At 44.2% G+C, this 57,671-nt stretch carries 49 protein-coding genes (2 of these 49 cut by a window edge); 25 read left to right on the forward strand and 24 right to left on the reverse strand.

The window, feature by feature from the left end; translation table 11 throughout:
- Both AB4274_RS05925 and AB4274_RS05930 read right to left on the reverse strand, forming a co-directional pair.
- On the reverse strand, positions 1-768 hold the 5' portion of the coding sequence (locus AB4274_RS05925) for a glucosaminidase domain-containing protein (protein WP_372111318.1). It extends 84 nt beyond the left edge of the window; 768 of the gene's 852 nt are visible here — the first part of the coding sequence; it begins with the start codon at positions 766-768; its stop codon lies beyond the left edge, outside the window.
- Positions 761-1,576 carry a membrane protein gene (locus AB4274_RS05930; RefSeq protein WP_017063864.1) on the reverse strand — a complete coding sequence of 272 codons (816 nt, stop codon included), beginning with the start codon at positions 1,574-1,576 and terminating at the stop codon, positions 761-763. The genes AB4274_RS05925 and AB4274_RS05930 overlap by 8 nt, the downstream gene beginning before the upstream one ends.
- Positions 1,577-1,905: 329 nt before the next feature.
- Between AB4274_RS05930 and potA the strand changes: the two genes are divergently transcribed.
- The 5 genes from potA (at position 1,906) to AB4274_RS05955 (ending at position 7,064) form a co-directional block, all read left to right on the forward strand.
- Entirely contained in the window at positions 1,906-3,021 is a 1,116-nt protein-coding gene (gene potA / locus AB4274_RS05935; protein ID WP_017059631.1) for a spermidine/putrescine ABC transporter ATP-binding protein PotA, read from the forward strand.
- Positions 3,005-3,862, forward strand: a complete 858-nt coding sequence (gene potB, locus AB4274_RS05940; protein ID WP_017059630.1) for a spermidine/putrescine ABC transporter permease PotB — start codon at positions 3,005-3,007, stop codon at positions 3,860-3,862. The genes potA and potB overlap by 17 nt, the downstream gene beginning before the upstream one ends.
- On the forward strand, positions 3,862-4,632 hold the full coding sequence (potC, locus tag AB4274_RS05945; RefSeq protein WP_017059629.1) for a spermidine/putrescine ABC transporter permease PotC: 771 nt from the start codon (positions 3,862-3,864) through the stop codon (positions 4,630-4,632). The genes potB and potC overlap by 1 nt, the downstream gene beginning before the upstream one ends.
- Before the next feature lie 149 nt (positions 4,633-4,781).
- Positions 4,782-5,816 carry an extracellular solute-binding protein gene (locus AB4274_RS05950; protein WP_050653492.1) on the forward strand — a complete coding sequence of 345 codons (1,035 nt, stop codon included), beginning with the start codon at positions 4,782-4,784 and terminating at the stop codon, positions 5,814-5,816.
- 210 nt (positions 5,817-6,026) lie between these two features.
- Complete coding sequence (locus AB4274_RS05955; protein ID WP_017059627.1) at positions 6,027-7,064, forward strand: extracellular solute-binding protein; 1,038 nt, start codon at positions 6,027-6,029, stop codon at positions 7,062-7,064.
- Positions 7,065-7,158: 94 nt separating this feature from the next.
- Here AB4274_RS05955 and cobB read toward each other — a convergent pair whose 3' ends face one another.
- The 11 genes from cobB to AB4274_RS06010 all read right to left on the reverse strand — a co-directional run bounded on the left by cobB (position 7,159) and on the right by AB4274_RS06010 (position 18,748).
- Positions 7,159-7,893: a Sir2 family NAD+-dependent deacetylase gene (gene cobB / locus AB4274_RS05960; RefSeq protein ID WP_017063867.1), complete on the reverse strand. Its 735-nt coding sequence runs from the start codon at positions 7,891-7,893 to the stop codon at positions 7,159-7,161.
- 256 nt (positions 7,894-8,149) lie between these two features.
- Positions 8,150-9,370: an ammonium transporter gene (locus AB4274_RS05965; protein WP_102427718.1), complete on the reverse strand. Its 1,221-nt coding sequence runs from the start codon at positions 9,368-9,370 to the stop codon at positions 8,150-8,152.
- Between the two features lie 376 nt (positions 9,371-9,746).
- Positions 9,747-10,163, reverse strand: a complete 417-nt coding sequence (locus AB4274_RS05970) for a hypothetical protein (protein WP_017059624.1) — start codon at positions 10,161-10,163, stop codon at positions 9,747-9,749.
- On the reverse strand, positions 10,147-11,220 hold the full coding sequence (locus AB4274_RS05975) for a formate dehydrogenase subunit gamma (protein WP_017068194.1): 1,074 nt from the start codon (positions 11,218-11,220) through the stop codon (positions 10,147-10,149). The genes AB4274_RS05970 and AB4274_RS05975 overlap by 17 nt, the downstream gene beginning before the upstream one ends.
- A 13-nt stretch (positions 11,221-11,233) precedes the next feature.
- A complete protein-coding gene (gene fdh3B / locus AB4274_RS05980; protein WP_004742271.1) occupies positions 11,234-11,842 on the reverse strand; it encodes a formate dehydrogenase FDH3 subunit beta in 609 nt (202 codons plus the stop codon).
- Positions 11,843-11,853: 11 nt separating this feature from the next.
- Complete coding sequence (locus tag AB4274_RS05985) at positions 11,854-14,709, reverse strand: formate dehydrogenase subunit alpha (RefSeq protein ID WP_017063869.1); 2,856 nt, start codon at positions 14,707-14,709, stop codon at positions 11,854-11,856.
- 10 nt (positions 14,710-14,719) lie between these two features.
- Entirely contained in the window at positions 14,720-14,920 is a 201-nt protein-coding gene (locus tag AB4274_RS05990; RefSeq protein WP_008217926.1) for a twin-arginine translocation signal domain-containing protein, read from the reverse strand.
- 78 nt (positions 14,921-14,998) lie between these two features.
- Positions 14,999-15,637: a molecular chaperone gene (locus tag AB4274_RS05995; RefSeq protein WP_017059621.1), complete on the reverse strand. Its 639-nt coding sequence runs from the start codon at positions 15,635-15,637 to the stop codon at positions 14,999-15,001.
- Positions 15,638-15,646: 9 nt separating this feature from the next.
- Positions 15,647-17,314: a 4Fe-4S dicluster domain-containing protein gene (locus AB4274_RS06000; protein WP_372111321.1), complete on the reverse strand. Its 1,668-nt coding sequence runs from the start codon at positions 17,312-17,314 to the stop codon at positions 15,647-15,649.
- 299 nt (positions 17,315-17,613) lie between these two features.
- Entirely contained in the window at positions 17,614-18,297 is a 684-nt protein-coding gene (locus tag AB4274_RS06005; RefSeq protein WP_372111323.1) for a DUF3306 domain-containing protein, read from the reverse strand.
- A complete protein-coding gene (locus tag AB4274_RS06010) occupies positions 18,287-18,748 on the reverse strand; it encodes a DUF3305 domain-containing protein (protein ID WP_017059618.1) in 462 nt (153 codons plus the stop codon). Before AB4274_RS06010 ends, AB4274_RS06005 begins: the two co-directional genes overlap by 11 nt.
- Positions 18,749-19,145: 397 nt before the next feature.
- On the opposite strand from AB4274_RS06010, the gene AB4274_RS06015 reads away from it, so the two are divergent.
- The gene (locus AB4274_RS06015; RefSeq protein WP_017063873.1) at positions 19,146-19,970 is read left to right on the forward strand and encodes a formate dehydrogenase accessory sulfurtransferase FdhD; all 825 of its coding nucleotides are present in this window, start codon (positions 19,146-19,148) and stop codon (positions 19,968-19,970) included.
- 280 nt (positions 19,971-20,250) lie between these two features.
- Complete coding sequence (locus tag AB4274_RS06020) at positions 20,251-22,140, forward strand: methyl-accepting chemotaxis protein (protein ID WP_372111325.1); 1,890 nt, start codon at positions 20,251-20,253, stop codon at positions 22,138-22,140.
- 133 nt (positions 22,141-22,273) lie between these two features.
- Here AB4274_RS06020 and AB4274_RS06025 read toward each other — a convergent pair whose 3' ends face one another.
- Positions 22,274-23,857, reverse strand: a complete 1,584-nt coding sequence (locus AB4274_RS06025; RefSeq protein WP_050650342.1) for an ABC-F family ATPase — start codon at positions 23,855-23,857, stop codon at positions 22,274-22,276.
- Positions 23,858-24,319: 462 nt separating this feature from the next.
- Between AB4274_RS06025 and AB4274_RS06030 the strand changes: the two genes are divergently transcribed.
- Both AB4274_RS06030 and AB4274_RS06035 read left to right on the forward strand, forming a co-directional pair.
- Positions 24,320-26,665, forward strand: coding sequence for an ATP-binding protein (locus AB4274_RS06030; RefSeq protein ID WP_372055927.1), 2,346 nt, complete (start codon positions 24,320-24,322; stop codon positions 26,663-26,665).
- 1 nt (position 26,666) lies between these two features.
- Positions 26,667-27,554, forward strand: a complete 888-nt coding sequence (locus AB4274_RS06035) for a mechanosensitive ion channel family protein (protein WP_048612067.1) — start codon at positions 26,667-26,669, stop codon at positions 27,552-27,554.
- 130 nt (positions 27,555-27,684) lie between these two features.
- Here AB4274_RS06035 and AB4274_RS06040 read toward each other — a convergent pair whose 3' ends face one another.
- The 3 genes from AB4274_RS06040 to AB4274_RS06050 all read right to left on the reverse strand — a co-directional run bounded on the left by AB4274_RS06040 (position 27,685) and on the right by AB4274_RS06050 (position 33,058).
- Positions 27,685-29,304, reverse strand: a complete 1,620-nt coding sequence (locus AB4274_RS06040) for a methyl-accepting chemotaxis protein (RefSeq protein ID WP_372111328.1) — start codon at positions 29,302-29,304, stop codon at positions 27,685-27,687.
- Positions 29,305-29,577: 273 nt separating this feature from the next.
- Positions 29,578-31,605, reverse strand: coding sequence for a cache domain-containing protein (locus AB4274_RS06045; RefSeq protein WP_017059613.1), 2,028 nt, complete (start codon positions 31,603-31,605; stop codon positions 29,578-29,580).
- Positions 31,595-33,058: a sigma-54 dependent transcriptional regulator gene (locus AB4274_RS06050; RefSeq protein WP_029235435.1), complete on the reverse strand. Its 1,464-nt coding sequence runs from the start codon at positions 33,056-33,058 to the stop codon at positions 31,595-31,597. Before AB4274_RS06050 ends, AB4274_RS06045 begins: the two co-directional genes overlap by 11 nt.
- Positions 33,059-33,360: 302 nt before the next feature.
- Between AB4274_RS06050 and AB4274_RS06055 the strand changes: the two genes are divergently transcribed.
- From AB4274_RS06055 to AB4274_RS06075, 5 genes are all read left to right on the forward strand, one after another.
- A complete protein-coding gene (locus tag AB4274_RS06055; protein ID WP_017068185.1) occupies positions 33,361-34,167 on the forward strand; it encodes a substrate-binding domain-containing protein in 807 nt (268 codons plus the stop codon).
- Positions 34,168-34,377: 210 nt separating this feature from the next.
- Positions 34,378-35,076, forward strand: coding sequence for an ABC transporter permease (locus AB4274_RS06060; protein WP_017059610.1), 699 nt, complete (start codon positions 34,378-34,380; stop codon positions 35,074-35,076).
- 10 nt (positions 35,077-35,086) lie between these two features.
- A complete protein-coding gene (locus tag AB4274_RS06065) occupies positions 35,087-35,806 on the forward strand; it encodes an energy-coupling factor ABC transporter ATP-binding protein (protein WP_004733775.1) in 720 nt (239 codons plus the stop codon).
- Positions 35,784-36,368 carry a molybdenum cofactor guanylyltransferase MobA gene (mobA, locus tag AB4274_RS06070; protein ID WP_017067176.1) on the forward strand — a complete coding sequence of 195 codons (585 nt, stop codon included), beginning with the start codon at positions 35,784-35,786 and terminating at the stop codon, positions 36,366-36,368. The genes AB4274_RS06065 and mobA overlap by 23 nt, the downstream gene beginning before the upstream one ends.
- Entirely contained in the window at positions 36,368-38,185 is a 1,818-nt protein-coding gene (locus AB4274_RS06075; RefSeq protein ID WP_372111331.1) for a bifunctional molybdopterin-guanine dinucleotide biosynthesis adaptor protein MobB/molybdopterin molybdotransferase MoeA, read from the forward strand. Before mobA ends, AB4274_RS06075 begins: the two co-directional genes overlap by 1 nt.
- A gap of 120 nt (positions 38,186-38,305) precedes the next feature.
- Here the strand turns inward: AB4274_RS06075 and AB4274_RS06080 are convergent, their stop codons facing one another.
- Positions 38,306-40,501, reverse strand: a complete 2,196-nt coding sequence (locus AB4274_RS06080; protein ID WP_372111333.1) for a diguanylate cyclase — start codon at positions 40,499-40,501, stop codon at positions 38,306-38,308.
- Between the two features lie 180 nt (positions 40,502-40,681).
- On the opposite strand from AB4274_RS06080, the gene AB4274_RS06085 reads away from it, so the two are divergent.
- Entirely contained in the window at positions 40,682-40,948 is a 267-nt protein-coding gene (locus AB4274_RS06085) for a DUF2960 family protein (protein WP_017063882.1), read from the forward strand.
- A 185-nt stretch (positions 40,949-41,133) separates the two neighbouring features.
- On the opposite strand, the gene nagK is transcribed toward AB4274_RS06085, so the two are convergent.
- Together nagK and AB4274_RS06095 are read right to left on the reverse strand one after the other, a co-directional pair.
- On the reverse strand, positions 41,134-42,042 hold the full coding sequence (nagK, locus tag AB4274_RS06090) for an N-acetylglucosamine kinase (protein WP_017068179.1): 909 nt from the start codon (positions 42,040-42,042) through the stop codon (positions 41,134-41,136).
- 163 nt (positions 42,043-42,205) lie between these two features.
- Positions 42,206-42,952: a tRNA-uridine aminocarboxypropyltransferase gene (locus AB4274_RS06095; RefSeq protein WP_372111337.1), complete on the reverse strand. Its 747-nt coding sequence runs from the start codon at positions 42,950-42,952 to the stop codon at positions 42,206-42,208.
- A gap of 68 nt (positions 42,953-43,020) precedes the next feature.
- Here AB4274_RS06095 and AB4274_RS06100 point away from each other — a divergent pair, with 68 nt between their 5' ends.
- Entirely contained in the window at positions 43,021-43,830 is an 810-nt protein-coding gene (locus AB4274_RS06100) for a sterol desaturase family protein (RefSeq protein ID WP_017070845.1), read from the forward strand.
- Positions 43,831-43,945: 115 nt separating this feature from the next.
- Here the strand turns inward: AB4274_RS06100 and AB4274_RS06105 are convergent, their stop codons facing one another.
- Entirely contained in the window at positions 43,946-45,991 is a 2,046-nt protein-coding gene (locus AB4274_RS06105) for a methyl-accepting chemotaxis protein (protein ID WP_372111339.1), read from the reverse strand.
- A gap of 104 nt (positions 45,992-46,095) precedes the next feature.
- Between AB4274_RS06105 and AB4274_RS06110 the strand changes: the two genes are divergently transcribed.
- Positions 46,096-46,581 (forward strand): C40 family peptidase, encoded by a 486-nt coding sequence (locus AB4274_RS06110; protein ID WP_017059602.1) that lies wholly within the window; start codon positions 46,096-46,098, stop codon positions 46,579-46,581.
- A 107-nt stretch (positions 46,582-46,688) separates the two neighbouring features.
- Here AB4274_RS06110 and AB4274_RS06115 read toward each other — a convergent pair whose 3' ends face one another.
- Entirely contained in the window at positions 46,689-47,033 is a 345-nt protein-coding gene (locus AB4274_RS06115; RefSeq protein ID WP_010440912.1) for a DUF3802 family protein, read from the reverse strand.
- 585 nt (positions 47,034-47,618) lie between these two features.
- Here AB4274_RS06115 and AB4274_RS06120 point away from each other — a divergent pair.
- Both AB4274_RS06120 and AB4274_RS06125 read left to right on the forward strand, forming a co-directional pair.
- Positions 47,619-48,485 (forward strand): fructosamine kinase family protein, encoded by an 867-nt coding sequence (locus AB4274_RS06120; protein ID WP_017059601.1) that lies wholly within the window; start codon positions 47,619-47,621, stop codon positions 48,483-48,485.
- A gap of 63 nt (positions 48,486-48,548) precedes the next feature.
- Entirely contained in the window at positions 48,549-48,752 is a 204-nt protein-coding gene (locus AB4274_RS06125; protein WP_017059600.1) for a CPXCG motif-containing cysteine-rich protein, read from the forward strand.
- Positions 48,753-48,860: 108 nt separating this feature from the next.
- Here the strand turns inward: AB4274_RS06125 and AB4274_RS06130 are convergent, their stop codons facing one another.
- The gene (locus tag AB4274_RS06130; protein WP_017063887.1) at positions 48,861-49,469 is read right to left on the reverse strand and encodes a riboflavin synthase; all 609 of its coding nucleotides are present in this window, start codon (positions 49,467-49,469) and stop codon (positions 48,861-48,863) included.
- A 161-nt stretch (positions 49,470-49,630) separates the two neighbouring features.
- On the opposite strand from AB4274_RS06130, the gene AB4274_RS06135 reads away from it, so the two are divergent.
- On the forward strand, positions 49,631-51,001 hold the full coding sequence (locus AB4274_RS06135) for an MATE family efflux transporter (RefSeq protein ID WP_017059598.1): 1,371 nt from the start codon (positions 49,631-49,633) through the stop codon (positions 50,999-51,001).
- A gap of 101 nt (positions 51,002-51,102) precedes the next feature.
- Here the strand turns inward: AB4274_RS06135 and AB4274_RS06140 are convergent, their stop codons facing one another.
- A complete protein-coding gene (locus tag AB4274_RS06140) occupies positions 51,103-51,945 on the reverse strand; it encodes a DNA ligase (RefSeq protein WP_372055915.1) in 843 nt (280 codons plus the stop codon).
- Positions 51,946-52,256: 311 nt separating this feature from the next.
- Here AB4274_RS06140 and AB4274_RS06145 point away from each other — a divergent pair, with 311 nt between their 5' ends.
- From AB4274_RS06145 to AB4274_RS06165, 5 genes are all read left to right on the forward strand, one after another.
- Positions 52,257-52,586, forward strand: coding sequence for an STAS domain-containing protein (locus tag AB4274_RS06145; RefSeq protein WP_050621341.1), 330 nt, complete (start codon positions 52,257-52,259; stop codon positions 52,584-52,586).
- A gap of 62 nt (positions 52,587-52,648) precedes the next feature.
- The gene (locus tag AB4274_RS06150; RefSeq protein WP_372111341.1) at positions 52,649-53,485 is read left to right on the forward strand and encodes an OmpA family protein; all 837 of its coding nucleotides are present in this window, start codon (positions 52,649-52,651) and stop codon (positions 53,483-53,485) included.
- On the forward strand, positions 53,482-55,581 hold the full coding sequence (locus AB4274_RS06155) for an SLBB domain-containing protein (RefSeq protein WP_102320213.1): 2,100 nt from the start codon (positions 53,482-53,484) through the stop codon (positions 55,579-55,581). The genes AB4274_RS06150 and AB4274_RS06155 overlap by 4 nt, the downstream gene beginning before the upstream one ends.
- Entirely contained in the window at positions 55,581-56,270 is a 690-nt protein-coding gene (locus AB4274_RS06160) for a chromosome partitioning protein ParA (protein ID WP_372111343.1), read from the forward strand. Before AB4274_RS06155 ends, AB4274_RS06160 begins: the two co-directional genes overlap by 1 nt.
- A 554-nt stretch (positions 56,271-56,824) precedes the next feature.
- A protein-coding gene (locus AB4274_RS06165; protein WP_372111345.1) for an ABC transporter substrate-binding protein crosses the window boundary here: on the forward strand, positions 56,825-57,671 show its 5' portion. The gene runs 146 nt beyond the window's last position; the window shows 847 of its 993 coding nt (coding positions 1-847); its start codon is at positions 56,825-56,827; the stop codon falls past the right edge of the window.

Here is a 57,671-nt window from a genome sequence, read left to right on the forward strand (position 1 = left end):
CAAGCCATTGGTGAGCTCTGTCGCCGTTGCGGTTGTTAAAAGATCATCACCTTGCGCATCAAGTTTTGCACGAATCACTCTTAGATCGGCGTAAGCACGATTACGATTAAGGTTCATGAAATACCGATGTACGGATTCTTGGCTTGAAGAGAATGTTGCGACTTCATGCGAGCTACCTTCGTTACGTTGTAGCGGAACAAGGCCACAACCTTTGGTGTAACACCAGTGTCCAAAATAGTTATTTGCTTTAGTGGCGAAACGAGATGTACCCCAAGCTGATTCATTGGCCGCCTGAGTTAACACAAGCGCTTCAGGTAGCACGTTTACACGATTCAACATTTCTTTCAGCCAAGCGTCATCTAAGCCCGATGAAGGTACAGGCAGGCTATACAGCTTCCCTAGTCTCTTTGCGTATGACGCGTCTTCAGAGTCAACATTGTTCAACCCCGTCTCTGAAAGCTTGGTTAGAAACGCACGTTCTTTGGTGATTCGCTTGTTTTCGATGTTGATACTTGGGCGAAGATAAGAAAAGAAGGTGTCTTTCTTTTTATTTACATCTTCAATCGCTGCGAAATCTGGCTTATCAGAAGAGACGGTCAAGTCACCAAAGTTTTGCTCGGAGTCTGGAGCCTTTTGCCCCGCTCGCCTGCGCTCTTCTTCTTGTTGGTAAAGCATTGGGCCAACTAACGAGATCGAGCCAACTAAGGCTAATGCTGTCACTTTTAGCGCAAGTGATTTACTTGCGCTTAATTTAGAGTTGTTATGCATCGAATACCTGTGGGTCTTTATTGTTGCTACCGTTGTGGTCGTCGTCGCTCTTTGGTCTGTCTGACGCGATCAGTTTGAGTTTAATGCCAAACATCTCGCGGTAAAGAATCCCTTTCACGTGGAAGAAGAAAGGTAAAACGAAGATAAGGCCAATGCCGTACATCATTGCCGCGACGATGAACATCAGCATTACTAATAGGTAGATAGAAGCAACGGTGAAGATTTTTTTGTTGACAGCACGCAGAGAAAGCAGAAGCGATTGCATTGGTGGTACTTTCTTATCGCAAATCAACAGGATTGAGTGGCTGAATGCAAGTGAGAAGTAAATCGACAGAAACGGCAGAATCATACCTGCGATGCCTTGAAGCATTAGGCTAAACAAAGTCACTAGAATAACCGGAACCGTAAACTGCAAACCTTTACCGATGTGGCGTACTTTGGTTTGTAGGCCAGCGGCGTGGCTCATTGCCATTAAACAGATACCGGCATAGATAGGCGCGCTGATCACTTCATAGCTAAAGTTCGCAATAAAAATCGATTCAACGATTTGTGGCGTGAACGACTCTGGGTCGATAACCGCATCCAAGATAACCGCAGGATCACCAAGCTGTAGTTTTAGTGCGATATAAAAGATAGCGAGCTGCACAAACATCAAAGCAATAATCGCTGGGGAAAACGAAAGAAAGTGACTTATCGTATGTTTCCAAGCTTCTTGGAATACAGCCGTTGCTTTGAGCTCATAATCGCCAGAAAGTGCACGGTTGATACTACCGCCCAAATTAAAATCTTTTTCGATGTCGTTGTTCATATTGATACCTAGGTGTGCCGATTAAGCGAAGCCACCTAACTTATTGATAAAAAATTACCTTCATTATACTCATATGTCGGATACAAACTAAAATATGAATCTGTAACAAGGCTTGCTTTTGCGTCTTAATGGTTAATAATTAGACACTTGTTAGGGTGTAGACCCAGTAAATAACAGTATGGTAAAGGATGTTTACTTTTACCTGCGAAATTTTTTATCTTCGAAAGGTAAAAAATGCTTTGAATTCACGTTTTTGGTGATTATGATGCGCGCCTTAAAGGTGTATAGCAACAGGTCTCAAATAGAACCAAGGTGGAGAAAAACAGACGTTGAACGCTAAAAAATCAGTAGGAAAGCCAGTAGTACAGCTAACTGGCATCAGTAAAAGTTTCGATGGTAAGGAAGTCATCGGCAATCTGGATTTAAACGTAAATCATGGTGAGTTTCTCACGATTTTAGGCCCATCAGGTTGTGGTAAAACAACCGTGCTAAGAATGATTGCGGGTTTTGAAACGGCAGATAGTGGTCAAATACTATTAGCTGAACAAAACGTAACCCAAGTTCCTGCTGAACAAAGGCATGTAAACACTGTATTCCAAAGCTATGCCCTATTCCCGCATATGACCGTTTTCGACAATGTGGCATTTGGCTTACGCATGCAGAAAGTTCCAAACAGCGAGATTGAACCTCGTGTAATGGATGCTTTGAAAATGGTGCGCCTAGAACAAATGGCACAACGAAAGCCACACCAGCTATCTGGTGGTCAACAGCAACGTATCGCAATCGCTCGTGCTGTCGTTAATAAGCCTAAAGTTCTTTTGTTGGATGAATCTCTATCTGCTCTGGATTACAAACTACGTAAACAGATGCAAATCGAGCTGAAACAATTACAACGCCAACTTGGTATCACGTTCATTTTTGTAACGCATGACCAAGAAGAGGCGCTGTCTATGTCTGACCGTATTATTGTTATGCGTGATGGCGTGATTGAACAAGACGGAACACCAAGAGAGATCTACGAAGAGCCTAAGAACCTATTTGTAGCGCGTTTCATTGGTGAAATTAACGTATTCGAAGCGACAGCGAAATCTCGTCAAGATGAAAAACGCATTGTTGCGACAATCGAAGGTGAAGAGTCCATTATCTATCACGATAAAGACGTAACACCGGGTCAAAAACTGCAAGTATTGCTTCGCCCTGAAGATCTTCGAATCGAAGAAATTAAAGAGTCAGAGCAACGCGGTATTGTTGGCCACATTGTCGAGCGAACCTATAAAGGCATGACATTAGATTCAGTCGTAGAACTTGAATCTGGTATGCGTGTCATGGTTAGCGAATTCTTCAACGAAGATGACCCTGATGTTGATCACTCACTGGGCCAAAAAGTTGCAGTAACTTGGGTTGAGAGCTGGGAAGTGGTATTAGAAGATGAGCAAGAAGTTTAATTTACAAAACGCAATTGTTGCTTTAATCACAGGTTGGTTAGTGTTGTTCGTGATGATTCCAAACATCATGATCATTGGTACTAGCTTCTTAACTCGTGATGAAGCGAACTTGATCGAGATGACCTTCACTCTCGATAACTACGTGCGTTTGGCTGACCCGCTGTATTTTAAAGTGTTGATGCACTCTTTCTATATGGCAATTGTCGCAACCCTACTTTGTTTGATTATTGGTTACCCATTCGCTTACATCGTGGCAAAAATGCCGGCGAAGTGGCGTCCAATCATGTTGTTCCTAGTGATAGTACCATTCTGGACGAACTCTTTGATTCGTACATACGGATTAAAAATTGTACTGGGTACGCAAGGTGTCTTGAACAAAAGCTTGTTAGCGTTAGATATCATTGATAAACCGCTACGTATCATGTACTCAGAAACCGCAGTAATGATCGGTTTAGTGTACATCCTACTTCCGTTTATGATTCTGCCGCTGTATTCAGCGATTGAAAAACTGGACGATACGTATTTAGAAGCGGCTAAAGATTTAGGTGCGAACAAACTGCAAACGCTATTGAAAGTGGTACTACCACTAACAATGCCGGGCATTATTGGCGGCTGTTTGTTAGTGCTACTGCCAGCGTTAGGTATGTTCTACATCTCTGACCTATTAGGCGGAGCTAAGAACCTATTGATTGGTAACGTGATTAAGAGCCAAGTGCTCAACGCTCGAGACTGGCCGTTTGGCGCAGCGACGAGTATCGCACTGACCATGGCAATGGCTGTGATGCTGTATGCCTACTACCGAGCAGGTAAGCTATTGAACAAGAAAGTGGAGCTAGACTAATGGGGCGCACAGTTAAGTTCAGCTTTATGGCGCTGGTATACGCCTTTCTATACCTACCTATTATCGTATTGATCGCTAACTCGTTTAATGCCAATAAGTTTGGTATGAAATGGGGTGGCTTCACCACTAAATGGTATGACGCGCTTATTAACAACGACAGCCTAATGCAGGCTGCGTGGCACTCGATCAACGTAGCGGTGTTCTCAGCAACAGCCGCAACGATTGTCGGGAGCCTTACAGCAGTAGCCCTATTCCGTTACCAATTTAAAGGTAAAGGCATCGTAAATGGCATGCTGTTCATCGTAATGATGTCTCCAGATATCGTAATGGCGATTTCGCTTCTTGCGCTATTCTTGGTAATGGGTGTTCAACTTGGGTTCTTTACCCTACTTGCTGCTCACATTACCTTCTGTCTACCGTTTGTTGTAGTAACGGTATACAGTCGCTTGAATGGCTTCGATGTGAAGATGCTAGAAGCAGCAAAAGACTTAGGTGCAAGTGAATGGACGATTCTAAAACAGATCATTCTGCCTCTTGCTAAGCCAGCGGTTGCTGCGGGTTGGTTATTGAGCTTCACTCTGTCTTTGGACGATGTAATCATTAGCTCTTTCGTAACCGGCCCAACGTATGAAATCTTACCACTGAAGATTTACTCAATGGTTAAAGTGGGTATCTCTCCTGAGGTAAACGCCCTAGCAACAGTAATGTTAGTGGTGTCGTTAATACTGGTGATCATTTCTCAGTCATTAGCGAGAGAAAAAATCAAGTAAGTCTCCTACTCTATATAGAGACTGGCTTGATTAAGAAGTTAAGAGACTTCAAGTTCAAAAAAAATGTTAATCATAAACAGAATGGTAAATTGCCATTCTGTTTTTCTATCTACTGCCTTCGGGCAACGTTTAGTTTGGAGCTAACGTCAATGAAAAAATGGGCTACTCTATTAGCTGGTAGTGCATGTGCGCTTTCAATGTTATCTGCACCATCATTTGCAAAAGATAACAAAGAATTGGTATTCATGAATTGGGGACCTTACATCAACAGTGAGATTCTAGAACAGTTCACTGATGAAACTGGTATCAAGGTGATCTACTCGACTTACGAGTCGAACGAAACCCTGTACGCAAAGCTAAAAACACACAACAAAGGCTATGACCTAGTTGTGCCGTCGACTTACTTCGTATCTAAGATGCGTGACGAAGGTATGCTACAAAAGATCGACAAAACTAAGCTGAACAACTTCAAGAATCTAGATACTAACTATCTAGATAAGCCGTACGACCCAAGCAACGACTACTCTATTCCACACGTAGTTGCGATCACAGGTCTTGCTGTTAACACTGACATGTACGATCCAGAAGATTTCCAAAGCTGGGCTGATCTATGGAAGCCAGAGCTTGAAGGTCAACTGATGATGATGGACGACACTCGTGAAGTGTTCCACATCGCACTGCGTAAGTTAGGTTACTCTGGTAACACAACCAACGAAAAAGAGATCGACGAAGCGTACGCTGAGCTACAAAAGCTTATGCCAAACGTTCTAGTATTTAACTCAGACAACCCAGGCGCGCCTTACATGTCTGGTGAAGTGGGTCTTGGTATGCTGTGGAACGGTTCTGCTGCTGCAGCGCAAAACGAAGGTCTACCAATCAAACTGGTTTTCCCTAAAGAAGGCGGTATCGGTTGGGTTGATAACTTTGCGATTAGCTCTGGTGCGGTAAACGTAGAAGCAGCTCATAAGATGATTGATTTCCTACTTCGCCCTGAAATTGCTGAGCAAATTTCTCGTGACACAGGCTACCTAACGGCCGTTAAAGCGTCTAACGAGAAGTTCAAAGATAGCCCTGCGCTATTCCCATCGCAAGAAGACCTTGATCGTGTTGAATGGCAAGCTGCGGTTGGCGATAAGACAGTGAAGTACGAAGATTACTTCATGAAACTTAGAGCAGGTCAGTAATTTAGCTTATTATCTAACTGTGGCTAAGTAACCAGTTTACTTAACAGGTCAACGTAGATAATCAATAAGTTAAAAATAAGAATATCAATGAATAGGCAGCTTAGGCTGCCTATTTTATTATATCGCTGCTATAATATAGCGCGATTTTTCGAAATCCTTTACCTTGGGTTCACTACCCAGCTCCAAATCAAACAAATGAACGGAACAGTAATGAAAAAAACACTGTATACCGGCGCATTGTGTGCTGCTACTTTACTTTCTACACCCTCTTTCGCAGCTGACCAAGAACTGTATTTTTACAACTGGTCTGAATATATTCCAAATGAAGTACTAGAAGACTTCACAGAAGAGACGGGCATTAAAGTCTACTACTCAACTTATGAGTCTAACGAAAGCATGTACGCTAAGTTAAAAACTCAAGGTACGGGTTACGACTTAGTGGTTCCTTCTACTTACTTCGTTTCTAAGATGCGTAAAGAAGGCATGCTTCAAGAGCTTGATAAAACCAAGCTAAGCCACTTTGCAGATTTGGATCCAAATTACTTAGATAAGCCATTTGACCCAAATAACAACTACTCAATCCCATACATCTGGGGTGCGACGGGTATTGGTATCAACTCAGACATGCTAGACAAGTCTTCAGTTAAAAACTGGGGCGATCTGTGGGATACGCAGTGGGAAGGTCAACTGATGATGATGGATGACTCTCGTGAGGTTTTCCATATCGCTCTATCTAAACTGGGCTACTCTCCAAACACGACTAACCCTGAAGAAATCAAAGAAGCCTACGAAGAACTTCGTAAGCTAATGCCAAACGTATTGGTATTTAACTCAGATTTCCCAGCGAACCCTTACCTAGCAGGTGAAGTGTCTCTTGGTATGCTTTGGAATGGTTCTGCTTACATGGCACGCCAAGAAGGCGCAACGATTGACATTATCTGGCCAGAAAAAGGCGCTATCTTTTGGATGGACAGCCTAGCAATTCCAGCAGGCGCTAAGAACACTGAAGCGGCTCATAAGATGATCGACTTCCTTCTTCGCCCAGAGAACGCTGCGAAAATTGCTCTAGAGATCGGTTACCCGACACCAGTTAAAACCGCTTACCCTCTTCTTCCTAAAGAATTTGCTGAAGACAAGAACGTTTTCCCACCACAATCAGTGATGGATAACGGTGTGTGGCAAGATGAAGTTGGTGAAGCGAGCGTTATTTATGACGAGTACTTCCAAAAACTTAAAGTAAACAACTAAGTTATTGTTAGTTAAGAAGTTAAGTAAATAAAGCGGCGTAAGCCGCTTTATTTTTTCAGATTCAGAAACTGATGTGTGTTATTAAAGACAAGGCTTAGGCCGTTAAAGAACCTTTCTCTGTACATAATAACTCGCCAACCAGTTTAGGCACCTCGATACTCGCCTTGCCGTAGCGCTTCTCTTCAAATTCACTTTCAACCGCACTTGGTTCGAGGTTTATCTCGATAGTATGTGCACCATGCATTTTCGCATCGTGAACAAAGCCTGCCGCTGGATAAACAACACCTGAAGTTCCGATAGAGATAAACAGATCCGCTTCTTCCAGTGCGGAATAAATGTCGCCCATTCTTAGTGGCATTTCGCCAAACCAAACAATATGTGGACGCATTTGTGCAGGGATTTGGCAGCAATGACAAAGTTCACCCGTTTCAATATCGCCTTTGTGCTCTACAACTTGATTGGATTCACTGCAACGCGCTTTTAAAAGTTCACCATGCATGTGAATAATGTTGTTGCTACCGCCTCTCTCGTGCAAATTGTCGATGTTTTGAGTAATGATGGTAACTTTGCCATCAAGCTTGTCTTCTAGCTCTCCTAGCGCCTTGTGGGCTGAATTGGGCTGAATGCTCTCACTTTGCAGGCCGTGACGACGCTTGTTATAGAAGGCTTGTACCAAGTCAGGATCTTTTGCGAACCCTTCAGGCGTCGCTACATCTTCGATTTTGTGGTTTTCCCATAGCCCGTCTTGTGCTCGGAATGTTTGTATCCCCGACTCTGCAGAGATGCCAGCGCCAGTAAGAATTACGATATTTCGATATGGGAAATGCATATAACGTCCTTTTAGATATGTCACTTTGTAACAGCTTAGCACTGTTCAAATTCCAACAATAGTTTTGGGGATTAGACCATAGTCTTAGGCAACTGAATTCATTGGCTATTTGTGACATAACTCGCTTGATAGTTGTGGTTGTTGTTACTCAAATTCTCTGTTTTGCTATCCATAGAAACAAAAAAGCGACCGAAGCCGCTTAGTTCTGTTCAACAGTTGTCTACTTGATGTGCTTTACCCCACCAAGTGAACAACGTTAGTCTTCGTTGATAGAAGAGATCTTATGGATAGAAAGATCCGCACCGTTGAATTCATCTTCTTCACTTAAGCGTAGGCCTGTTAGTTTGCTCAACACACCGTATACGATTAACGCGCCGACGAAAGCAACAGCAACACCTGCGACTGTACCAATCAACTGAGAAGCAAAGCTCACGCCGCCTAGACCCCAGAAAGCTTGTTGGCCGAAGATACCAGCAGCAACGCCACCCCAGGCACCACATACGCCGTGTAGAGGCCATACACCCAGTACATCATCGATCTGTGTTTTGTTTTGCATATAAGTAAATAGGTAAACAAACAGCGCACCTGCCACACCGCCCGTCACCAAAGCGCCAAGTGGGTGCATCAAATCTGAGCCCGCACAGATAGCGACGAGACCAGCCAAAGGACCATTGTGGATGAAGCCCGGGTCATTTTTACCTGCAATTAGAGCCGCAAGAATACCGCCAACCATGGCCATGAGTGAGTTCATTGCCACTAGGCCGCTGATGCCGTTGATTGCTTGAGCTGACATCACGTTAAAGCCAAACCAACCGACACATAAGATCCAAGAGCCTAGTGCTAAGAATGGGATATTCGATGGCGCGAAGTTGGTGTGTTTGCCTGCACGGATTCGACCTTTACGCATCCCTAAGAAGTAAACCGCAACCAAAGCAATCCAACCACCTACGCCGTGAACCACTACAGAGCCTGCGAAGTCATGGAACCCATAACCAAACTGGCCTTCTAGCCAATCTTGGAATCCAAAGTTGCCGTTCCAAATGATGCCTTCAAAAAATGGATAGATGAAACCAACCGTAAACAGTGTCGCAATCAAAATTGGGTAGAAACGTGCACGCTCTGCGATACCACCTGAAACGATCGCTGGGATTGCCGCAGCGAATGTCATTAGGAAGAAGAACTTAACCAGTTCATATCCGTTGCCTTGCGAAAGTGTTTCTGCGTCTGCAAAAAAGTGTGCACCGTAAGCAACCCAGTAACCGATAAAGAAGTAAGCAATGGCGGAGACACCAAAATCCGACAGGATCTTAACGAGCGCGTTTACTTGGTTCTTCTTTCGAACGGTACCGACTTCTAGAAAAGCAAAGCCAGCGTGCATCAAGAAAACCATGATGGCACCGAGTAATAGGAATAAAGTATCTGAACTTTGGGTAAGGGTTTGTACTGCACTATGAACTTGAGTCACCGTTTCACTCATTAAAGCATTCTCCTTCGCTTTATCTGATTTGCACTGATATCGTGCGATTCAATGTTGTAATTAATTAAAGACTCAACAGTGAACGCAAGATGCGTTCCAAGTGTGAAGGGTAATTTTCGTGCAACAGGTTTTACTTTTAAATTATTGATTAATAGCGCATAAATTTATTAGTGCACTTTCTTGGTTCTTAATAAGCGTAAAAATTGAAACAAGAATTGCACCAATTAAGGGAGTTGCACCATATTGAAGCGGTCAATACCATGCTTCATTCAGTTTTGTTGCTGATTAGAAACAAAAAGCCCAATGACCGAAATCATTGGGCTTTCAAAAGGACTATTGTGCTAGATAATTCGCTATCTAGTAAGTCTATGCTCGACTACAAGTTTGGACCTGTTGTCGGGTTTTGCGGTAGGTTTTGACTTAAACGCTGCATACCTTGATACATACGAATAAACCAAACCACAATCGCAACACCACCAAACAACATGCCGACATACGGGATGTAGTAAGCGATGTCATCGATAATGTGGTTTTGATACCAGTAATCGTTAACACCGATCAACACGCCATTAGAGGTCGCTACTGTCACGATAAGTACAACAAAGAACGTCAAGTTCAAGAAGAACGAGCGAATCAAGCCGTAGTAATGGGTATCCACTACTTCGCCGTCTTCACCTTTATCTAAACGATAGCCCGCGTAGATGATGGCAACCACACCAGAGAGAAGACAAGTAAATGGCGTAAAGCAGCTTAGTATGTAAGCGACCCAAATACCTTTATGAGGTTTGTTCATTCTTATTCACCCCTTCCGTTTTCTCTGTTGCTGCGTTAGCGCTTTGTTCAACGCCGTTTTTCTCTTGTTCCATCACTTCTTTGTACCAAAGATCATGGTGCTCTTTAGCCCAAGTCTCATCAACTTCGCCTGTTACCATGCCTTCTAGTGCCCCTTCCATACCGAACAAGCCGATGTAGATGTGGAACACGAAACCACAGATAAGGATCAAAGCAGCCAACATGTGGACTAGGTTTGAGAGCTCCATATCTCGACGGGTTTGACCGAAGATTGGGAAGTCTAAAACCAAGCCACTGATCGCAGCCACACTACCCATAACAATCAATAGCCAGAACAGTGCTTTTTCACCCGCGTTCGAAAACTCTGCAGATGGATGAGAACCTTTATGTTTCCCGACCATACCACCCAGTTTCATGAACCACTGTACATCGACCATCTTGAAAATAGACTTGCGCCACCACTTGATGAGAACAGCCATCAACAGCACATAGAAAATCGGGCCGATGTAGTTGTGGTATTGCTTCGCCAATAGAACGATGAAGCCCCAAAGGTCTGTTGGAATGTACGGCTTCAAGAAGTGCTTACCGTAAACCAACATCAAACCACTGAACGCCAGTGTTAAGAAGGTAAACGCCATACTCCAGTGCAAGGCACGGTCTAGTCGAGACCAACGTTTGATCTTACGGCCTGTTCTTGGCGCGCTTAGCATTAGCGGGCCAATCACAACGTACATCAAAGTCACGAAAGCAATACTGCCAAAGATAGCGACGGCACCGGCTGGTGACATCCACTTCTCTTTCAATATGTACCACGTTTGACCTGGAGTACTGATCAACACACCATGCTCAGCTGATTGAGATGTGGTGTAACCTTCCTCACCGTTTCTCACTTGTCGCCAAAAATCGGCGCCAGCAAGTTGTGTGATTTCTCGTTGAGCAGAGCTCGATTGAGTTTGTGATGAGTTCGTCTCAGATGCATGACTCATAGGAGAAAGCATTGTTAGTGCTGCCAACATTGGCAGCACTACAAGGAAGAGACGCTTAAACATTGTAAGCATATGTCTCTCCTACTTAGCTCTTAGTCGCATCGTAAGAAAGGTCGTTGCCGTCTGTCCAACCTGCACCTTTCGCACCACGTTCAACAACACGCTGACGGAAAACATCAGAAACTTTCTCTGCGTCACCCGCTAGCAGTGCCTTAGTTGAACAAAGCGAAGCACACATTGGCAGTTTGCCTTCAGCAATACGGTTCGCACCGTATTTTTGACGCTCTTCAACAGAACCTGGCTCTGTTTCTGGGCCGCCAGCACAGAAGGTACACTTGTCCATCTTACCGCGCTCACCAAACGCTTCCTGTTTAGGGAATTGAGGTGCGCCAAACGGACAAGCAAACAAGCAGTAACCACAACCAATACATAGGTCTTTATTGTGAAGTACGATGCCGTCTTCTGTATGTTCAAAACAGTCTGCAGGACAAACTGCCATACATGGCGCATCAGTACAGTGCATACACGCTACTGAGATAGAGTTTTCACCTGGTTCGCCATCGTTCAGTGTCACAACGCGACGACGTTGAATACCCCATTCCAGAGCATCATCATTTTCATTCTTACATGCAGTGACACAACCGTTACATTCGATACAACGCTTGGTGTCACAAAGAAATTTCATTCTAGCCATTTTAAGACTCCTTACGCTTTACGAATATTACAAAGGGTTACTTTCGTTTCCTGCATCAAGGTGACAGGGTCGTAACCGTATGTGGTTGCTGTGTTAGCAGCTTCACCAATAACGTAAGGATCAGTGCCTTCTGGGTATTTAGAACGCAAATCTTCGCCTTGGAACTTACCACCGAAGTGGAATGGGATGAATGCCAGACCCGGTTTCACACGACGTGTAACCATCGCTTTCACCTTAATACGGCCCTTCTCTGCACCCTCAACCCAAACATCGTCACCGTCTTTAAAGCCGATGTCGTTTGCATCTTTCGGGTTCACTTCAACAAACATCTCTTGCTGTAGTTCTGCTAGCCAAGGGTTAGAACGGGTTTCTTCACCACCACCTTCGTACTCAACCAAACGACCAGAGGTCAGGATAATCGGGTATTCGCCAGATTTGTCTTGCTCTTGAATCGACTTGTAAAGCGTAGGAACACGGAAGATAGCTTCTTTGTCGTCCCACGTTGGGTAATCAGCAACTAGGTCGCGACGTGGCGTGTAAAGTGGCTCACGGTGCAGTGGTACACGGTCTGGGAATGTCCAAACAATCGCACGTGCTTTCGCATTACCAAATGGGATACAGCCGTGTTTAATTGCCACACGTTGGATACCACCTGAAACGTCAGTCTTCCAGTTTTTGCCTTCAGCAGCCGCTTTCTCTTCTGCAGTTAGATCATCCCACCAACCCAGTTGTTTCAGTAGTTTGTCACTGAACTCTGGGTAGCCGTCTTTGATCTCACAGCCTTTCGAGTAGCTGTCTTCTGCCAGTAGGCTTTGACCTTCAAACTCAACACCAAAACGAGTACGGAAGTTACCACCACCTTCAGCAACCGTCTTAGACGTATCGTAAAGGATGTGTGTACCCGGATGTTTCATCTCTGGTGTGCCCCAACATGGCCAAGGTAGACCGTAAGTCTCGCCATTTGCTGGACCGCCTTCTGCTTCTAGAGACGTTTTGTGGAATGTGTGCCAATTCTGTTGGTGCTCTTTCAAACGCTCAGGGCTTTGGCCTGTGTAGCCGATTGTCCACATACCTTTGTTGAATTCACGTGTAATATCTTCAATCAGTGGTTGGTTGTTCTCAACACGGATGTTTTTGAACAGCTGATCAGAGAAACCAAGCTTCTTAGAAAGCAGGTACATGATTTCGTGGTCAGGTTTAGATTCGAATAGAGGATCAACAACCTTGTCACGCCACTGTAGAGAACGGTTTGACGCCGTTACACTGCCGTAGGTTTCAAACTGAGTCGTTGCTGGTAGCAGGTAAACGCCGTCGGTACGATCATTCATTACCGCTGCAACCGTTGGGTATGGGTCAACAATAACCATCATATCCAGCTTCTGCATCGCTTTTTTCATCTCTGGACCACGAGTCTGAGAGTTCACCGCGTGACCCCAGTAGAACATGGCACGGATGTTTTCGCGTTGGCGAATCTTGTCTTTGTCTTCAAGTACGCCATCAACCCAACGAGATACAGGAATACCTGCACTGTTCATTGGTTTTTGACCGCCGTATGCGTTGTCGTCGAAACGGCCTTTCACCCAGTCAAAGTCGATATCCCAAACTTTTGACCAGTGACGCCAAGAACCTTCAGACAAGCCGTAGTAGCCTGGAAGTGTGTCTGACAGTACGCCAAGGTCAGTTGCGCCCTGTACGTTATCGTGACCACGGAAGATGTTTGCACCGCCGCCTGATTTACCGATGTTACCTAGCGCAAGCTCAAGTACACAGTAAGCGCGTGTGTTGTTGTTACCAGTCGTGTGCTGAGTACCACCCATACACCAAACGATACAACCCGGACGGTTTTCAGAAAGTAGTTTCGCGGTGTGGTATACGTCTTTTTCACTAACACCAGTTACGCGTTCAACTTCTGCTGGGTTCCACTTCGCGACTTCTTCACGGATCTCGTCCATGCCGAATACACGTTGTTTAATGAACTCTTTGTCTTCCCATTGGTTTGCAAAGACGTGCCATAACACACCCCAGATAAACGCAACGTCAGAACCTGGACGAAGAGAAACGTAGTGATCTGATTTCGCAGCAGTACGCGTACGACGAGGATCCGCAACAACGATCTTACAGTTGTTCTTCTCTTTCGCGATCAAGATGTGTTGCATCGCTACTGGGTGAGCTTCTGCTGGGTTTGAACCAATGAACAGCATCGATTTACAGTTGTGCATGTCATTGAACGAGTTTGTCATTGCACCGTAACCCCAAGTGTTCGCAACACCGGCTACTGTGGTTGAGTGACAAATACGTGCTTGGTGGTCAACGTTGTTGGTGCCCCAAAGCGAAGCCATCTTACGGAATGCATAAGCTTGCTCGTTACTGTGTTTCGCACTACCTAGGAAGTAAACTGAATCAGGGCCAGACTCTTTACGAAGTTCTAGCGCTTTGTTACCGATCTCTTCAATCGCTTGTTCCCAAGAAAGCTTCTTCCACTTACCGCCTTCCAATTTCATTGGGTACTTAAGACGACGTTCACCGTGGCCGTGCTCACGAAGTGCTGCACCTTTCGCACAGTGTCCACCAGCGTTGAATGGGTGATCGAATGCAGGCTCTTGACCTGTCCATACGCCATTTTGAACTTCAGCGTAGATACCACAACCCACAGAACAGTGAGAACAGATAGTACGTTTCACTTCTGTTTTCGCTTCTGGATCGACTGATTTAGCCTGTGCTTTCTTCATCATACCTGGTGCAAATAGACTTGCGCCTACCACTGCGCCACCAGCAGCTAATGAAGTGTTTTTCATGAAGGCACGTCGAGACACACCTAGCTGATTGGTTTCTTTGCTCACACTATCGGAGCGTTTGACAAGTTTCATCCGTTATCTCCTAAAGTGTGTCGTAGTAATCGCGAATGTGTTGCGTCTCACGATACCCTGTCTTCTTCACGTCTTCTTTCGAAATTTCAACAGTTTCTGAAGCGGTTGCCACTTTAGTTGTACCAGCGACAACGGCACCAGCAACGGCTGCAGTCGTCAAGCCTTTGAGTAGATCCCTACGGCTTGTATTTATATCTTTATTATCTTTCATCATTGCTTCCTTACCTTACGGTAGATCTTTTTTTGGAGGCTTAATGCCCCTCTATCGATATAATCGCGTACTGCTCGATTACTCGTAATCAGTGACGTTTTTCACATCAATCTTTAATTTGTGCTTACTGCTTTTTGTATTCACGCTAAAACGCACTTGTTCTAACGTTAAGAATGCTTCACACAGTTGAGCGGCCGATTTGTAGAAGTTCGCGCTTTCTGCCCCTTCAAGCTGACGCGTGAAAGAGTTAAACCAAGGGCCAAGGTGCTTATTGAATACCGCCTGTTGCAGTGCTTCTTCTTCAGCCGTTAGCATCGCCATCACTTCACACAGTGCTGCGATATGATCTTCCGGCTCTTTCACTTGATCGTCACGCTCAATGCCTAAAAGCTCTAAGTCATGACGAATCTCTGCCAATGGTTTTTCCATCATGGCGCCAGTGCGATGCCAAGAACCAAATGGAACGACTTCTCCACGCCCAATACCGATGAACAAATCTTGATATTCGTCTTCAAGAGCTTCACGGTTTGATTCTGTTGCCGCTTGTTGAATGGCAATCCAAGCCTTTTGCATTGCGCTTTCAGACGCTTCAATATCGAGTGTTTTTAGAAAGTCGATCACCTCTTCAGAAGGTGCGCTGCGAAACAGTGCGGATAGAACCAAATAGATCTCAGTTCTTAGTGTCTGTTCTTGTGCCTGATCCAAATTCGTTTCCAAGGCTAACTCCTAGTATTTCAATTGTTTCAATGGGTCTTGAGCCATTGAATCGAACATATCCACCACACGGCAGTCTTCACACATAGCAATACGATTAATCGCTGCTTCATCTGAAAAGTGAGAGTGACCGCGTAACTTGTTCTGTAACATGTCAATCATAGACTGAGGTGCGAATGGTTTATGGCAACGTACACATTCCGCAGCTTTCTCTTCATGAATCACAACTGCTTTTTGACGTTCTTCTTTTACCCAGTTCATACGAGGCGTAAGAGTCAGAACATTTTCAGGACATGCCTTTTCACACAAGCCACATTGAATACAGTCTTGTTCTACAAATTTAAGTGATGGAGAAGCCCCGTCGGTATGAAGCGCACGTGTCGGACACACAGCCACACAGCTCATACATAACGTACAATCTTTGCTATCACACGAAACGTTGCCGTAAGGTGCGTTTGACGGAAGCTCAACAATATTTTCAACAGGAATACGAGCTGAAGACATCGCATCAAGTGCTGTAAATAGACGTTGGCGCTTGTTGCCTTGAAGATCGCCAAGTGCAAGGTCGAATGAATCCACACAAAGTGTTGGAGGACATTCACGTAGAGATTCTAAGTACAGAATATCGATGGTTTCTTTTGGAATACCGATTTGATCTAGTAGTTCTTGAGCAATCCCTACTTCGTTATTCAGAACACGAATGATCGTTTCTGGCATAAAGCGAGATGCGGCAAACAGAACCTGAGTTGCGCCATTAACTAAAGCTGCAAACCAAGTATCGATACCAATAGATGGCAGTTCTTCTACGACAATTGGAATCACGTTATCTGGTAGCGCCTTAAGTGCCATCACGTTATAGGTTTCATGACGCGAGCTACAGATAAGCACTATGGGATCCAGACCGCCCGCTTGCTCATAGTTCGCTAGCGTACGTTCAATAAACTTTTGAGTGTCGTCAGGGTTTGGAAGCGCATAGGTAATCGCTTCTGTCGGACAGCTCGTTGCACAAGTACCCACGCCTTGACATAGGTAAGGGTTAATCTCGATCTTATGACCCGTCTTATCTGAGCCTTCACTTGAAAGTGCACCAGCAGGACAAGCATCAACACAACGCTCACAACCTTTAACACCACGAGAACTGTGTGCACATAGGTCTGTGTCCAAACGGAAGAACTTAGGCTTATCAAACGTGCCCATTAACGTAGGAATTTCTTCTAACGCTTCAGCCAGTTTTGGATAACCACGACCTACTGGGTAATAACCAGGAACAGGCACTTCTTCAGTCATGCAGCTATTCAGACATAAGTCCAAAACCACATCAAAACAGTCATGATTGATTGCTACTTTTGCAAGGTTATTGGTTCGGCCTTTGTTTTCGATTAGAACTTCGAACGTACCAAGGAACCCTGAAACCTGAACAGCATTTGCGTAGTAAAGCTCTGACTCAGTATTCGTCGCCTTCACACCATCTGTCGAAAGCAGTGTTAGGCTTGTTAACTGAGGTAATTGAGCCGCAGCACTTTCAATGATCGCAGTTGGACCAATAACAAGTGTATTACCGCCGCTTTCGTAGCTAACAGTAGGTGGAATCAGATTTGTTAACTCAACTGTATTTTCAAATGCATACAGTCTTGCTTTAGCGTTATTTGAATTTGCTTGTTCTAATAATTGTTTAAGCATTGCTCAGTTCCATCTTTGGACATGGATAATCTGTTCAACCTTTATTGTAGTAAGCGAGAGAGAACTTGCTGAGTAATCCGTTAACAACTAACCCTTTAGCCAGTGTGTCGTTCGTCAGACCGTGAACTCGTCTATCTACAAAAAAGTTGATAATGAACGTTATTTTGCAAATGCCATGCCAATTTAATATGCCTTATATTTCAGTGATTTAATCCTATATAACGTTTATTGTGCGTATAAAAAAACCGCTTGGGACATTTTGTCGCAAGCGGTTCATTGAGTGTTTAGTCAAAATGTACCTATTCTTTGTGTGGTATATTTTGTCCCACCTCTTTAAGGTCTGCTTCGTCTGACATTGTAGCGTTATTATCCGATACTGTGTTTTTACACAGTTCTTTTTCTTGTTCGGTTATTTCGGCACTTTCTGACGTTTCAAGTTTATTATCAGATACCTCAAGATCGCTTTCAGAATTTTCTAAAACTTCACCTTCGTCTTTATTATCAATGATTTGCTCTTCTTCTGGCGCAGTTTCTTCTTCCGTTTTGTCTTTAACCCAATCACGCAAGGTTTCCGCAACCCCTTCAGAAAGAGACTTCAAATTACTGTAATCGTCGTCGTAATCATCTAAACCATCACGAACGTTGAATTCTTCTGAGAGGAATAATTTACGCAATGCCGCTTTTTTTACGCTTTCTGAAGCTTCTGACACCAATAATTGAGCAACAGACAAGTCTTCAGTCGTTTCTGATGCTATCTCCTGAGAGTCAATAGTTTGAGAATCGACAGCGTGTTCTGGAGACTCTTTTTCCAAAGTTCCACGTTCTAGTGACTCCGATGTTTCTGCGTCTATAGATGAAGCAGCAGACGAAGCCTCAGTGGAAGTAAGCTCAGTTTCCTCAAGCGTTTGTTGCGCTTCTAAAGGTTGGTCGGTTGATTCATCAAGCTTTCGTTGAGACCAACGGCTAAAAAAGTTAGTTGCCATTTGATCGACCCGCGCCTTTACGTTTCTTACGTCTTGCTTCTAATAACTCGCCATGACGACCGATGAATGCTTCCATCCAAGCTTGTACAGGCAATGGCATGTCGTAAGACAATACTTGGTTATCTCCGTCCATGTATTGGCCTGCGACTGTTTGTGATGCTGTCAGTAATTGAATAATAGGTTTACCGGAGTCAACATTATCCATAACTAAGAATAGCTTAGGTTGCTGAGAGCTTAGATTGAAGCGGTAGTCGGTACGTTCGTCTTTGTGCAACTGAAGCAAACATACGTCTGGGGTTTCATGTTCAGGTGATAATTCAAAACCGATGAGTTCCCATTGAGTTGTTACCCAAATGCCAGTTTTGATCTCTTTCTCTATTCTTTGGACACCGATTGGCCAAGCTGCTTCTGTTTTTTCATATTGTTCTTTGAATTCTTTTATCTCAGACATACTTCACCCAATTGATTTTCTTTGGTCTGAATGCACTTAGGACATTTTGTACTGTGCGCAATCATATACACCCCATAAAGCAATAAACACGCCAATACATTTTAAGTCCTGCTCCGTCTTTAGTGCGTTTGTCGTAAAGTTACCCCTATAACGTTAGTCGATCGCGCTGGTTTGAGACAGTTAGTCTCGGTGAACTCTCATATTTTGCGCTATTTTAATCGAATGCTTCATGTTTTCTCGAATAGCCGCTATTTTGGAATGAGAATTGCTAAATGCTTGAGTTAAAGCTAAGACTGACTAAGTGACAGAGAACGCATGTATTCTAAAGAGTCGTATGATGACTCTTGCCTAACTTCTTATCCCTTATAATCGCTATCTCATTAAGTAGGACGTGACTGTGGTAAAACCAAACATAATAAAAACCAGTGAAAACCCACTTCAGACCATCGAAGTTGAAGTGTTTGATGAATATGGCGAAAAGCTAACGAAACAAATTGCGTGCGAGCGCCCTCTTACCGTTATGTTGAACTGGAAAGAGATCGTAACTCTAATGACATTGGGTTCACGCCCGGAAGCATTAGTCTTGGGTTATTTGAAAAACCAAAGCTTCCTTTCTGATCCAGAAGCCGTTGAATCAATCATCATCGACTGGGAAACCAGCTCAGCAGCGGTTATCACCAAAGAAGATACGAGCCAACTTGAGCAAGCGCTTAAGAAGAAGACAGTTACCTCTGGCTGTGGCCAAGGTACCATGTATGGCAACGTGATGAAGCAATTGGAAGATTACCAAGTGCCTCAAACCAAGATTAAGCAATCTGAAATCTATACGGCTCTAGAAGCGCTGACTCATTATAACGACACCTACAAGAAAGCGGGTGCGGTTCATGGCTGTGCTGTTTGCAAAGACGACAAGGTTCTATCGTTTGTTGAAGATGTTGGCCGACACAATGCCGTTGATACATTGGCTGGTGAGATGTGGCTTAACAAAGAGACAGGTGAAGATAAGATCTTCTACACCACAGGCCGTTTAACGTCTGAGATGGTGATTAAGGTTGCGCAGATGGGAATCCCTGTTCTACTGTCACGCTCTGGCGTTACACAAATGGGCTTAGATTTAGCGCAGAAGTTCGGCATAACAACGATTGCTCGTGCTAAAGGCTTGCGCTTCCAAGTCTTTACAGGTGCAGACAAGATAGATTTTGACGTCAAAGGCGAGCAGTAAACGTAAAGTTAACTCGTGCTTAGTTAATTTGTTAAATGGGTGCAGTATCAGCTGCACCTTTTTTATATCCTTAAGTTTCCATTCCAATTCGTCCCCGATACAGGTTTCACGCTTCAGACCATCTAAACCTACACGTATCATGTCTTAAATTAGCTTTTCCTAAAGCAAATCTTGATTTAACACTCCAATAAGCTATTAGTTACATATTCATCAATTTAATGAATCTATTAATAAAAGTTAAAGATGAATATCAACGTCACCGGCTTAAAGGGAATTAACCATGAGTAATCAATCGGAACCTCAGCGTAGACCGCTGTCTCTTTCTATTCGCAGTAAGTTTATTTTAATCAACCTCACCCTGTTTATTTCTGTTTTTATCTATGCCATCTACGAGCAGTTCAGCTTAGACAAATTGGAATCACTGGAGCTCGCTGCGACCGAAAACCTCAGAAGCTCAGTCGATTTATTAACGCTTAGGCGACATGAGAAAGACTTCTTGTCTCGACACGATCAAAAATACGCAGAGCGTTTCGATAAAACTGCCGACACATTGAATCAAAGATTGGTGACGTTGAACCAAACCCTAACCTCGCACGAGCTTCACCTTACCGATCAAATGACTAAAATCTCCGATACCCTTCATCAGTACCAGAAACAGTTCCATCAGATCGTCAATCAAGTGAACGACATTGAACGCACAACCCCACCTTTAGGCTTTGTCGCAACCCTCGATGGAAAAAGAACAGCGCTGAAATCAGCAATCGAATCAGAATCAAGTTTGGCACTGGAACTTGCGTTGTTAGAGCTGATCGAAAAAGACTTCCATTACCTCGCACATATTAATAGCCAAACGAATGCGGCGTTAACCAATGCTCTTGTTGAGTTTGAACCCTACTCCCAAACTTCGATTGCGACTGAACAAGCCTATTCCGAATATAAGGCCGCGGTTGAAACTCTGTTGGTTGCTAACAGCAATCTAGGTTTGTCTGCAGAGTTGGGGCTTAGAGGCGCCTTACGTAGTAATGTTCATCAAACAGAACAAGCCGTTGAAGAAGTGCAGAATGAGATAAGCCAAGCGATTACAGCGGCAGTTAGAAACACACAAAACATGTTACATCTGTTTGGTGCAGCTATCGTCGCTCTGCTTTCTCTGTTATTGGTGTTCATCGGTCGCAACATCCTGGGTCGTATCAAAGCGATAAACGTGATGATGGAGTCTATTGCAAATGGAGATGGAGACTTAACTGTCAGAATGAACGCCAAAGGTAACGACGAACTGGCTCAACTTGCTCACTCGTTCGATACCTTCATCAATAAACTGCACGGCAACATCAAAGAGCTATCCGGCGTGATGACGGTGCTGACAGACAGTTCATGCAGTTCTGAAGAAGCGGCAGTCAAAAGCATGAGCAATGCAGAGAAACAAAAGCAGCAATCTGAATCGGTAGCGACGGCAGTTAACGAGTTAGTGATGACGAGTAATGAGGTGACGGCGAATATCGAAAATGCCGCAACCAATGCCGAGAAGATCAAAGAAAATGCCCATCAAGCGCTACAAAAGACACAATCAACCAACGACAGTATTAATGTCTTAGTAGAAAACATTGCAGAGTCTCAGGATCTCATCGTTCAGCTTGAAGAACAAAGCCGTGAAATCAATCAGGTGGTGACGACTATTCAAGGTATTGCTGAGCAAACTAACCTATTGGCACTTAATGCTGCGATTGAAGCGGCGCGTGCTGGCGATCATGGACGAGGTTTCGCTGTGGTAGCATCCGAAGTACGAGAGCTTTCACTAATGACCAATGATTCAACCCATCAAATAGAATCTACGATTCATGGTTTAACCACTGGGATAGACAAGACCGTCGCTAAGATGACAGCGAGCTTAGAACAAACTGAGCTGGTGAAAAACCAAACCAAAGACGTGGTGAATGCGATAGAAGGAATACACTTTCAAGTTGGCGAGATGTTTGACTTAAACAGCCAGATCTCAACAGCGTCTGAAGAGCAATCGATGGTTTCGGTTGAGATTGACCGAAACATTACTGATATCGCTCACCTTGCTAGTGATACCTATACTGTGGTTTCTGGGTCGGTGCGTTGCAGTGAACAAGTCTCGAGTGTGAGTGTGAAGCTAGAGAAGATTGTCGCGCAATTTAAGTATTAGTGAATAGCGCAAGCTAGTTGATTCGTGTGGTATGGAAAAACAAAAGGCCTCTATCTTATTACCAAGATAGAGGCCTTTATAATTTTGAATACGTACTAACGTGTTATTACGTATCAGCTCTCGCTACACGGTATTAGCCGCGTGCTTTCAAGAACTCAGCGTAAGTACCGCGGAAATCGTTGATCTTGCCATCTTTGATTTCAAGGATACGAGTTGCAAGCGAGTCTACGAATACACGGTCGTGAGATACGAAGAACAATGTGCCTTTGTAGTTCTCAAGAGCCAAGTTAAGCGCTTCGATAGATTCCATATCCATGTGGTTTGTTGGCTCATCCATTAGAAGGATGTTTGGTTTATGCATCATGATCTTACCAAGAAGCATACGACCTTGCTCACCACCAGAGATAACCTTTACAGATTTCTTAATGTCGTCTTGACCAAATAGCATACGACCTAGGAAGCCACGAACAACTTGCTCGTCTTCGCCTTCTTGACGCCATTGGCTCATCCAATCAAACAGGTTCATGTCTTGTTCGAAGTCATGTGCGTGATCTTGAGCGTAGTAACCGATGTTTGAGTTTTCAGACCACTTGTACTCACCAGTGCGAGGCTCAAGAGCGCCAGCTAGTGTGTTAAGTAGTGTTGTTTTACCCACACCGTTCTCACCGATGATAGCAACACGCTCACCTACTTCGAAAATACCGTCGAACTTGTTGTATAGGTCTTCTTCAAAACCTTGAGATAGGTTTTCAACCACAAGTGCGTTACGGAATAGCTCTTTAGACTGTTCGAAACGGATGAATGGGTTTTGACGGCTAGACGCTTTAACTTCGTCTAGTTGGATCTTATCGATCTGCTTAGCACGAGACGTTGCTTGCTTCGCTTTCGATGCGTTAGCAGAGAAACGAGATACGAACGTTTGAAGTTCAGCAATTTGCGCTTTCTTCTTAGCGTTGTCAGACAGTAGACGCTCACGAGCTTGAGTCGCAGCCGTCATGTACTCATCGTAGTTACCTGGGAATAGACGAAGTTCGCCGTAATCAAGGTCAGCCATGTGTGTACAAACAGAGTTTAGGAAGTGACGGTCGTGCGAAATGATGATCATTGTGCAGTTACGTTGGTTTAGCGTGTCTTCCAACCACTTGATGGTGTCCATGTCCAGGTTGTTCGTTGGTTCGTCAAGAAGCATGATATGCGGGTCTGCAAACAGCACTTGAGACAATAGAACACGAAGTTTCCAACCCGGTGCTACTTCGCTCATCAGACCGAAGTGCATTGATTCTTCAATACCTACCGCTAGAAGAAGCTCACCAGCTTTAGCTTCTGCCATGTAACCGTCCATTTCAGCGAACTGAACTTCAAGGTCAGCCACTTTCATGCCGTCTTCTTCGCTCATTTCTGGCAAAGAGTAAATGCGGTCACGCTCTTGCTTAATAGCCCAAAGCTCTTTGTGACCCATGATAACCGTGTCGATTACCGTGAATTCTTCGTAAGCAAACTGGTCTTGGTTTAGCTTAGCAACGCGCTCGTTTGGATCGTAGCTTACGTTACCAGCACTTGGCTCAAGTTCACCAGATAGGATCTTCATGAACGTCGATTTACCACAGCCATTCGCGCCGATTAAACCGTAGCGGTTGCCTTCGCCGAACTTAACTGAAATATTTTCGAAAAGTGGCTTAGCGCCGAATTGTTGGGTGATATTTGCTGTGGAGATCAATGCCATTACCTTTTTAATGTGAAAAACGCCGCAACGTTACTTGTTCAGGGCTTTAACTGCAAGTATTGATTGCAATTACTGGCCATTAAGTGAGTGATAACCTAGCCAAATCATAGTTTGAACTGACTCACATTTTTGGTTTTCTATTTATCGCCGTAAAACCGTCGATTTTAAGGAAAAACAAAATATCGAACAGCGCACCATAATGGGCGGTATATAACGTCCCAAATCATGCCAACCATTGAATATATCGTATGCTGATTGGTCACAGTAAAAGCCAACCCGATCAACGCAACAGAAGACATAATAAAGATGCTCAAATACTAGCCTAATCCCTGACAATTTCATGACAAAATCGCTCGAAACAGGAATAAAGTACTCGCCCCCGACACGGGGTTGGATTTCACAAAGTCAGATTATCTAACTATAGTAATCCTAACCTCATAATTCTAAGAGACTTTTATGCGTTCACTATCGCGCTTCTTAATCCTCACTTTGGCCATTCTCTCTTGGCCTAGTCATGCCAACTTGGAATATGACTTACAATCTCAGCCGCAGGTATCCGATTCTGCTGTTGATCTCGATGATCGAATTGATTCGTTACCCGACCCCCTCTTTATGGAGCCGTCGGACAGACGCCAAGTCAATATATTGCTCGCTGAAGTGCTACAAGTTCAAAAGCAGGAAATCAAAACCTTCGAGCAACAGATAAAAGCCTACAGAGCAAACAACGACGCCGAACAATGGTTTGCCGTTCAAACCAGCTACGTCACGTTGAATAGCTTGAATGTGAGCAAGCAACACCTGTTAGAGCAGACGAACTCCGCTAATAAAGAGCGCCTAACGGGTTTTGGCCCTTACGGCGTAACTCAATTTAAACAAGAGTGGGAATTAACCAAGCTCAACATTGAGTATCTTGTTTACTTCCAGATTCGTAGCTTTAAAGCGCTCGTTAAAGACATCTTTATTTCGCCAGTGCCTGTGATTGGTGCATCGTTAAAAGTGTTGTTTATCTATTTTGGTTTAGCGTGGTGGCTTGCCAACAGCACTCGCTTGATCGAATTGTTCAGAATTAATTTTCTTGAAGCGAAAACGAACCCTCCATTTTTAGTACGTGTGATCTGGTACATCAGCCGCGCTGATCGTGCGATTGCTTGGTTAATTGCGATTACGCTTTCTCTAAGAGTGCTCTCCAGCATCCCTAGCCTGCAACACCTGATTTTCCTTGAGATCTTCACTTGGTGGATTCTAGGTGGTTCGATTGCTATCAGCTTTATTTTGGAATTTGCGTATCGTTTGGGCCGCACATCTAATCAAGAAGTGATTGCGCTGCGCCTATCGACCATTCGCCGTTATGTTTGGAGCTTCATTGTTGCGGGTGTGACTTTGCAAATATCGAGTATCACGCTAGGCAAAGGCACTATCTATAGCTGGATCTACAGCGCCCTATTTTTCTGGTTTGTACTGGTTACCATTTCAGTGCTTAGATTATGGCGTGCGAAAGTCTTCGATACGCTGCAACACATCTCTGATCGTCCGGTATGGGTGAACTGGGCAGTAAACCGCAAGGATACCTTCTTACTTAATATATTGGCGACGGCCATTGGCATCGTATGGTTGAGTGTTTACAACTTCCAACACCGCATCATGGCCTTACTGTCTAATTACACACTGTTTAGCCAAGCTTTGGCGTACCTGTTTAGAATTGAAGTGGCTAAGCAGTCTGACCTTGACAAGAATCAGCAAAACTTGGTTCGAATCAAAGGCGATCAAACCTATGAATACATCCTACCGGGTAATATCGACAGCACGCTGATTGATTACGCCGGTGATGAGGTTAAGCAACTGTCTCGCTACTTGATGTCAGACAGCCCTGCTATCTGTATTGTTTCAGGTGAACGTGGTGTGGGCGCAACAACGCTGCTTTATACCCTGCTGCACAAAGTCTCTAACGCTGAGCCTGTCTACGTAAGTTGCCCTTACGCGGGTTACCAAGAGCTGTTAGCACATCTAGCGGTGAGCATCGGTTTGGAAGAAAAAGCGACTGAGATTCAGATCTTGGCGCATCTTCGTAAAAGCAAGACCACGTACCTGATTGCGATCGACAATGCACAACGTCTAGTTAAGCCAATGGTTGGCGGCTTGTCTGATTTGATCCGTTTAACCAACCTATTGCGCCGTTCTAAAAAGAACCACCGTATCGTGATTTCGATTGCTAAATCGAGCTGGCGATTTGTCGATCGTGCGCGTGGTGAACGTCTGCTGTTTGATTTGGTGTGTTTTCTACCACGTTGGACTGAGAAACAAGTCGGTGAGCTTTTAAACAGCCGTATCAATACGGAGCTTGAGAAGCCGTTATCGTTTGATGGTTTAGTGGTGCCTAAACAGTGGGACCAAGATGACATGAGCGAGGAAGATCGCGCCCGCCAAGGTTTCTACCGAATCTTGTGGCATTACTCTGATGGTAACCCTACCGTTGCTCTTCGCTTCTTCCGACTCTCTTTGAATCGAAACAAAGATACCGATCAAGCAGTGGTGCGCTTGTTCCATGTTCCTGAAGCACAGGAGCTGGAAAACATGCCAAAACCTATGTTGGCTGTGCTTCGTTCTATCGTGCAATTGGAAATCGCTTCTCCGGAAGTATTGTCTGATTGTACGCAGCTAAGTACGGCTGAGATAACCGGTATTCTGCGTTACTTTGAAAGCCGTGGTTATATTGGTTGGCATGAAGAAAAGGCTCGAATTTCCGAGCACTGGTTCCGCCACATTACTAACGTTCTCGACCGTCAACATCTACTGGTGAAGTAAAATGAAGAAGTTATTTATCCTACTATTTGTTGGCTTGGCAAGTGCTGTCAGTTTCCCGACCTTTGCGACGGAAGAGTTAGCCAATGTAGAAAACATCTCAAAGATAGCTAGCCTAGTGCGATGGAGCGGCGTGTTCTTCTCCATGATCGTTATTGCTGCGATGTGGTTACTGCTCAAGTTCATCAACTCAATGGTGACCAGTTTTGGTAGCCAATTCGTGCAATACCGAATGCTGCTACAGAAACTGCAGTCGTTTACTCAGTTCTTTATCTATGTGAGCACAGGTCTTATAGTGTTCATGATGAGCTTTAGAATCAACGACCAAATACTGGCTTTGATTGGTGGTACCCTCGCCGTGTCAGTCGGCTTTGCGCTTAAAGATTTGGCAGCTTCATTCATCGCGGGCATCACGGTAATGATTGATAGGCCCTTTCAAGTTGGTGACCGCGTCACGTTCGAAGGCAACTACGGTGATATCATTACCATTGGTTTGCGTTCAGTGCGAATGAGAACCCTGAACGATGACATCATTACCATTCCGAACAACAAGTTCTTAAATGAAGTGACCACCAGTGGTAACTACGGTGCGTTGGACATGCAGGTGGTGATTCCGTTTTACGTTGGTATGGATGAAGACATCACCCTAGCCCGCGATCTGATTCAAGAAGCGGCGTCTTCAAGTCGTTATATCCACTTGCCGAAACCTGTAACGGTTTTGGTTAAACAGACGATTACCGATAACTACCTAGCAATACAGCTAACTTGTAAGGCTTACGTTGTGGATACTGCGTATGAGAAGCTGTTTGAAACCGACATTACTTTGCGTGTGATGAAAGAGTTTAAGAAGCACAACATCAACCCACCGAAAATTTCAGTAGCGGCGCATTAGGCTTGATGCTTTAGACGTTTGTTGCTTATAGCAAATGACTAGCCATAAATAAAAACACCTCCGAACTTATCGCAAGTGCGGAGGTGTTTTTTATGAGCTTTTTATCTTTAAGCTAATAGTCCTATTGATGCTAAACCTTAAAGTATTTCAATTGCTCAGTAAGGTGTTCTGTAGTGTTCGCCATTTTCTGACTGTCTTCTGCGAGCGATTGTGAGGCTTGGAGTACCTCATTTGCAGCGAGATTAATCCCAGTAACACTTTCACTCATTTCAGTGGCTACCGTGCTTTGCTGCTCCGAGGCTGCGGCAATTTGTGCCACCATGTCATTGGCGTTATGCAGTTCATTCACAATCACATCGAGTTGTTGACGAGTTTCGTTAGACGCGACAACACTGTGATCAACCTTCTCGTTACTGCTTTGCATTGCCTTAAAGGTCCGTTCTGCTTGTTGAGTCAGTTTCTCAATCGTGGATTGCACTTCGTTAGTTGAATTTTGAGTGCGGCTAGCAAGATTTCGAACTTCATCAGCAACCACTGCGAATCCTCTGCCTTGCTCTCCTGCACGTGCCGCTTCTATTGCTGCGTTGAGCGCTAACAAGTTCGTTTGTTCTGATACATCACGAATCACACCAACGACTTGGCTTATTTCGGTGACGCCTGATTGAAGATCTCTGACTAAGTTGTTCGCGGTCGAAATGTTCTCTGAAACCTGAGATATAGTCTCAGACGTTACCTGCATGTTTTGGTCGTTCTGGTTTGCGTGGTCAACAACCTTATTGGTGCTCGCTGCGGTATTCTCGGCATTCACAGCGACATCGGAAATGGTTGCACTCATCTCTGTCATTGCAGTCGATAGTAATTCAAGCTGTGCATGTTGTGAGTTAACACTGGTTGCTGCTTCTTCACTGGCTTGAGCAATGTGGCTCGCCATGTTGCTGGACAAATCCGCCGATTCATTGGCTGTGCGAAGCGTGCTTTGCAGTTTGTCGAGCATGGTATCAATTTGCTGACTCATATCGCCCAGTTCATCTTTGCGTGTCATGTTCATGCGTACACGAAGATCGCCATCAGCAATTTTGTGGGTGTTGTCGATAAGCTTGTTAAGTGGCACTAGGATATTATTTGAAATTGCGTAACCCATCGCAAACAACAAGCCTGACAATACGACCGCAACCAATCCCTCTTTGAGCGCCAATGCATAGAACGCCTCTTGGATGTCCGCAACTAGGATGCCCGAGCCAACAATCCAATTCCACTCTGGGAACAGTTGTACGTAGGAGATCTTGTCTTTGAGTTCACCTTGCGGGCTCATCCATTGGTAATCAAGAAAGCCTTTCTCTTCTGGAGTACGAGAAATGGTGACCATCTCACGCCAGTGGTGTTTCCCCGCACCATCTTTAAAGTTACCCGCGTTCTTGCCATTGAGTTCAGGCTTTAATGGATGGATAACAACGTTGAGTTGCTGGTTTAAGATCCAGAAGTAATTGGTGGTGTCATAACGAAGGGTTTCGATCGCTTGAAGTGCTTGTTTCTTTGCGACCTCTTCACCGAGCACATTACGTTGGTTGTAATAGTAGCTCGCTAAGCTGACTGCAGTTTCGACTTGAGCACTGAGCTTATCTTGGCGCTCTTGCATGGAACTCGCACGCTGCTGCAATAGATTAAAAGTGGACGCCATTACCAATAGAACAACCGATAAAATGACGATGGAGACGAGTTTTGATTTGATAGATAAGTTACTTAATTTCATAGCTGGCTGACTTTATTATTTGTTTTGATTATGGATTTTCGGCCAAGGTATCAAAATTTCGTACAGTTCAGATGATATGCATCAAGATCAAAAGATATACACTGTGTTACATAACCAAAAAGAGGTGCTCGTCAAACCGGCAGAGGTTGAGATTTGGTTTGAGATAGATTAATAGTGCGGAATTTTCGTGCTTGGGCTAAAACGTTCGTGCAATAGCCCAGGCGCGTTAGAAATATTATCAGATGATGATATCAGTGAATTGGTTCTTAGAACTTATAGGTTTGATACTAGCAATTGAGGCGTCGCTTTCTGTTGAAGATAGATACTAAAGCAACTTCCCTTACCTACCTCCGATTCAACTCGGATCTCGCCGCCAGTTTGGCTCAAGATACTCTGAGACACTGACAACCCTAAGCCTGTGCCATCACGTTTGGTGGTATAGAAAGGCGAGAAAATACGTTTCAGTTGTTCTTCCTTAATACCGCAGCCTTCATCTTGAACATGAACGATAGCGCCGTGAGACACGCCATTTTCAACCCAGTCTTCACTCGAAATGGTTAACGTGCCCTGACCGTCCATTGCATGAATCGCGTTCATTTGTAGGTTAACCAGAATCTGTAGCAATTGGTTTCGATTGACTTCGACTGAGGTTTTAGCGTTCAGCTGTGATACGTACACAATGCCTTTCTTCTTCGCACCTGTTTTTACGAGCGTAATACTTTCATCGACAATTGGATTGATATGTTGCCACGTAATTTCGTCTTGTACGCCACCGTGACGGCTGTATTGAAGCAGGCTTCGTGTGATATTTCGAATTCGGTCAATCTGCTCCATGATCGCGTGGACTTCCTCGTCTACACGGCTCACTTCATCGCCCAGTTCAAACTTCATCAGTTCAACGTTGCCAAGAATCACGGCGGTTGGGTTATTGATCTCATGAGCAATGCCTGCTGTTAATTCACCTAACGCGGCTAGCTTTTCATTGACCACCAGCTTATCTCTGGCTTGATTGAGAAGCTTGATATGCAGTTCGAGTTCTTCAGTTTTCTCTTTCAAACTCGCGGTACGAGAATGCACTTTGCACTCTAGTTCAGACGCCGCTTGTTGAATCTCTTGATTGCGCTCGTGCAGTAGATCCAACATCTTGTCGAATTGTTTAGCGAGCAGTGTCAGTTCGTGTTGATCATCCAAACCTAGCGTACCAATGCGCTTGTCTTGCCCCATCTGTACTAGCTTGACGACCTTATGAATGCGTTCAATTGGGTTAAAAAGATCACGCGCACCACGGTGAACGATCAAGCCGGATGCCAACAGCAGCAACACAATGGTAATGCTGATTTCGCCAAGGTTGGTCAAGTAGGTTTCTATCAGCGGCCAAATCAAATAACCGGTGTAAAGCATGCCAATCACATTGTTAAACTGGTCATGGATTGGTTGGTAAGCTGTGATATACCAAGCATCGTAAACATACGCTCGATCTAGCCACTCTTTACCTTCATTCAAGACTTTCGAGTGAACCTCGTGAGAAACACGTGTACCAATCGCGCGCCCTACACTGTCTTCACTGCTCAAAGGCACGTTGGTGCTGACGCGAAGATCATCAAGGAAGACCGTGACCGTACCAATATGACGATTAAACCCTTCTCGTTGTGGATAGATAAGGTTACTGATTTGGTCAACAAGTTGAGTGCTGTTATTCAGTAAGATCCCACCATCCAGAAAACCAATCACATGATCATGTTCATCTTTGATGGATACAACGGTTCGGCTTACCAATCCGCGAGTCTCGACCTCTTGCCCGTTGAGCATCGGAACTTCCGCTTTTTTAGCGAGGTCACGATCGAGATAATTGAGTTCATTACGGCTTAAGACACTGAAAAATGAAGGCTTGTGAGTTAAGTTTAGATATTCGAGTTTCTTTTCCATGCTCTCGACACTGCGCCAGCGCAGAAAATCGAGCTCATAGCGAGATTTGTTCTCAGACACCCAGCGAGTTAGCTCTTCGTGTGAAAGATCACTCGCGAGTTTGGTTCGAAAGTTATAAGACTCGGCGAACGCACGAACGTTGTATGCTTGCTGATTTTGGATCAGGTGAATACTGTTATCGGCAACATCCAAACGCTCATCGACATCAATCAGAGCGCCCTGCCACGTGTAATGTATTGACCAATACAGTGTGATAGCCACAAGCGCGCACAAGGTCAGAATGATCGGAGCAGATGTAAGGAATAATAATCGGTAGCGAACCATGGTTTTGAATCGGAACGCCCACTTTGACCACCAACGACGTCTAATCGGCATATTCAGAGCCTTCTGTGTTCCAATCTTTGTACTTACGCTCTAGCGTTTTACGTGCGACGCCAAGATCTCTTGCAGCTGCCGATTTATTGCCATCATGAAAACTAACCAGCTGTTCTATATGAGATTTTTCTACTTCTTTGAGTGTCCAAGTGTTTGGATAACCCTCGGCAGCGTCTGCATTATTCAAGTTTGGCATTTCCGCACCATGTGACACCGTCACTGAAATGCTAGCGGGAACAGGATCACCATTAATCTCGCGCCAATAGTGTGCTGGTGGCTTGTCTAAAAGAATGCATCGTTCGACTAAGTTTTTAAGTTCACGAATATTTCCCGGCCATTCGTATTCGTTCAACGCCAAGATATCTTCATGTGCCCAATTTGGAACTGGCATGCCAAGCTCGCTCGATAAAAGACGAGTAAAGTATGGAACAAGTTCAATCAGGTCTGACGGGCGCTCTCTCAATGGCACCACATCAATCTTAAGTACATTGAGTCGGTAGAACAGATCGCGGCGGAAGTGCCCTTTATCGACCTCTTCTTGAAGATTTCGGTTGGTCGCCGCCACCACTCGTACGTCAACGGAAATTTCCTTTTCGCTACCGACTGGACGAATGGTTCTTTGCTCTAACACGCGTAGCAATGCAGCTTGCATTGGCAGTGGCATTTCACCAATTTCATCAAGGAACAAGGTGCCACCACTTGCGACTCGGAAAAGACCTTCACGGTTTTTCTTCGCACCAGTAAATGCGCCTGAGGTATGTCCAAACAGTTCACTTTCTAGAAGCTCTGGAGCAATTGCACCACAGTTGATTGGCACAAATGGACCTGTGCGTTTACTGGCTTCATGTACACCACGAGCAACCAGCTCTTTGCCGGTACCCGACTCACCTTCTATCAAGACGGACGCTCGAGACGGTGCAAATTGACTGATCAGCAATTTAAGTTGTTTGGTCTTGTCTGAATTGCCAATCAGTTCAGTCTTGATATGACGACTCACATCACGCTTCAACGCGTACTGCATTCTTTGGTCGAGTCGCTTATCCATACAACGCAGAACCGCTTGTATCATCTGTTCGAGGTTGAACGGCTTAAGAATAAAATCTGAAGCACCAAGCTTAAGCGCGGATATGGTCATCTCTAGATCGGCATAACCCGTCATGAAAATCACATCGGCGCGTTTGTCGTTGTCGTTAAACGCCTCTTCCCACTCAATGCCAGAGCGGCCTGGTAGGTTGATATCAAGGACAATCAGATCAAAATGTTCGCTTGAACGCAGCGTTTCAGCCTCTTCAACCGACCCTGCGCTCGACACCTTGCCAAAGAACTTACCTAGTGCTTTCTTTAAGATAGCCTGCATACCCAATTCATCATCGACGACCAAAACGGAAAAGGCCTGATACTGAGTCAATGTGTTCGGGTTGAGATTGGATGCAGATGAACTAGGTAAAGACATAATGATTAGCCGGTGAGAAAAGTTGGGACAGAGTGTACCAATTAACCTTTTCTCCAACAGGGACAATGTGCGACATTTTGTCCTAGCTCATGTTTTGATTCATTTTAACGGGGTAAAAGACTCAGTTTTGTCCGAAATAACAGCAATTTAAAGAAATCTGATGCATTATTTGTTGGCATTAAGATTGCTTATAAGGTGTAGATTTCTAATTACAACAATTAGCGTCTTATGCACATGCCCTCTTTGAGCCCTTTAAAATTGAAGGCATGTCATTCATTTATAACAGAATGGACATAATAATAATGAAAGCAATTCCCCTAACTATTGCAGCTCTATCTATCGTCAGTTACACGGCTAGCAGCGCGGAAGACACCACTCATATTAAGTTGGCGACAACCACAAGTACTTATCACTCTGGTCTACTGGACTACTTATTGCCTGAGTTCGAAAAAGATTCTGGTATCAAGGTTGATGTTCTAGCTGCGGGTACCGGTAAATCACTTCGCATGGGCGAAAATGGTGATGTTGATTTGGTAATGACTCACGCACCAAAAGCTGAAGCGAATTTCGTAGAAAAAGGCTACGGCGTTTTACCTCGTAAGCTGATGTACAACGACTTTGTGATTGTGGGCCCTCAAAGTGACCCAGCAAAAATTGAATCTCAAAAAGCTGTAGCTGATGTATTCAAAGCAATCGCAACCAACAACGCGACGTTTGTGTCTCGTGGTGACGATTCAGGCACGCACAAGAAAGAGATGGGCATTTGGGCACAGACCAAAATGGAACCAAACTTTGGTGGCTACCGCAGTGTTGGTCAAGGCATGGGCCCTACTCTGAACATGGCGTCTGAAATGCAAGGCTACACCATGACAGACCGTGGCACATGGTTGGCTTACCAAAACAAACTGGATCTTAAAATCCTTTTCCAAGGTGACAAGAACCTATTCAACCCTTACCAAGTAATCCTTGTTAACCCAGAGCGCTACCCAAGCATTAACTACCAAGCAGCGAAAGTATTCAGTGATTGGTTGGTGAACCCTAAAGGTCAGAAACTGATTAACGACTTTAAACTGCATGGCAAACAGCTGTTTGTAGCGAGCGCAGAGTAGTTTTTCGTCAGCGTAGATTCGTTTATAACAAGCTGAGAATGGTTTGTTGTAAGTACTAATTCCAATTAGCACTACGCTTAACTAACCAGTTAACTGAAGCATTTAAAGAAACAATAGCTGGCCAATATAGGCTCAATAATATTGTGTCAGCTATGATTAACATCAGTCATTACCGATAAAGACCTATTATCGATTCACACGAGATACTTCATGACCCTATGGCAAACAACGATTGATGCAATGAACCTACTAGTGAGTTTTGACCACGAATTGTGGAAAATCGTCGCGGTATCTTTCAGCGTATCTTTGTCCGCCATCTCATTAGTGATTATTCCTGCAATCATCATGGCTTTCTTATTGGCTTATACCGAGTTCCCCGGGAAGTGGGCATTATTATCGGTGATCAACACCCTGCAAGCTATCCCAACCGTGGTTATCGGTTTGTTGATGTACATGATGCTCTCTCGCTCTGGCCCGTTAGGTGATTGGGAATTACTGTTCACCCAAAAGGCGATGATTCTAGGTCAGATGCTGATCTGTTTCCCAATCCTAGTCGCGATGATGCACGGCGCTCTGCAGGCCAGTGACCGCCGAGCGGTTGAAACGGCGCGCACGCTTGGCGTATCAACGACTCGTGTGGCGTGTACGTTAATTTGGGAAACGCGCTTCCCTCTTTTAGCTGCAACTATCGCTGCCTTCTCTCGTATCGTCACTGAGGTTGGTTGTTCAATGATGGTCGGTGGCAACATTATGGGGATGACAAGAAACATCCCAACAGCTATCGCTATGGAAAGCCACAAAGGCGCATTCGCTCAAGGCGTCGCCCTCGGTATGGTGTTATTAGCATTGGCATTAGCCCTTAACTTTTTCCTTTCCAGTGTGAGAGGAAAAGGCTATTTAAGAACTTAGGAACGCTGTCATGAGTATAAAAATAACAACGCAGCAAATTTCAATGCGCTACAAAGAGCGTGTTTTGTTCCATATTCCCGAATTGTCGATCGGCCCCAACGATGCCATTTATCTCAAAGGAGATAATGGTGTGGGTAAAACGACCCTACTTAAAATATTGTCTGGATTGATTCAGCCCAGCTCTGGCCGCATTCAGTCTCCGACACAAAGCTGGCAGCAGATCTTATTCCCTAGGCTCAAGTTCAAAGACATTATCTACCTGCATCAAACCCCCTATCTTTTTGATGGTTCGGTGTACCAAAATGTCGCTTATGGCATTCGCTTTAACAAAGAGAGCCAAAAAGATAAGCGAGCTCAAATAATTAATGCATTGAGAATGGTAGGTTTAGAAACCTTGGCAGATGAACACATTTCTGTGTTGTCTGGTGGTGAGCGTCAACGCGTTGCAATGGCACGAGCCTGGATTCTTAAGCCGTCAATCTTGCTTATGGATGAACCAAGTGCCTCTTTAGACAAAGAATCTATTGAAAGATTGGTGATAATGGCCGAAGATCTTCTTCAAAGAGGCGCGAGTTTAGTCATCACTAGTCACCAAACTAACGCGTTAACCGACTTATGTAAGAAGCAATGGTGGATCAAAGACAATACTTTGACCGAATCGCCGCTTCTGCAAGTTATTCAGAAAGATAAAGCACAAGAGAATATTTATGCTGCTTCCAACGCAAACTAGTTGGGTTATTTTGGCTGGCGGACAGGCCAGCCGCATGGGCGGAAAAGATAAAGGACTTGTTGAGCTCAACGGTTCTCCGCTTATTCAATACGTTATAAACAAGCTGTCACAACAAGATGTCAGCATCACTATCAATGCCAATCGTAACTTAGACAGTTACCAAGCATTTGCTCCGGTTGTTTCCGATTCTTTCCCTGACTACCCAGGTCCGTTGGGTGGCATTCATGCTGGCCTTAAAAACGCGAACACAGACTGGGTTGGCTTCGTTCCTTGTGACAGCCCACAAATCAGTGACGACCTTGTTGAGCGTTTTTGTTCTGCAGTTAAAGAAGACAGCGACATTCTTGTCGCGCATGATGGCGAATTTAAGCAACCTGTATTCACCCTATTCCACAAGCGTGTTCTACCAAAGTTAGAAGCGTTTTTGGAACGTGGTGATCGTAAAATCATCTTGCTATACAAAGAGTGTGTCACCGAATACGTTGATTTTAGCGATTCTCCTAACTGCTTTGTAAACTTGAATACGCCAGAAGAACTCACCCAATTCGGAACGCTTCAATAATGAAAGATTCTAAACAACGCCCTAACCTTCCTTTATTGGGCTTTGCTGCTTATAGCGGTACAGGCAAAACGACCGTACTTGAAGCCCTGCTTCCTCTGTTGACTGATGCGGGTTTAAAAGTTGGCGTGTTAAAACATGCTCACCACGATTTTGATGTCGATAAGCCGGGTAAAGACAGTTACCGCTTACGTAAAGCGGGCGCGAACCAAATGTTGATTGCTTCTCGTAATCGTCACGTGATGATGACAGAAACACCAGAAGCCGAAGCAGATTTTTATTACCTGCTGACTCGATTTGATACCAACACGCTTGATCTGATTTTGGTTGAAGGCTGTAAGAACATCGCCTTCCCTAAAATTGAACTGCACCGAGATGAAGTGGGCAAACCTTGGTTATATCCAAACGATAACAACATTATTGCTATCGCGGCAGACAGCCAAGTTGAATCAGAGCTGCCACAAATGGCGATCAGCGACTTAGAAGCGATTCGTGATTTCATCATCGATTACGCGCAGTCCTTTGACCTTGTCTCTACAACAGGCAGAGCCGTGTCATGCTCACCTTCAAAAGACGCAGCGCCAGCTGTTTGTTGTGATTCGTTCTCTCCTGCAGGTTTAACCGTTACTCAAGGCCAACAAAAGATTGTTGATAGCATTGACGCACTCGATCTCACAGAGAGTGTTGAATTACTGCAAGGCTACGGCCGCGTGCTGGCTGAAGATGTGATTTCGCCAATCAACGTTCCTCAGAATACCAACTCTGCAATGGACGGTTATGCAATTCGTAGTGAAGATCTAGAATTGGACAGTTACAACATCGTTGCTGAAGTCATGGCGGGTCACAGCTACGAGCAAATCGTGCAACAAGGTGAAGCCGTTAAAATCATGACCGGCGCACCAATGCCAGAAGGCGTTGATGTTGTCGTGATGCGTGAACAAGCCGTCCAAGATGGCGATAAAGTTAGCTTCCCTGATGCTAAAATCTCGGTTGGACAAAATGTCCGTATGGCAGGTGAAGATTTAGAAATCGGCCAACCTGTCTTTACACGTGGCACACGCATTGAAGCGCCAGAAATGGGCATGATGGCGTCGTTAGGTTTTGGTACCTGCCCTGTTCTGCGTAAAGTGAAAGTGGGTGTGTTCTCTACGGGTGATGAAGTTCAAGCGCCGGGTCACGAGCAAAAACCAAACTCTATCTATGACTCAAATCGTTTTACTATTATCGGCATGCTTCAAAAGCTCGGCTGTGACATCGTCGATTACGGCATCATTGAAGATGATGAGCAGAAGATGATGGATGTGCTGCATTCTGCGTCGCTTGAAACCGATATGGTTTTGACTTCTGGTGGTGTGTCTGTTGGTGATGCGGATTACATCAAGCTTGCGTTAGATAAACTGGGTGAAATCAACTTCTGGCGTATCAACATGCGTCCAGGTCGCCCATTGGCTTACGGTAAGATTGAGAACAAGCCGTTCTTTGGTTTACCGGGTAACCCTGTTGCTGTGATGGTGTCGTTCATTAACTTTGTTGAGCCTGCGATCCGCAAGCTTCAAGGTCAAACGAACTGGACACCAGTAAAAGCAAATGCTGTAGCAACTGAACAACTGCGCTCACGCCAAGGCCGTACTGAATTTAGCCGTGGTGTGTTCTCGATGAATGAATCTGGCGTGCTTGAAGTGAAAACAACGGGCAGGCAAGGTTCAGGTATTCTGCGTTCAATGAGTGAAGCGAACTGCTTAATCGAAATCTCTCCAGCAGTTGATACTGTGAAAGTTGGCGAGACAGTGACGATCATTCCTCTGCAAGGTCGTGTTTGATTTAGCACGACCTAGATTTACCATAGCTTCTCAATATACAAAAGAAGCCCGCTTATATTCGATATAAGCGGGCTTCTTTTTTGTTCGTACAGAGAAAGCTAGAGTGATATGCCGATTAGTTTAAACGACCGTGGGCTTATCTAACGGACAATTGGATAAGTCGCAGTTATTCAGATAGCAGTCGATAAGATTATAATTGTTACGACCACCTTCTTTCACTCGATACAGTTGCTTGTCTGCGATGTCACAAATCATCTTGAAGTTGCTATCCACGTTGTCGCTAACAAGCTCAACGTTTACCCCGCCGATTGATAAGGTAAGTTGCTTGGCTCTGATCGCTTTAGGACTGACTAACGCCAACTCATACAATGTATTTCTAAGAGTAACGACTTTCTTTTCGATATCTTCGCTACTTTGACCAAAGCAGATTGCCATAAACTCGTCCCCGCCATATCGGAACAAGTAATCGTTCTTGGCCGAGAATGTACTTCTCAGCAAACGACTAAGAATACGAAGCGCTTCATCACCTTGTAAGTGACCATGAAAATCGTTGTAGGCTTTGTACTCATCAATATCAATCATCAATACTGCAAGTGACCGTTTTTGCGTATAAGCATTACGAATCAACACAGGTGTAATTTTGTCGAGTTGATAGCGATTCGATAAACCCGTTAATGGGTCTGTCGTGCTCAATACCTCAAGCGTTTGATTGGCACTCTCTAAGCGCTGCCTTTGCTTTTGATTCTCAAGCGAGACAGCAATGAAACTCGCCAAATGCTCGATTAACTGACAATGGTGTTGTTGGTATTGGTTGGGTAAATGATGCTGTATGGACAACAGCCCTATCACTCTTTCATTGAGAATGATCGGCGTCAGAATGATGGAGTTGGTGTCTGGTTTGTCTTTAACCACCACTAAGTCGTCATCTTTACGTGAGGCCTTGTCAACATAAGGCTCTAGCGCATCATCGGTGACGCTGTTCAAATGCACTGTTGCTCGTTTACGAATTACATAAGTACCGACGGTTTGGTTATCTTGGCAAGTAACTTTGAGGTTTTGTACCAAGCCTTGAGTATCGACAAAGTATTGGTAGTCGAGTATGTCGGACTCGTCGTCATACAGCGCAATACCAAATTCGAACGTCGGCAGAATCGTGTTTATCTTACTGAGGATTTCAGGAAGCACGCTATACAGATCAGGAGCGGTAGCAATGAACTGACCGATATCGGTAATCGCGCCCATGTACTTTTGCATTTGGGTAAACACTTCGTGCTGTTGTTTGTCTCTTAGAGTGTCCACGCTTTGTAGAATACGGTTGCTTTGTTTGCGTTCGTAAGCCTTGAGGTATTTTTCCGAAAGCTCGATATGTTCCGTTTGCAGTGATGCAAGGCCATTACAATCTTGTTGAAGGTGAAAGATTTTCGCCTTGGTCTTCGCGTAAATACTATAGAAGTGGTAACTGTTTTTGAGCTCAAAGTTCTGCTCAAGGAAAAGACATCTTTCTTGGGCTTGTTCAAGCTCCCCTATTTCCACCAAATATTGAAACCAACACACCAAGTTTTCCATTCGATTATGGTCGTCGTTGATTTTCAGGAAATATTGTTCCGCTTGATAAAACACATCAAGCACGTCACTTGGAGCAAAACAGCCTTGTTGAACCCTACCTTGCTGAACCATAGTTTGAGCTAGGTATCCGTGACACAGTGCGAACGTTCTATTACTTGAGAGTGACTCGGCTATCTTCTTCGCTTCAGCGATTGCTCGAATCGCTTGGTCAAATTCTCCGGTATACGCACAACCATAAGCGAGGTTAAGGTGGCTCACTGCACAATCTAGCTGGCGGTTAGCATTCTGAGATGACGTTACCGCTTTACGTGCATACTGTTTTGCTTCTTCGAACTTTCCTAAGCTCAAATGCATGTCACTCAGGTTGCAATAGATGAGCGCTCGAATATTGTCATCAACAAGATGTAAGTTCTCTAACGTCTTTGCATAACACGCATAAGCCGATTGGTATTCACTACAATCGTTATAAACCGACGCCAATAGACCGTTGACGAAAACAGTGAGTTGAACTTCTTCTGGTTGGGTTGCATTTAAGCAGGTTTTATAATGTTCGACAGCATCAAGTAGATTGTCTTGGCGATCACTTTTGTACGCCTTCAGAAAAAGCGCAATAGACTCTGGGAACGGTTGATTATGGTCACGGCATATCTTTCTTACTCGCGCATCAACTTCTTCTAATCCTTTGATTCCAGGATAGTTTTGAATTCGAGTGATGATTCCCATAATCTGAGGGTAAAGCGTGTTGATCATAAATTAGATTTAAGCCGATCAAACATATAAATTGTGATTAGTGTACCATAAAATATTTTTGCGACTTACTGCTCGCTTTATTGATATCGCTAATATTTCAAGATTTTTTATCATAACCTTGAGCCACGTACGCTTTTTATGTAGAGTGCGCGCAAAGTAATAATTCTATTGGAGAGCACCATGGCTCGTACCATTCTGTACACTTACAAAGACGAAGACAAAGAGTTACTGTTTTCAAAACAAGAACACCGCACGATCCAAGAAGCTGTTGCTGCAGCTGAAGGCATCGATATCTCTGAGTATCTAAAAACTGAGCAACAGCTTGAGTTGATTTCTGATACTAAAGCGGTTCGCAACTACCAAGACAACTACTTCCGCAAGCTTGGCTTTACTAAGCTTACGTTGAAGCAAAAAGACAATCTTGGTGTTGGTAAAAAGAAGAAGTAAGCCCTCTGGCTCTTTTGCTTGATATGTCGTTTCTAGCTTTTCGTTTGTAATTAAGATCTAAGCTCTTAGAGCTAAAGAAACGAAAACACTGAACTATAAAAAATGCCGCAACCTCGAAAGAGATTGCGGCATTTTTATTTGTGCTTTTAACTATCTAACCTTAGCTAGCTTAACTTAAGTCACGATTACTTAATGTTAAGGAATGCAGCACCACGAACGCCGCCTGAATCACCATGCTTCGCTTTGATGATCTTTGGACATTTCGCTACAGACAGTAGGTATTTAGGGATACGCTTTGGCATCTCTTCGTAGATAAGTTCGAAGTTTGAAAGACCGCCACCCAATGCAACTACGTGTGGATCAAGACCGGTAAACAGGTTCGCGAAACAGATAGCCAATAGCTCCATGAAACGATCAACGTGCTCAGCCGCTTTTGCTTCACCTTCGTTGTACGCTTGAATGATCTCGATTGCTTTCTTCTTCTCGCCGAAGTAGTGCTCGTAAATCAATTCAAAGCCACGACCTGATAGGTAGCTGTCTAGACAACCTTTCTTGCCACAACCACAACCGAGTAACGGTGCGTTGTCGCCAAGGTGGAACCAAGCATCAATAGGAAGACGCATATGGCCCAGTTCACCAGCAACGTGGTTACGACCAGAGAACACTTTGCCTTCGTAAACTAACCCGCCACCAAAACCAGTACCTAGAATTAGGCCTGCTACTGATGGTTCGTCTTTAAGCTCGTCATCCCACGCTTCTGAAAGCGCAAAGCAATTCGCATCATTTTCAATTTTCACACTACGACCAATAAGTGCTTCTAGGTCTTTACGTAGTGGTTTCCCCGTTGAAGCTGGCACGTTAACAACCAGCATTGTGCCGTCGTCAGCATCTTCCATACCAGGAAGACCAAGACCAATTTTACCTTCGCAAGAAAATTCACTGTCGTACTTCTTCACCAAACCGGCAATCGTATCAAGTAGCAGTTGATAATCTTCAGTAGGCGTTGGTACGCGTTCTGTTGCTACTCGCTCAAGTTTTTCATTGAACGCACCAAATTCAATTTTTGTGCCGCCAACATCGAAGCCGTAATACATGAAATCTCTCCAATTTTTCCCTAAATTCGGGCAAATAAATTTTTCAAATTAAACATCTAGGACGCATTATCCATAACACTCCCCCTACAAACCGTGATGGATAACAAACTTATCTCGTGTTCGAATCTGTTTGAACAACAAGTCAGCACAAAGCGGTTAAAGGTTAGAGTGACGTCTCATTTTTAGTGTGCTCTATGAAAGCGTTCAGGCTTGGTTTGGTTGGATCGGACTTATAACGCGTCTTACTTAGCATGTAGCTTTCACGAAATGTCTCAAACCACAGCTGTAAAGTCTTTGCGCCCTGCTCTTCACCAGCCTGTTTCAAAACCAAGCTCGCTACTTCTGCAGTCGAGAGATGTTGTTCGTTGTCTGACTTACGCATCATGTATTGCGAAACCGATTCTGGTTCGATCGACAACACCGGTAAGTCTTGCAGATACTCTGAACGACGGAAAATACGTCGTGCTTCACGCCAACTACCATCAATAAAGATCAGCAACAACGTCTTGTTCGAATCTCGCATCTCACCAAGGTCAGCAACCACGCGCGATTTGTCATCAGTATAATCTTCAGGAAATACCACGACAGGCTGATATTTATCGTCTTTCAGCACATCAAGCATCTCTTGATTCGGTTCAGTGCGGTGCCAAAGGTAGGCATAGCTGTCTTTAACGGTATCAAGGATTAAACGGCCGGTATTACTTGGCTTAAGTATTTCATTGTCCGATAAGATCAACATGGTCGCGACGTTCGTATTTATGTCTGGTTGATGTTCACAGATACAGCTGTCTTGTTTGATTTTACAGAACTGACATCGAACCACTTTACACCCGCGCGCGTTAAACGGCTTGGTAGAAAGAGACAAACGGTGTTGATATAAACGGTGAAAAGCGTGGATTCTCATGGACAATAACGATAAATCTAGAAAAGTGGCACGATTGTACTTACAGTGTCCCTAGAATGATAGAAGGAATTCCCATGCAAGACCCATCACTGCTTCGCCTTGTTTGTTTTATTGTCGTTTTCGGACTGTGTGCGCTTTGGGAATACCGTTTTCCACGTAAAGCACTGACTCAAAGCAAATGGTTTCGCTGGGGAAACAACTTTGCGTTAGTCGCTTTGAACAGCTTTCTATTGGCCACTATAATTCCTATCGCAGCATTTCAAGCGGCGGTTATCGCACAAGAAAACCAATGGGGTCTGTTCAATACCCTGTCACTTCCGAAAGAATTGACCATTCTGATCTGTGTATTGCTCTTGGATTGTGCCATTTACCTACAGCACTTGGTGTTTCACCGTGTTCCTTGGTTGTGGAAGCTACATCGAGTTCACCATGCGGACCTAGATATTGATGTCACAACCGGAACGCGCTTTCACCCTATTGAGATGATTCTTTCAATGCTCATCAAAGTGAGTTTGGTGATCGCACTTGGTGTGCCTGTCATTGCGGTCGTGATATTTGAAATTGTTCTTAATGCGAGTGCGATGTTTAACCACAGTAATGCACGTCTTCCGCTATGGTTCGATAAACGATTGAGAAAAGTGATTGTGACACCAGACATGCACCGCGTTCATCACTCAGTCATTGTTAAGGAAACGCACTCAAACTTTGGCTTCTTTTTATCAGTGTGGGACATCTGGTTTAAGACTTACCGCGCCCAACCCAAGCTTGGTCATGACAAGGTGCATATTGGTGTTCCCGAGATTCAAGATGGTAAAGAGCAACGGCTAGATTTAATGTTACGTCAGCCATTTGCTTCCTTCCCTCATTCGAAAGACAAGACCTAACGCCTCAAGAAAATAATAAAAAATGGCGCAAACTCATAAGAGATTGCACCATTTTTATATGCGTAGCTTCTCACCTTTCAGCGGCAATTCCCACTTCCGGACGACGTTGACACACTTACTTCAATACGTACTTATGAAGCATGGCTTGTTGGTGCCCTGCTATCTCTCCGACTTGCTCTGAACTCTCGATCATAGATTCAAGTTGCAGCTTAGTATTCTCGCCCTGCTCAGATACTCGAGTGATTGAATGGGTTACATCGACAGTCGCACGAGCTTGTTCTTCGGTAGCCACCATGATTTGCTCAACACGCCCTTTGATCTGGTTTACTGCAAATTCGATTTTCTCGAAGGCTTGTCTTACATCACCACTGGTTTGCAGTGCATTGGCCATCTCACTTCTCGATTCCGTTACAGAAGCACGTGAGCGATCGGCTGCTGCTACTAGTTCGTTCATCATGCTACGAATATTGGTGGTTTGCTGGGATGTGCCGCTCGCCAATTTACGCACTTCGTCTGCAACTACCGCAAAACCTCGACCTTGTTCACCTGCTCGCGCCGCTTCTATCGCAGCGTTCAATGCCAACAAGTTGGTGTTTTCAGCGATACCACTGATCATGTCGACCATTTCACGAATCTGTTTCACTCGACCATCCAAGTCAGCCATCGACTCTTCACTCATGCTAAGAGATTGCTCAAGCGCTTGTAATCGTTGTTGGTTAAGGCCAACCACTTGGCTGCCACTCACTGACTCATCTTCTGCTATTTGAGCATCGTCGTTCGATGCGTTAGAAATACGAGCAATCTCACCAATCGATGCTTCCAGCTCAGTAATGGTGGTGATCATATTCTGAAGTGATTCGTTCTGTTCGTTCAAGCTCGAATTGGTTTGCTCTGCAGCGTCATGGCTTACTTCAGCCGTTTGATAAAGCGTCTCACAGTTACGCGTTACTAAACGAACCGAGTCCGCGGTTGAATCAACGACCGTATTGAGTTTTGAAGTAATAACTTGCAGCTCTAGCGGCCCCAGTAATTCACTCTGTTTAGAGAAGTCATGATCTGCCAGTGAACTCAACTGTTGAGTTATGTTTTTAAGCCCTTTATTCATCCAACGGCGTAACACGAACCATGAAATCACAATGATTACCGCAATCACTAGCCCGCTGATAAACAACACACGATCAATATTGGTGATGGTTTGATTTACAACCAGTTCACTTTCATCAATCAGGTGGGAAGCGGTGGAAGACAGCTGATTCAATGTGCTAATGACGGTGTTCGCTAAGTTAATGACTTGCGTTAAGTTTTGCTCTTGCTGCTGAACCAGTTCGAGTTTCAAGAGGATTTGTTTGATTACGCCTTCTTCGGTAAAGCCTTCTTTCACCATCTCGTAAGGCGCCGTCAAGCTCGCGAACTCAGCGATATCTGGGTGCCAATCGGCAAAATCGCTGTAAGCCAAGTTCAGACCTGCGATTCGGTTTCTCAATTGACGGTATTCGTCTTGTGCTTTATCAATGTCAGATTGCATCATCAGCATCAAGAAGGTGTTCGCCATAGCAGACGCGCTGGATGTAAATCGGTTCGCTGCATCGCTCGCTTCTGGGTTGTCTTCAACCAAGAATGAGCTGATTCGATTCATTTCTGGTCCGATAGATCCAACGCCATAACGGAACTCGCCCATTTTACTGTCGATCAGATTTTGCTTACTTTGAATCTCAATCTGCGCCAGCAGTACCGTGTTGGTCATAGCTTGCAGTTGCGCCATGTCATCGACAAGGATTTGTTGTTGCTCTAAAGAGATCGCATCAGGAAAAGATTGGGAAATAAAAAGAAGTTCCTCTAGCGTGGTATTGCTCTCTGTCGCGAGTTGGTCAATTGAGCCCCTTGTGGCATTCAGTGTATCTAAGTCGGTTGATTGGGTGCTGTAAGTGAGAAGTTTTACTTGTTCTAATACGCTTTGCGTTAATTCGGCGTTATGTAGAGCAAGGGGTAATGCTTGTTCCGAGAGTGCATCAAAATGTCCCCCGACCCGTTCAACGCCCCGAATACTAACCATTGATAAAAAAGTAACAAGTAAAAGAATGGAAATAAATACAGCAGTGACGGTTTGAATGAGCGAGAATGTATAACGTGAGGGTTTTATTGATAAATTTGTGTCGGGCATGTGAAATCCAGTTTGACTACGAAAAGAGATATCCTTAAGTTAGGTCGTATACTAGAAGTCCTTGATGACGTTTTTATTTCAGTTTTTTGTCAGAAGAGTTACATATGAAAATCAGAAAAATGGCTGTAGTTACAATAACTTTAGCAACATTGGCTGCTTGTAGCTCGTCACCTTCGCCTTCTCAGCTTAGTCAAACCGCACAGAAACCCCTATCAAAGTCAGAACAATTGACTACAAACGCTTATATGAGCGTGTATGAACAGTGGAAAGGCGTGCCATACCATTTCGGTGGGACCTCATTTCGAGGTATAGATTGCTCTGCTTTTGTTCAAATCGCCGTGCAAAATGCGACTCAACAAGCTCTACCAAGAACCACAAAAGACCAGAGTAAAAAGGGAAAAGAAATTGCGTATGGGCAGGCAACAAGCGGTGACTTGGTGTTTTTCAAGACTTCGATGACGGTGCGACATGTAGGCGTTTATTTAGGAAACAACCAATTTCTACATGCCTCGACATCGAAAGGTGTCATTATTTCTAGGTTAGATAACCCTTACTGGGCATCCAAGTTTTGGCACTTTAGGCGTTTATAGCGGTTCGAAAGATAAACCGCTGAGCGAGGTAACTCTAGAAAGATACGACTTAAACGCCCGTTGTTATTATGCTGATTAATTACGACGATAAATGAGCAAACAAACCGTTAATCGTATTTAGCAACAGCAGTATCAAACAGGTTCTTCACTAACGCGATGTACTCATCGAGGAATACAATTTGTTCGTTAGTCGCTTTCTTAGCCCACACACCCGCTAATACTTCACCAAGATCCGCTACTACGGCATCTGCTTCTTTCAAAAGTTGAAAACGAACGCTCGAATGCAACTCTGGGTTTTGCTCGAAAATAGCCATGATGTTTGTTGAAATCATGTCGGTAACAATGTCTTCGACACTTTCGTTTCCAGTATCACCATTACTATTTGTAAAGACATCCAGATTAAACGATAAGTGCTCGATCAGAGCCAAATAGCCATCGGTTTCTACAACCACAATAATTCTCCGTTTTAAGCTCTAGAGCAGATTAATACGTACTTGCCTAATACTATGTAAATGAAGCTATTTGTCATCACTTTATTGCCCAAAACCACATTTAAATGATCCTAGTTAGTATTTCAGCTTAAAATTAAATCGATATAGCTTTATGTGGTATACCTGCCTACTTACGACATAAGTAAATCCACGCTAAAGAAGTGTAAGACAAACTTTGAAGCAAAGTATTGCGCCAGTTAACAATAGCCCTTTCAACTTACTCTAAAAGCTCATTTGATTTAGTCGCTAGACAATAACAAGCTCAAACCTCTTTTCCAGTTTGTGGCGTTCAAAACCGTTTCGATTGTGAGACTAGTTCCAAACTATTTCATCACGTCAGGTTTTCAATTTATGTTTGTATTTCAAAGAGCTTGAATCAGTTCGAGTTCACAATTCGGCCAATTGATTCTACGTAAGATGAAGAAGAGCTAAGAACATTGACGAGTGCGTCTATAAATTGTTCAGATTTATCCTAAACTATTTCTATTAAACAAACAGTATTTCTAACCTTCAATCTTTTTAACTTTCAGTCTTTGAGGATTTCCTATGTGGCAGGCCATTTCTCAACAACTTTCAGATACTCTTCTATTTAACTTTCAGATTACTGAACGTACCAAGGTTTCTGGTGGCGACATTAACGATTGCTATATGATCAGCGATGGTAATGAGCGTTACTTTGTGAAAGTGAATCAGCGAGAATTTTTACCTAAGTTTGAAATTGAAGCTGAGAACTTACGCTTGTTAAGAGAAACCTCCACTGTTTACGTTCCTGAGTTGGTGCTTATTGGCAAAACCAAAGAGTGCTCGTTCATTATTCTGAATTACTTGCCGACCAAACCGCTCGAGACGGGCAACAATAGCTTCGATTTCGGCGTTCAGCTTGCGCGGCTTCATCAATGGGGCGAGCAAAAAGAGTTTGGTTGCGACCAAGACAACTATATCGGCAGCACACTTCAACCCAACCCTTGGCATAAGAAATGGGGTCGCTTTTTCTCTGAGCAACGCATTGGTTTCCAACTGCAACTGCTCAAAGAGAAAGGCATCGAGTTTGGTGATATCGATGACATCGTTGATGTGGTGAATATGCGTCTTGCTGGCCACAACCCTCGCCCTTCTTTGCTTCATGGGGATCTTTGGAATGGCAATGTTGCTAACTCTGCGTTTGGCCCAATTTGCTACGACCCTGCTTGTTACTGGGGGGACCATGAGTGTGATTTGGCGTTAACTGAATTGTTTGAAGGTTTCCCTAAAGAGTTTTATGAAGGTTACCAGAGCGTCAATCCACTCGACGTTGGCTATACTGATCGGAAAGACATTTACAACTTGTACCATCTTCTTAACCACTGCAATCAATTTGGCGGCGAATATTTAGCACACACTGAAGCATGCATTCAGAAGATACAGGCCGTTTAATACCAATTACAGCTGTTTATAACCGAATACGATTGGTATCAGTTACAGTGAGGAGAATTTGCCATGCATAAATACACAGAGAAACATGTCTCCTGTCCGCATTGTGGGCACGGTATTAACATCACGCTTGATGCATCTAATGGTAGCCAAGACTTCTATGATGATTGTCCAGCGTGTTGCAATGCCATTCATTTGGATATGCAGGTTGACGAAGTAAGAGACAGAATCAACCTTTCGATTGATGCCGATGATGAACAAGTATTCTGACAATCAGTTTCTCGTTTAAACCATGATCAAAAAAGAGCACCTCACGTGCTCTTTTTTAATTTGGTCATCGGTGTGATTTTATTGCCACCGATTCAATGCGCTTAGTGGCTATTTCTGGTTCGCTAATACACGCTCGACAGTATCAACAATTGCCTGCGTTTGTGGATCGAACTCAATGTTCACTTGGTCGCCTACTTCACGGCCGCCAAACAGAGTACGATTCAGAGTTTCTGGGATCAGGTGAACAGAGAAACGGTTCTCTTCCACTTCACCAATCGTCAATGAACAACCATCAACACCAATGTAACCCTTACTCAATACGTACTTCATCGATTCTTCTGGTAGTTCGAACCAAAGTGTACGGTTGTTTTCTGTTTTAATCACATCGACTAGGTTAGCCATCAGAGTAATGTGGCCAGACATGCTATGCCCGCCAATTTCGTCACCAAACTTTGCTGCACGCTCAACATTCACTTTGTCACCAACATTCAGTTGGCCTAAGTTCGTCAATCGCAATGTCGCTTGCATTAAATCAAAAGCAATCTGGTTACCTGAAATTTCCGTTACCGTTAAGCAACAACCGTTATGAGCTACTGAAGCACCAATGGCTAATCCTTCAACCATTTCATCGCTTAGCTCAATGGTATGAGTTTGAAACGACTCTTTTTTGTTGATAGCAACCAGTGTTGCCATGCCTTGAACGATACCTGTAAACATAAGATTCCTATTTAGCATTCTAATAACAGTTTTTCATAGCAGTTATTGTGACATTTCTTTATGATTCGTCCAGTGGAAGCTTAAGATCATTGTCTCTGATTCCTTCAGAATGTCCTTTCCTACACTATTATTCTAATTTTCCCTCTTATTTGGAGTTGTTTGTGCATCGTTACAAAGAAGAATCCTCGAATCTAATCAAACTTGCGACCCCAGTTTTGATCGCATCTGTTGCACAAACTGGAATGGGTTTTGTTGATACTGTAATGGCCGGTGGCGTAAGTGCTATCGATATGGCGGCGGTTTCGATTGCAGCAAGTATCTGGCTACCATCAATCTTATTTGGTGTCGGTTTATTGATGGCGTTGGTTCCTGTCGTTGCACAGCTGAATGGTTCTGGTCGACAAGTCAAAATTCCATTTGAGATTCAACAAGGAGCGTTTTTAGCGCTCGTCATTTCCCTTCCAATCATTGGCGTACTGTTCCAGACACAATTGATATTGGAGTGGATGGACATTGAACAACTCATGGCGGAAAAGACCATCGGCTATATGAATGCGGTGATGTTTGCTGTACCTGCATTTTTGTTGTTCCAAACATTGCGAAGCTTTACGGATGGTATGTCTTTAACTAAGCCTGCGATGGTGATTGGTTTTATTGGCTTGCTATTAAACATCCCACTTAACTGGATGTTCGTATACGGAAAACTTGGTGCTCCTGCTCTGGGTGGTGTTGGCTGTGGCGTTGCAACGGCTATCGTATATTGGGTGATGTTTGCTCTGCTGTTCGCTTACGTTTTAACATCAAAGCGTTTGGCGAAAATTAACATCTTCGGTACGTTCCATAAGCCGCAACTTAAAGCTCAAATTCGTCTGTTTAGACTTGGTTTCCCAGTGGCGGCCGCTATCTTCTTCGAGGTAACTCTGTTTGCGGTGGTTTCTCTGTTAGTTGCACCATTAGGTTCATTGATTGTTGCCGCGCACCAAGTCGCGATCAACTTCTCTTCGCTGGTTTTCATGATTCCGATGAGTATCGGGGCAGCCGTGAGTATTCGTGTTGGGCATAAGTTGGGCGAAAACAACACCGAAGGCGCTAAGATAGCGACACACGTGGGTATCATTGTTGGTTTAGTGACAGCCTTAATGACAGCGGCGTTAACTGTCCTGTTCAGAGAACAGGTTGCATTACTTTACACAGAGAACACCGCGGTAATTACCGTTGCAATGCAGTTGCTGTTGTTCGCGGCGGTTTATCAATGTACTGACGCCATCCAAGTTATCGCTGCGGGTGCTCTGCGTGGCTACAAAGACATGCGTTCAATCTTCAACATCACCTTTGTGGCTTACTGGTTGCTTGGTCTTCCTATCGGTTACATCTTGGGTATGAAAGATTGGATTGTTGACCCTATGGGTGCGCACGGCTTCTGGATTGGTTTCATCGTCGGTCTAACGTCAGCCGCGATTATGCTGGGTATGCGTCTACACTGGATGCACAAGCAGGACGATGACGTTCAGTTAGAATTTAGTTCTCGCTAGATTCGTACTCGCTAAGTCGGTCTATCTGATTTCGAATAAAAAAAAGAGCTCTGATTTTCAGGGCTCTTTTTCGTTTAATGGTCAGGTAGATCGTATCTGCCTTAATATTCACTCTTCTCTCGAACAAAGCGCGCAAACTTGGGTTTTCCGTTTTGAGTAAAACCATTGTAGCGAAAGGTAATACGGCTGCCGATCTCTGGCGGTGCGAGTCTCATCTGGTCACTGAATCCGCTGCCGATATAAAATTCCACACCCTCTTCTGTGTGAACCAAAATTGAACCCATCATCCCTTTATACTTCCCTGTCCCACTCTTGTATCCAATAACTGTAGCTTCGGCATCGTGATGCCTTTTGAGCTTTAACAGGTCATTACTTCGGCCTGCTTGATAACGACTGGTGATTTTTCTAAGCATCAAACCTTCGCCATTACGCTCATCGACATTATCAAGTTGATGAAACAAAGCCTCTTCACTGTGAATTGGTACATGTTCTATGTACCTGACATGAGATTCTCCAATCACCCTTACCCAATGCAAAATGTTGTAATAGCGCTTTTGATAATCTCCCGCAGCGCCGGGCATATCAAACAGCATGAAATCGATTTGGCGCCATGCTGTGTCACTCGGCGTATGGTCGAGAACGGTAGATTGAACAAGGTGGAACTTGCCCCTTCCTGCCCACAACTCTCCTTCGAGATGGACCTTAGGTAAGTTTTCCGTAAACCACTTCGGTGAGTAAATACGATTACCATTGCGTGTATAAAGATGTTGTCCATCCCATAGAGCCCGAATCCCATCAAGTTTTTCACTCTTCCAGTATTCAGAAACATCTATGCCTTGCTGGTAGGAGTTTGCAAGCACCAAATAGTCCGGAGGTAAATAGGATGAATGAGATGAAAGCGAACACACCCATAGAGTGGCTAAAGCCAGTTTGGTTAATCTCATCATCTTCTCCGTATTAATAACTGTAGTGGTCAACAAATGCTTTTAATCGTAAGTGCTCTAACACGCAGTTAGACAATCTTTGCTAGAAGATGCGATCCACTCATCAACCTTATCTAACCCTTGCATCTATTCATTAAATTAATGACTTATGGCTCTCATATGATCCGCCGTTTTTAGTTCTCAAATTGAGAAATGCCTTTTCTCAATTTGAGATGGGAATTCACGATAAATATAAGCCATTGAAAAATAACAATATAAAAGTTGGCACATTCAGTGCAATTGTCCATACATACTGAAAAGGAGATATCGCTATGGAACTACGTAAGATTGATTTAAACACAACGACACTGACACTTTCTATTTTCGGTGATCTGGATGCAGCAGGCAGTCGTGATGCACAAACCGACATCGATGATGTGATTTCTAACGATGGTCACCCTGAAATCGAAGTTGATTTTAGTCAGGTTGAGTTTTTAGATTCATCTGGTGTTGGCGCGATTGTTTATATGTTCAAACGTCTGACTGAACGCGAGCGCAACATGCGACTTGAAAATGTGACGGGTCAACCTCTTGAAATTATGAACTTGCTGCGTATTGGCCACGCTATCCCAGTAAATTCAAAAAATCCTGCAAATTCATGAAGACCCACTAAGCTAGAAGTAACAAAAAATAATAAGAAAAATTAGAAACATAGGACGTTGGCATGAAAATACTGAAAAACTACATAGCCCTTTCTCTGTCCGCTCTCGTTCTGGGTGGCTGTACTAGCTATCCTGAACAAGGCACAGGGGGTTTGGCTGAAAGTTACGATTCTATTAACTATCAAAACTCAGACTTCTCTCCTGTCATGCCAGACGAGCCTCTTGGTCCGGAACATGGATTACGCTTTGATTGGCAGCTCGCTAAATTGCACCTTGATGCTTTGATTCAAGAAGGTGCTCGTTGGTGTTTCCCCGCTGCTGCTGTTCAAGCAATCGAAAAGCAAAATCGTATTGCTCGCGAACTTCAAGGTGGTCTACTACTGGATGCAGCCAACGACTTAGTAATCCAAAGAAAACGCCTAAATGAACTTGAGGTCCAACTGGATTACGTAACTTCACAAGCCCGCTGTGAGCCACCACAAAATGAAAATCAATTTAGAATGCAACTGTCGGTTATTGAACAGTTGTATGACCTACTTAATGTTGACAACCAATTTGCGGAAAACTCGACTGAAGTAAATCCTAAGTATATGGGAAGACTGGCCGAGGCGACCACTTTACTTAAAGAACACAAATCCCTAGACCTTGTTGTTACCGGCCATGCTGATGCAACGGGTGCCGAAGAATACAACGACAAGTTAGCACTTGGACGAGCGAAACAAGTCGAACGCTACCTGACTATTTTTGGACTAGGCGCTCAACGAATCAAAGCCGTATCTGTTGGCGAAACCGTCCCTCTTTTTGAAGGCGAATCTGACGGCACACGTTTAACTAACCGCCGAGTAAGTATCGAAGTTATCTCGCCTAAGAATGCCGAGAAAATGGGAGGTGGAATATGAAATCCTTAATCGCTTTTATCATCACCCTGTCGTTGAGCTTTGCGAATGTTGTCAATGCTAACGACGAGTTTTCAGACGCGGTTCAAGTCGGTGACCTTATCCAAGTTAATGTACCCGGTGAAAGCACCTTAAACACTGGTTTCCAGGTGGATAAGCGTGGACGTATTACCCTTCCTGAAGTAGGCGCTGTGTTTGTTGCAGGTTACGACAGCGAACAGCTTAACAAAGTCGTTCTAGAGTCGCTGGCAACCGCTTATAAAGATCTTTCGAACGCTTCAGTGTATGTAAAAGAGCAGCAAATCATTATCTATGTGCAAGGTTATGTAGAACAGCCTGGCGAATACACTCTCGCATTAGGTTCTAGCATCCAAATGGCACTTTACGCTGCGGGTGGTTTACGCCCGGGCGCGCAACTGGACAAGCTTATTCTTAAGCGAGGCGCGGATAAGAAAGAGTTTAACTACAAACGATTCCTTGATTCAGGAGACGAGTCAACATTACCTACTCTGCAATCACTGGATTCACTGTTCGTTCCAGCTTCTCCATTAGTCGGTAACATTGAACAAGAGTTCGACGCAGCAAAGCTTGCTAACTCAGGTGACAGTGCCGACTCTCGTAACTCCATCAAAGTGTTTGGTGAAGTAAACGCGCCGGGTTCGTTCACTTACAAAGAGAACACCGACCTTGTCGACGTACTTATGCGTTCGGGCGGTGTCACTCGCTATGCCAGTGTTGAGCAAATCCGAGTGATTTCGAACAACACTCCAACGCTATTCAACCTAAAACGTTACTTAGATTCTGGTGACGAAAGTCTGCTTCCAATTTTACGCCCGGGTGCGACTATTTTCGTTCCCAAGCAAGAAGAAGAGATCAAATCCGGCGCGAACATGGTTTACGTAATGGGCGAAGTCGCAGCACCTGGTGCTTTTGAAGGCAAAAGAGACGCGACCTTTATGGATATCTTGGCGAATGCGGGCGGCCCAACTCGATTTGCAGAGTCACGACAAATCCGTGTCATCAAAGCAGATGGCAGAGTGCTTAAATTCGATTTAGCGGCTTACACTGAAGGCTTACCTAACTCTAACCCTCCTAGCATCAAAGCTGGTGACGCGATTTTCGTTCCTGAGAAAACCGACATGAACGAGAAGTCTTGGTTGAAAATCACGCCAGACAGAGCAGTTAACGTGATTGGTGAGGTGAATCGACCTGGTCGTATTGAATGGTCAGATGAAATGAACTTCATGGGATTATTGGCACACGTCGGTGGCCCTACGCTACGCGCTGACACATCGAAAATCGAGGTTGTTACAGGTAGAAAGCTAGTTGTGTTTAACCTTGATGATTTTATTCGAAATGGTGCGCCACGTGACCAAATGCCACAAATTCGAGCGGGCTCTATCGTGCGTGTTCACGACTTGCCACAAGACCCTTCAGACAATAAATCACAATGGGTTCGTCAAAGCTCTGATGCTTCGATCTACATTTTTGGACAAGTGAATGCGCCTGGTCGTTACCGCTTCACCAAAGACATGCACTTCCTTGATATCTTGTCTGCGGCTGACGGTCCAACAAAGGATGCCGACATCCACAACGTTCGAGTAACGCATCGTGACAAAACCTATTCGCAAGTAAGCAAACTTAACTTATCACTGTACTTCGAAACCGGTGACGAATCGTTACTGCCAAACGTAACCACTGGCGACACGATTTACATCCCAGAGAAAGGCAAAAACTGGTTAGATACACCGAAAGAAGAAACCGTTCGTGTGCTTGGTGCGATTAACAATCCGGGGCGTTATGTGTTCAACGACAACATGACCATTCTAGATATTCTGGCAGAAGCAGCAGGACCTACCGACAATGCTTATGTAGAAAAAATTACCATCGTCAATATGTCTTGCTGCCAAGGTCAGGCTCGTACTTTTGACCTTGTTGAATTCAGCAAAACGGCGAACATTTACAACTTGCCGGTGCTACGCGCTGGTGACACGATTTACATCCCAGACCGTCGCGAAAGCTTTATTGAAAAAGCACGCGTCGGACTTGATGACATACTGCGTATCACCACCACCATCGTATTAATAGGAGCTTTATAATGACTATTTCAGCGACCCATGCCGAAGTCGAGCAACTGTATTTAGCTTCTGAACTTAACGGCCAAAAATCAATATGCGTCACCGCTTGCCATTCAGGTGACGGTGTAACATCTATTGCAACTGCATTAGCCGAGCGTTTTCTTCTTGCGGGTCATTCAACGCTTTATGTTGATCTCAACTTATTTAACCCTGCTTTCAAAGATTTGAATATGCTAGAAGATAATCAGCAAGGTCAATTGATTGAACATGTTGAATCTCAGCGTACGTTTATCGGTGTCCCTGCTCCACAAGTTGCTTCAACGCAATTGGCTTATAAAGATCCGACAACGTTACAAAAAGTGGTCAACAAATGGTTAGAAAAATACGACAGAGTCATCATTGATACCTCACCGCTTCTCAACATAAACAAAGGCAACATTCCGGCGCAGTCTGTGGCGAGTGCTTGTGACAGCACACTAATGGTTGTCGCCTATGGTGAAACGTCGAGTCACCACCTAGAACAAGCGAAAAAGCTGCTTGATGCACAAAGTATCAACCTAATGGGCTGCGTGATGAACATGAAACAAAAGCCTAGCTTTGCACAAGAGATGGTCAGACAAATCAATCGAATGAAATTCATCCCCGCTAAGCTTCGCGATAGCTTGGCAAACAAGCTGTATCAAAATGAGTTTTTGAACCTTCCGATGTAACTTTCTTTTGCTACTTTCTGGCTGTCATTAAACCATGACAGCCACCTATCCTATTAGACTTCAAGCTCCAAAAGCTCTGAATAACTCAAAACCAAATTGGGTATTTTTGGCGAAGTTATTCTTAAAAATAAGATTTTAAAAACCATTCAACGCATTTAACACACATCAATCATGGTCTTACCCCCTTTAAATTCCTTCAAAAATCAACAGCCCCACGCCTAACTTTAGCGGTAATGTGACACAGACGGTTAAAGTGCCATGTAAATCGCATCAAAGATGGAATTCGTACGATTATTCCCTAAGATTATAAATAGAGGTGGTTTTTGACGAATTTGTAATAGTTTGACAAAGTTATCCGATGGCTGTTGAAACACAGTGGATGAATTGGCAAATCACACTTCACTGACTTTGCACGTTTATCTATTCAAACTTCACCCATCCCTCCTTCTGCTCAAATGGTTCAAATACACGGAAAGGATCACCATCGAGCAATTTAGATAATCAATTTACCTTGGTTACCTTAGTTGTATTATTAAAGAGAAAGGAAACTCAATATGAAATACAAGTTAAGCTCCGTATTTTTGTTAGTAGCAGCAGCCAGCGGTAATGCTAACGCTGGAGAATGTGGCAGCGTAACAATCGCAGATATGAACTGGAACTCTGCAACACTGATCGCCAATATCGACCAATTCATCCTTGAACATGGTTATGGGTGTGATGCTGAACTTATCCCTGGCGACACTATGCCAACAGGCACGTCTATGATCGAAAAAGGCCAGCCTGATGTTGCACCTGAACTTTGGAGCAACAGCTTAAAAGACGCATTAGATAAAGGTGTTGAAGAAAAACGTCTTCGCTACGCAGGTAAAGCACTTGTGAACGGCGGCGAAGAAGGCTTTTGGGTTCCAGCTTACCTAGTAAAACAGTACCCTGAAATGGCAACCATCGAAGGCGTACGCAAAAACGCAAGCTTATTCAAACACCCTGAAGACCCAGATACATCTGCATTCTACAGCTGCCCTGCAGGCTGGAACTGTCAGATCAGCGCCGGAAACCTGTTTAATGCTCTTGAGCTAGAAAACAGCGGTTTCACGATTGTTGATCCAGGCTCGAGTGCCGGCTTATCTGGCTCTATCGCAAAAGCTTATGAACGTGAAGAAGCTTGGTTTGGTTACTACTGGGCACCGACGGCTGTGCTAGGTAAATACGACATGGTTAAAGTCGACTTTGGCAGTGGCGTTAATGAGGAAGAGTTCCTTAACTGTACCACTAAAGAAGATTGTGAATCGCCAAAAGCGACCATGTACCCGCCTTCACCTGTTCACACGATTACCACTGAAAGTTTTGCGTCACGTGCTCCTGAAGCATACGACTACTTTACTAAACGTGGTTTCACGAACG

The organism is Vibrio sp. 10N.261.55.A10, assembly GCF_041470825.1.
GTDB classification, from domain to species: Bacteria; Pseudomonadota; Gammaproteobacteria; order Enterobacterales; family Vibrionaceae; genus Vibrio; species Vibrio crassostreae_C.

Coding starts and splice junctions, on each gene's coding strand:
- AB4274_RS05930 (WP_017063864.1), bottom strand. CDS start 1,576: ATGAACAACGACATCGAAAAAGATTTTAATTTGGGCGGTAGTATCAAC.
- potB (WP_017059630.1), top strand. CDS start 3,005: ATGAGCAAGAAGTTTAATTTACAAAACGCAATTGTTGCTTTAATCACA.
- potC (WP_017059629.1), top strand. CDS start 3,862: ATGGGGCGCACAGTTAAGTTCAGCTTTATGGCGCTGGTATACGCCTTT.
- AB4274_RS05950 (WP_050653492.1), top strand. CDS start 4,782: ATGAAAAAATGGGCTACTCTATTAGCTGGTAGTGCATGTGCGCTTTCA.
- AB4274_RS05955 (WP_017059627.1), top strand. CDS start 6,027: ATGAAAAAAACACTGTATACCGGCGCATTGTGTGCTGCTACTTTACTT.
- cobB (WP_017063867.1), bottom strand. CDS start 7,893: ATGCATTTCCCATATCGAAATATCGTAATTCTTACTGGCGCTGGCATC.
- AB4274_RS05965 (WP_102427718.1), bottom strand. CDS start 9,370: ATGAGTGAAACGGTGACTCAAGTTCATAGTGCAGTACAAACCCTTACC.
- AB4274_RS05970 (WP_017059624.1), bottom strand. CDS start 10,163: ATGAACAAACCTCATAAAGGTATTTGGGTCGCTTACATACTAAGCTGC.
- AB4274_RS05975 (WP_017068194.1), bottom strand. CDS start 11,220: ATGCTTACAATGTTTAAGCGTCTCTTCCTTGTAGTGCTGCCAATGTTG.
- fdh3B (WP_004742271.1), bottom strand. CDS start 11,842: ATGGCTAGAATGAAATTTCTTTGTGACACCAAGCGTTGTATCGAATGT.
- AB4274_RS05985 (WP_017063869.1), bottom strand. CDS start 14,709: ATGAAACTTGTCAAACGCTCCGATAGTGTGAGCAAAGAAACCAATCAG.
- AB4274_RS05990 (WP_008217926.1), bottom strand. CDS start 14,920: ATGAAAGATAATAAAGATATAAATACAAGCCGTAGGGATCTACTCAAA.
- AB4274_RS06000 (WP_372111321.1), bottom strand. CDS start 17,314: ATGCTTAAACAATTATTAGAACAAGCAAATTCAAATAACGCTAAAGCA.
- AB4274_RS06005 (WP_372111323.1), bottom strand. CDS start 18,297: ATGGCAACTAACTTTTTTAGCCGTTGGTCTCAACGAAAGCTTGATGAA.
- AB4274_RS06010 (WP_017059618.1), bottom strand. CDS start 18,748: ATGTCTGAGATAAAAGAATTCAAAGAACAATATGAAAAAACAGAAGCA.
- AB4274_RS06020 (WP_372111325.1), top strand. CDS start 20,251: ATGAGTAATCAATCGGAACCTCAGCGTAGACCGCTGTCTCTTTCTATT.
- AB4274_RS06030 (WP_372055927.1), top strand. CDS start 24,320: ATGCGTTCACTATCGCGCTTCTTAATCCTCACTTTGGCCATTCTCTCT.
- AB4274_RS06035 (WP_048612067.1), top strand. CDS start 26,667: ATGAAGAAGTTATTTATCCTACTATTTGTTGGCTTGGCAAGTGCTGTC.
- AB4274_RS06040 (WP_372111328.1), bottom strand. CDS start 29,304: ATGAAATTAAGTAACTTATCTATCAAATCAAAACTCGTCTCCATCGTC.
- AB4274_RS06045 (WP_017059613.1), bottom strand. CDS start 31,605: ATGCCGATTAGACGTCGTTGGTGGTCAAAGTGGGCGTTCCGATTCAAA.
- AB4274_RS06050 (WP_029235435.1), bottom strand. CDS start 33,058: ATGTCTTTACCTAGTTCATCTGCATCCAATCTCAACCCGAACACATTG.
- AB4274_RS06055 (WP_017068185.1), top strand. CDS start 33,361: ATGAAAGCAATTCCCCTAACTATTGCAGCTCTATCTATCGTCAGTTAC.
- AB4274_RS06060 (WP_017059610.1), top strand. CDS start 34,378: ATGACCCTATGGCAAACAACGATTGATGCAATGAACCTACTAGTGAGT.
- AB4274_RS06065 (WP_004733775.1), top strand. CDS start 35,087: ATGAGTATAAAAATAACAACGCAGCAAATTTCAATGCGCTACAAAGAG.
- mobA (WP_017067176.1), top strand. CDS start 35,784: ATGCTGCTTCCAACGCAAACTAGTTGGGTTATTTTGGCTGGCGGACAG.
- AB4274_RS06075 (WP_372111331.1), top strand. CDS start 36,368: ATGAAAGATTCTAAACAACGCCCTAACCTTCCTTTATTGGGCTTTGCT.
- AB4274_RS06080 (WP_372111333.1), bottom strand. CDS start 40,501: ATGATCAACACGCTTTACCCTCAGATTATGGGAATCATCACTCGAATT.
- AB4274_RS06085 (WP_017063882.1), top strand. CDS start 40,682: ATGGCTCGTACCATTCTGTACACTTACAAAGACGAAGACAAAGAGTTA.
- nagK (WP_017068179.1), bottom strand. CDS start 42,042: ATGTATTACGGCTTCGATGTTGGCGGCACAAAAATTGAATTTGGTGCG.
- AB4274_RS06100 (WP_017070845.1), top strand. CDS start 43,021: ATGCAAGACCCATCACTGCTTCGCCTTGTTTGTTTTATTGTCGTTTTC.
- AB4274_RS06105 (WP_372111339.1), bottom strand. CDS start 45,991: ATGCCCGACACAAATTTATCAATAAAACCCTCACGTTATACATTCTCG.
- AB4274_RS06110 (WP_017059602.1), top strand. CDS start 46,096: ATGAAAATCAGAAAAATGGCTGTAGTTACAATAACTTTAGCAACATTG.
- AB4274_RS06120 (WP_017059601.1), top strand. CDS start 47,619: ATGTGGCAGGCCATTTCTCAACAACTTTCAGATACTCTTCTATTTAAC.
- AB4274_RS06125 (WP_017059600.1), top strand. CDS start 48,549: ATGCATAAATACACAGAGAAACATGTCTCCTGTCCGCATTGTGGGCAC.
- AB4274_RS06130 (WP_017063887.1), bottom strand. CDS start 49,469: ATGTTTACAGGTATCGTTCAAGGCATGGCAACACTGGTTGCTATCAAC.
- AB4274_RS06140 (WP_372055915.1), bottom strand. CDS start 51,945: ATGAGATTAACCAAACTGGCTTTAGCCACTCTATGGGTGTGTTCGCTT.
- AB4274_RS06145 (WP_050621341.1), top strand. CDS start 52,257: ATGGAACTACGTAAGATTGATTTAAACACAACGACACTGACACTTTCT.
- AB4274_RS06150 (WP_372111341.1), top strand. CDS start 52,649: ATGAAAATACTGAAAAACTACATAGCCCTTTCTCTGTCCGCTCTCGTT.
- AB4274_RS06155 (WP_102320213.1), top strand. CDS start 53,482: ATGAAATCCTTAATCGCTTTTATCATCACCCTGTCGTTGAGCTTTGCG.
- AB4274_RS06160 (WP_372111343.1), top strand. CDS start 55,581: ATGACTATTTCAGCGACCCATGCCGAAGTCGAGCAACTGTATTTAGCT.